The organism is Ligilactobacillus sp. WC1T17 (genome assembly GCA_900110005.1).
Classification (GTDB): domain Bacteria; phylum Bacillota; class Bacilli; order Lactobacillales; family Lactobacillaceae; genus Ligilactobacillus; species Ligilactobacillus ruminis_A.
Genome location: FOCC01000007.1, coordinates 1 through 57,671, shown reverse-complemented (window position 1 = coordinate 57,671; position 57,671 = coordinate 1). Strand labels below are relative to the sequence as shown.

53 protein-coding genes, 1 tRNA gene and 1 rRNA gene (1 of these 55 running past the window's edge) are annotated in these 57,671 nt (G+C 38.6%); 41 read left to right on the top strand and 14 right to left on the bottom strand.

Annotation, left to right across the window (positions count from 1 at the left end):
• Together BMX26_RS05640 and whiA are read left to right on the top strand one after the other, a co-directional pair.
• Positions 1-137 carry the final stretch of a gluconeogenesis factor YvcK family protein gene (locus BMX26_RS05640; RefSeq protein WP_075530491.1) on the top strand. The gene continues 880 nt to the left of window position 1, outside the view, so 137 of the gene's 1,017 nt are visible here — the last part of the coding sequence; its start codon lies off the left edge, out of view; its stop codon occupies positions 135-137.
• A 12-nt stretch (positions 138-149) separates the two neighbouring features.
• Positions 150-1,091 (top strand): DNA-binding protein WhiA, encoded by a 942-nt coding sequence (whiA, locus tag BMX26_RS05635; protein WP_075530490.1) that lies wholly within the window; start codon positions 150-152, stop codon positions 1,089-1,091.
• 49 nt (positions 1,092-1,140) lie between these two features.
• Here whiA and BMX26_RS05630 read toward each other — a convergent pair whose 3' ends face one another.
• Together BMX26_RS05630 and BMX26_RS05625 are read right to left on the bottom strand one after the other, a co-directional pair.
• Entirely contained in the window at positions 1,141-1,734 is a 594-nt protein-coding gene (locus BMX26_RS05630) for an ATP-dependent Clp protease proteolytic subunit (RefSeq protein ID WP_075530489.1), read from the bottom strand.
• Between the two features lie 160 nt (positions 1,735-1,894).
• Positions 1,895-1,966 (bottom strand) — tRNA-Arg (locus BMX26_RS05625).
• A gap of 66 nt (positions 1,967-2,032) precedes the next feature.
• Here BMX26_RS05625 and rpoN point away from each other — a divergent pair.
• From rpoN to BMX26_RS05570, 11 genes are all read left to right on the top strand, one after another.
• Positions 2,033-3,334: an RNA polymerase factor sigma-54 gene (gene rpoN, locus BMX26_RS05620; protein ID WP_075530488.1), complete on the top strand. Its 1,302-nt coding sequence runs from the start codon at positions 2,033-2,035 to the stop codon at positions 3,332-3,334.
• Positions 3,335-3,671: 337 nt separating this feature from the next.
• Complete coding sequence (locus BMX26_RS05615; RefSeq protein ID WP_075530487.1) at positions 3,672-4,700, top strand: sugar-binding transcriptional regulator; 1,029 nt, start codon at positions 3,672-3,674, stop codon at positions 4,698-4,700.
• A gap of 66 nt (positions 4,701-4,766) precedes the next feature.
• The gene (gap, locus tag BMX26_RS05610) at positions 4,767-5,780 is read left to right on the top strand and encodes a type I glyceraldehyde-3-phosphate dehydrogenase (protein ID WP_075530486.1); all 1,014 of its coding nucleotides are present in this window, start codon (positions 4,767-4,769) and stop codon (positions 5,778-5,780) included.
• 121 nt (positions 5,781-5,901) lie between these two features.
• Positions 5,902-7,104, top strand: coding sequence for a phosphoglycerate kinase (locus BMX26_RS05605; protein ID WP_075530485.1), 1,203 nt, complete (start codon positions 5,902-5,904; stop codon positions 7,102-7,104).
• Positions 7,105-7,165: 61 nt separating this feature from the next.
• Entirely contained in the window at positions 7,166-7,921 is a 756-nt protein-coding gene (gene tpiA / locus BMX26_RS05600) for a triose-phosphate isomerase (protein ID WP_075530484.1), read from the top strand.
• A gap of 112 nt (positions 7,922-8,033) precedes the next feature.
• Entirely contained in the window at positions 8,034-9,359 is a 1,326-nt protein-coding gene (gene eno / locus BMX26_RS05595) for a phosphopyruvate hydratase (RefSeq protein WP_075530483.1), read from the top strand.
• A 102-nt stretch (positions 9,360-9,461) separates the two neighbouring features.
• The gene (locus tag BMX26_RS05590; RefSeq protein WP_075530482.1) at positions 9,462-11,000 is read left to right on the top strand and encodes a ClC family H(+)/Cl(-) exchange transporter; all 1,539 of its coding nucleotides are present in this window, start codon (positions 9,462-9,464) and stop codon (positions 10,998-11,000) included.
• 79 nt (positions 11,001-11,079) lie between these two features.
• The gene (secG, locus tag BMX26_RS05585; protein ID WP_075530481.1) at positions 11,080-11,316 is read left to right on the top strand and encodes a preprotein translocase subunit SecG; all 237 of its coding nucleotides are present in this window, start codon (positions 11,080-11,082) and stop codon (positions 11,314-11,316) included.
• A 70-nt stretch (positions 11,317-11,386) separates the two neighbouring features.
• Positions 11,387-13,756 (top strand): ribonuclease R, encoded by a 2,370-nt coding sequence (rnr, locus tag BMX26_RS05580; protein WP_075530480.1) that lies wholly within the window; start codon positions 11,387-11,389, stop codon positions 13,754-13,756.
• 14 nt (positions 13,757-13,770) lie between these two features.
• On the top strand, positions 13,771-14,238 hold the full coding sequence (gene smpB / locus BMX26_RS05575; RefSeq protein ID WP_075530479.1) for an SsrA-binding protein SmpB: 468 nt from the start codon (positions 13,771-13,773) through the stop codon (positions 14,236-14,238).
• A 180-nt stretch (positions 14,239-14,418) separates the two neighbouring features.
• Positions 14,419-15,489, top strand: coding sequence for a 3D domain-containing protein (locus tag BMX26_RS05570; RefSeq protein ID WP_075530478.1), 1,071 nt, complete (start codon positions 14,419-14,421; stop codon positions 15,487-15,489).
• A gap of 30 nt (positions 15,490-15,519) precedes the next feature.
• Here the strand turns inward: BMX26_RS05570 and BMX26_RS05565 are convergent, their stop codons facing one another.
• The 3 genes from BMX26_RS05565 to BMX26_RS05555 are packed head-to-tail and all read right to left on the bottom strand — an operon-like array spanning position 15,520 to position 17,538.
• Entirely contained in the window at positions 15,520-16,089 is a 570-nt protein-coding gene (locus BMX26_RS05565) for a GNAT family N-acetyltransferase (protein ID WP_075530477.1), read from the bottom strand.
• 24 nt (positions 16,090-16,113) lie between these two features.
• A complete protein-coding gene (locus BMX26_RS05560; RefSeq protein WP_075530476.1) occupies positions 16,114-16,635 on the bottom strand; it encodes an LURP-one-related/scramblase family protein in 522 nt (173 codons plus the stop codon).
• 45 nt (positions 16,636-16,680) lie between these two features.
• The gene (locus BMX26_RS05555) at positions 16,681-17,538 is read right to left on the bottom strand and encodes a Cof-type HAD-IIB family hydrolase (RefSeq protein ID WP_075530475.1); all 858 of its coding nucleotides are present in this window, start codon (positions 17,536-17,538) and stop codon (positions 16,681-16,683) included.
• A 268-nt stretch (positions 17,539-17,806) separates the two neighbouring features.
• On the opposite strand from BMX26_RS05555, the gene BMX26_RS05550 reads away from it, so the two are divergent.
• From BMX26_RS05550 to tsaE, 3 genes are read left to right on the top strand one after another with little or no spacing between them, the layout of a single operon-like run.
• On the top strand, positions 17,807-18,496 hold the full coding sequence (locus BMX26_RS05550; protein WP_075530474.1) for a uracil-DNA glycosylase: 690 nt from the start codon (positions 17,807-17,809) through the stop codon (positions 18,494-18,496).
• Positions 18,497-18,520: 24 nt separating this feature from the next.
• Positions 18,521-19,495, top strand: a complete 975-nt coding sequence (gene pta / locus BMX26_RS05545) for a phosphate acetyltransferase (protein WP_075530473.1) — start codon at positions 18,521-18,523, stop codon at positions 19,493-19,495.
• Between the two features lie 7 nt (positions 19,496-19,502).
• On the top strand, positions 19,503-19,955 hold the full coding sequence (gene tsaE, locus BMX26_RS05540; protein ID WP_075530472.1) for a tRNA (adenosine(37)-N6)-threonylcarbamoyltransferase complex ATPase subunit type 1 TsaE: 453 nt from the start codon (positions 19,503-19,505) through the stop codon (positions 19,953-19,955).
• A 32-nt stretch (positions 19,956-19,987) separates the two neighbouring features.
• On the opposite strand, the gene BMX26_RS05535 is transcribed toward tsaE, so the two are convergent.
• Complete coding sequence (locus BMX26_RS05535) at positions 19,988-21,373, bottom strand: DHA2 family efflux MFS transporter permease subunit (RefSeq protein ID WP_075530471.1); 1,386 nt, start codon at positions 21,371-21,373, stop codon at positions 19,988-19,990.
• Between the two features lie 7 nt (positions 21,374-21,380).
• A complete protein-coding gene (locus tag BMX26_RS05530; protein WP_075530470.1) occupies positions 21,381-21,800 on the bottom strand; it encodes a MarR family winged helix-turn-helix transcriptional regulator in 420 nt (139 codons plus the stop codon).
• A gap of 234 nt (positions 21,801-22,034) precedes the next feature.
• Here BMX26_RS05530 and BMX26_RS05525 point away from each other — a divergent pair, with 234 nt between their 5' ends.
• Positions 22,035-23,279: an acetate/propionate family kinase gene (locus tag BMX26_RS05525; protein ID WP_075530469.1), complete on the top strand. Its 1,245-nt coding sequence runs from the start codon at positions 22,035-22,037 to the stop codon at positions 23,277-23,279.
• Positions 23,280-23,410: 131 nt separating this feature from the next.
• Positions 23,411-25,183, top strand: a complete 1,773-nt coding sequence (locus tag BMX26_RS05520) for an oleate hydratase (RefSeq protein ID WP_075530468.1) — start codon at positions 23,411-23,413, stop codon at positions 25,181-25,183.
• 23 nt (positions 25,184-25,206) lie between these two features.
• On the opposite strand, the gene BMX26_RS05515 is transcribed toward BMX26_RS05520, so the two are convergent.
• Complete coding sequence (locus tag BMX26_RS05515; RefSeq protein ID WP_075530467.1) at positions 25,207-25,755, bottom strand: 3'-5' exonuclease; 549 nt, start codon at positions 25,753-25,755, stop codon at positions 25,207-25,209.
• 102 nt (positions 25,756-25,857) lie between these two features.
• Here BMX26_RS05515 and BMX26_RS05510 point away from each other — a divergent pair, with 102 nt between their 5' ends.
• The 4 genes from BMX26_RS05510 to BMX26_RS05495 all read left to right on the top strand — a co-directional run bounded on the left by BMX26_RS05510 (position 25,858) and on the right by BMX26_RS05495 (position 31,464).
• Positions 25,858-26,403, top strand: coding sequence for a GNAT family N-acetyltransferase (locus BMX26_RS05510; protein ID WP_075530466.1), 546 nt, complete (start codon positions 25,858-25,860; stop codon positions 26,401-26,403).
• A gap of 63 nt (positions 26,404-26,466) precedes the next feature.
• Entirely contained in the window at positions 26,467-27,372 is a 906-nt protein-coding gene (murB, locus tag BMX26_RS05505; protein ID WP_075530465.1) for a UDP-N-acetylmuramate dehydrogenase, read from the top strand.
• Positions 27,373-27,384: 12 nt separating this feature from the next.
• Entirely contained in the window at positions 27,385-28,521 is a 1,137-nt protein-coding gene (gene wecB, locus BMX26_RS05500; protein WP_075530464.1) for a non-hydrolyzing UDP-N-acetylglucosamine 2-epimerase, read from the top strand.
• 81 nt (positions 28,522-28,602) lie between these two features.
• Complete coding sequence (locus tag BMX26_RS05495) at positions 28,603-31,464, top strand: YfhO family protein (protein ID WP_075530463.1); 2,862 nt, start codon at positions 28,603-28,605, stop codon at positions 31,462-31,464.
• Between the two features lie 14 nt (positions 31,465-31,478).
• On the opposite strand, the gene BMX26_RS05490 is transcribed toward BMX26_RS05495, so the two are convergent.
• Positions 31,479-31,934, bottom strand: coding sequence for a flavodoxin (locus BMX26_RS05490; RefSeq protein ID WP_075530462.1), 456 nt, complete (start codon positions 31,932-31,934; stop codon positions 31,479-31,481).
• A 144-nt stretch (positions 31,935-32,078) separates the two neighbouring features.
• Between BMX26_RS05490 and map the strand changes: the two genes are divergently transcribed.
• From map to BMX26_RS05470, 4 genes are all read left to right on the top strand, one after another.
• Entirely contained in the window at positions 32,079-32,876 is a 798-nt protein-coding gene (gene map, locus BMX26_RS05485) for a type I methionyl aminopeptidase (RefSeq protein ID WP_075530461.1), read from the top strand.
• 162 nt (positions 32,877-33,038) lie between these two features.
• The gene (gene galU / locus BMX26_RS05480; protein WP_075530460.1) at positions 33,039-33,923 is read left to right on the top strand and encodes a UTP--glucose-1-phosphate uridylyltransferase GalU; all 885 of its coding nucleotides are present in this window, start codon (positions 33,039-33,041) and stop codon (positions 33,921-33,923) included.
• A gap of 112 nt (positions 33,924-34,035) precedes the next feature.
• On the top strand, positions 34,036-34,593 hold the full coding sequence (locus tag BMX26_RS05475; RefSeq protein WP_075530459.1) for a LysM peptidoglycan-binding domain-containing protein: 558 nt from the start codon (positions 34,036-34,038) through the stop codon (positions 34,591-34,593).
• A 17-nt stretch (positions 34,594-34,610) separates the two neighbouring features.
• The gene (locus tag BMX26_RS05470) at positions 34,611-35,522 is read left to right on the top strand and encodes a YihY/virulence factor BrkB family protein (protein ID WP_075530458.1); all 912 of its coding nucleotides are present in this window, start codon (positions 34,611-34,613) and stop codon (positions 35,520-35,522) included.
• On the opposite strand, the gene recX is transcribed toward BMX26_RS05470, so the two are convergent.
• Positions 35,519-36,331 (bottom strand): recombination regulator RecX, encoded by an 813-nt coding sequence (recX, locus tag BMX26_RS05465; protein ID WP_075530457.1) that lies wholly within the window; start codon positions 36,329-36,331, stop codon positions 35,519-35,521. The two genes, BMX26_RS05470 and recX, sit on opposite strands and share 4 nt — an antisense overlap.
• 109 nt (positions 36,332-36,440) lie before the next feature.
• On the opposite strand from recX, the gene rlmD reads away from it, so the two are divergent.
• The 3 genes from rlmD (at position 36,441) to BMX26_RS05450 (ending at position 39,582) form a co-directional block, all read left to right on the top strand.
• Positions 36,441-37,829, top strand: coding sequence for a 23S rRNA (uracil(1939)-C(5))-methyltransferase RlmD (gene rlmD / locus BMX26_RS05460; protein WP_075530456.1), 1,389 nt, complete (start codon positions 36,441-36,443; stop codon positions 37,827-37,829).
• A gap of 69 nt (positions 37,830-37,898) precedes the next feature.
• Positions 37,899-38,444 (top strand): DUF402 domain-containing protein, encoded by a 546-nt coding sequence (locus BMX26_RS05455; protein WP_075530455.1) that lies wholly within the window; start codon positions 37,899-37,901, stop codon positions 38,442-38,444.
• Between the two features lie 103 nt (positions 38,445-38,547).
• Positions 38,548-39,582 carry an NAD(P)H-dependent glycerol-3-phosphate dehydrogenase gene (locus tag BMX26_RS05450; RefSeq protein ID WP_075530454.1) on the top strand — a complete coding sequence of 345 codons (1,035 nt, stop codon included), beginning with the start codon at positions 38,548-38,550 and terminating at the stop codon, positions 39,580-39,582.
• A gap of 39 nt (positions 39,583-39,621) precedes the next feature.
• Here BMX26_RS05450 and BMX26_RS05445 read toward each other — a convergent pair whose 3' ends face one another.
• Positions 39,622-40,062 (bottom strand): GtrA family protein, encoded by a 441-nt coding sequence (locus tag BMX26_RS05445; protein WP_075530453.1) that lies wholly within the window; start codon positions 40,060-40,062, stop codon positions 39,622-39,624.
• 152 nt (positions 40,063-40,214) lie between these two features.
• Here BMX26_RS05445 and BMX26_RS05440 point away from each other — a divergent pair, with 152 nt between their 5' ends.
• The 3 genes from BMX26_RS05440 (at position 40,215) to BMX26_RS05430 (ending at position 44,588) form a co-directional block, all read left to right on the top strand.
• A complete protein-coding gene (locus BMX26_RS05440; protein ID WP_075530452.1) occupies positions 40,215-41,579 on the top strand; it encodes an ATP-binding cassette domain-containing protein in 1,365 nt (454 codons plus the stop codon).
• Between the two features lie 54 nt (positions 41,580-41,633).
• A complete protein-coding gene (locus tag BMX26_RS05435; protein WP_075530451.1) occupies positions 41,634-42,908 on the top strand; it encodes a transporter associated domain-containing protein in 1,275 nt (424 codons plus the stop codon).
• Between the two features lie 102 nt (positions 42,909-43,010).
• Positions 43,011-44,588 (top strand): peptide chain release factor 3, encoded by a 1,578-nt coding sequence (locus BMX26_RS05430; protein ID WP_075530450.1) that lies wholly within the window; start codon positions 43,011-43,013, stop codon positions 44,586-44,588.
• 30 nt (positions 44,589-44,618) lie between these two features.
• Here the strand turns inward: BMX26_RS05430 and BMX26_RS05425 are convergent, their stop codons facing one another.
• The 3 genes from BMX26_RS05425 to BMX26_RS05415 all read right to left on the bottom strand — a co-directional run bounded on the left by BMX26_RS05425 (position 44,619) and on the right by BMX26_RS05415 (position 48,355).
• Entirely contained in the window at positions 44,619-45,644 is a 1,026-nt protein-coding gene (locus tag BMX26_RS05425; RefSeq protein ID WP_075530449.1) for a MucBP domain-containing protein, read from the bottom strand.
• A gap of 113 nt (positions 45,645-45,757) precedes the next feature.
• On the bottom strand, positions 45,758-46,039 hold the full coding sequence (locus tag BMX26_RS05420) for a DUF1827 family protein (RefSeq protein WP_075530448.1): 282 nt from the start codon (positions 46,037-46,039) through the stop codon (positions 45,758-45,760).
• 114 nt (positions 46,040-46,153) lie between these two features.
• Positions 46,154-48,355, bottom strand: coding sequence for an ATP-dependent Clp protease ATP-binding subunit (locus BMX26_RS05415; protein ID WP_075530447.1), 2,202 nt, complete (start codon positions 48,353-48,355; stop codon positions 46,154-46,156).
• A gap of 175 nt (positions 48,356-48,530) precedes the next feature.
• Between BMX26_RS05415 and BMX26_RS05410 the strand changes: the two genes are divergently transcribed.
• From BMX26_RS05410 to BMX26_RS05370, 9 genes are all read left to right on the top strand, one after another.
• Positions 48,531-48,725: a hypothetical protein gene (locus tag BMX26_RS05410; protein ID WP_075530446.1), complete on the top strand. Its 195-nt coding sequence runs from the start codon at positions 48,531-48,533 to the stop codon at positions 48,723-48,725.
• A 201-nt stretch (positions 48,726-48,926) separates the two neighbouring features.
• Positions 48,927-49,193 carry a phosphocarrier protein HPr gene (locus tag BMX26_RS05405; protein WP_075530445.1) on the top strand — a complete coding sequence of 89 codons (267 nt, stop codon included), beginning with the start codon at positions 48,927-48,929 and terminating at the stop codon, positions 49,191-49,193.
• Positions 49,193-50,914: a phosphoenolpyruvate--protein phosphotransferase gene (gene ptsP, locus BMX26_RS05400; protein WP_075530444.1), complete on the top strand. Its 1,722-nt coding sequence runs from the start codon at positions 49,193-49,195 to the stop codon at positions 50,912-50,914. Before BMX26_RS05405 ends, ptsP begins: the two co-directional genes overlap by 1 nt.
• 157 nt (positions 50,915-51,071) lie before the next feature.
• The gene (locus tag BMX26_RS05395; RefSeq protein WP_075530443.1) at positions 51,072-52,253 is read left to right on the top strand and encodes a glycosyltransferase family 4 protein; all 1,182 of its coding nucleotides are present in this window, start codon (positions 51,072-51,074) and stop codon (positions 52,251-52,253) included.
• 5 nt (positions 52,254-52,258) lie between these two features.
• Positions 52,259-53,275 carry a glycosyltransferase family 4 protein gene (locus BMX26_RS05390; protein ID WP_075530442.1) on the top strand — a complete coding sequence of 339 codons (1,017 nt, stop codon included), beginning with the start codon at positions 52,259-52,261 and terminating at the stop codon, positions 53,273-53,275.
• Positions 53,272-54,288, top strand: coding sequence for a lysylphosphatidylglycerol synthase transmembrane domain-containing protein (locus BMX26_RS05385; RefSeq protein WP_075530441.1), 1,017 nt, complete (start codon positions 53,272-53,274; stop codon positions 54,286-54,288). The genes BMX26_RS05390 and BMX26_RS05385 overlap by 4 nt, the downstream gene beginning before the upstream one ends.
• Positions 54,289-54,435: 147 nt before the next feature.
• Positions 54,436-54,675, top strand: a complete 240-nt coding sequence (locus BMX26_RS05380) for a YkuJ family protein (protein WP_075530440.1) — start codon at positions 54,436-54,438, stop codon at positions 54,673-54,675.
• A 114-nt stretch (positions 54,676-54,789) separates the two neighbouring features.
• A complete protein-coding gene (locus tag BMX26_RS05375; RefSeq protein WP_075530439.1) occupies positions 54,790-56,859 on the top strand; it encodes an LTA synthase family protein in 2,070 nt (689 codons plus the stop codon).
• 611 nt (positions 56,860-57,470) lie between these two features.
• Positions 57,471-57,671: ribosomal RNA gene (locus BMX26_RS05370) — 16S ribosomal RNA — on the top strand; the annotation flags it as partial.

Here is a 57,671-nt window from a genome sequence, read left to right as displayed (position 1 = left end):
AGGGCTGTCGGGTTATTTCAGATAATTTTTTGAAATTAAGAAATCATGGCGTATTTCATAATGGCGATCAAGTTGTTGACGAATTAATGCGGTTAACGGGTCGTCCGCAATCATGGCGTGAAAATGAAAGCAATTAAAGGAGGGATTTTTTGTCATACGCAAGCGAGGTAAAAAAAGAACTTACCACTTTAGAAGTCCATTTCGGCAATGCCAAAGCTGAATTGATGGCTTTGATTCGCATGAATGGCTCAATTAGTCTTATCAACCATAAATTTGTTTTGAGTGTTCAAACCGAGAACCCCGCTACTGCTAGACGAATTTATCGTTTATTGAAGCAGTTTTATGACGTTGAAAGTGAACTGCTGGTTCGGCGTAAAATGAAATTAAAAAAGAATAACCTCTATATTGTACGGTTGAAGACTGGCAGTGATTATGTTTTGAAAGATTTAGATATCTTGAATGGTTTTCAGCTGAAAGAAACGGTTCCTTTGACTTTTTTGGATGATGATGCCAAAGTTAGGTCTTACTTGCGGGGAGCTTTTTTAGCAACTGGATCCGTCAATAATCCCGAAACCAGCCGCTATCATTTGGAAATCTATTCATTATATGAAGATCACAATAATACGATTTGTGAAATGATGAACCGCTATGGGTTAAATGCGCGGACGACCGAAAGACGCAGCGGCTACATTACCTATCTTAAAGAAGCTGAAAAAATTGCTGATTTTTTGTCTTTAATCGGAGCAACCAGCTCTATGCTTAAGTTTGAAGATATCAGGATTATGCGCGACATGCGCAATTCTGTCAATCGGATTGTTAACTGTGAAAATGCTAATCTTAATAAAGTGGCGGATGCAGCTAATAAGCAGATTGAAAATATTAAGTATATTGATGAACAAATTGGGTTAAATCAATTGCCGGTGAAATTACAAGATATTGCGAAAGCGCGGATGGCCCACCCGGAAGTTTCGCTCAAAGAGTTGGGCGAACTGGTGTCAGGTGGTCCTATTTCAAAATCAGGGGTTAATCACCGATTGCGCAAATTAAATGATTATGCGAAAAAATTACGACTTGGACAAGAAATTGTCTAAAAAAAGATGCTCCAATTAAATTAGAGCATCTTTTTTATAGTTTAGTTAACTAGTTTAACTTCTTTTTGTTTTCCATGATACCGTCAATCAAGCCGTAATCAACAGCCTCTTGAGCCGTCATGAAGTTATCGCGTTCTGTATCTTGATTAATCTTTTCGATTGGTTGGCCAGAACCTTTAGCCAACATTTCGTTGATTAATTTGCGGGTCCGCAAAATATGTTCAGCGGCAATTTGGATTTCAGTTGATTGGCCTTGAGCACCGCCTAATGGTTGGTGAATCATGATTTCTGAGTGAGGCAAAGCAAAACGCTTGCCTTTAGCACCAGAAGTTGCAAAAATTGAAGCCATGGAAGCTGCCATCCCCATAACGATTGTTTGCACATCAGCAGATACGAAGTTCATGGTATCAACAATTGCTAAACCGGCTGAAACAGAACCGCCCGGTGAGTTAATGTACATATAGATATCTTTTTCAGAATCTTGGGCATCCAAGAAAAGCAGTTGGGCAATAACAGCGTTAGCCATATCGTCAGTAACTTCACCTGAAACCATAATGATACGGTCTTTTAATAGGCGGGAATAAATGTCATAGGCACGTTCACCTTGAGCGGATTGTTCAATAACTGTAGGAACTAAATTCATAGCCATTCCTCCTTAAATTGTTTACATCTTAAGTCTAGCACTCGGACGACTTCAATACTAGTTTAACGCATAGGTCAAAAATGGTCAAACATTTTACTTCGCTTTTGGGCAAAAAAAAAATCCTGACATCTGCCAGGACATATTATATAATGAGAATATATGCACCACCTGGGAGTCGAACCCAGATTACAAGAACCGGAATCTTGCGTGCGATCCATTACACTAGCGGTGCGTACTAGTTAAGTATAGAATAAATATTAATTGATTTCAAGTGTTTTTTTAAGAAAAGGGTGAGTAAATGTTTGCAAAGCAAGGGTTAGGTCAACAACAACAGCAAATTCAAACTTTAAAAATTTCACAGCAAATGCAGCAATCGATCCAGGTATTGAAATATAATACCGAAGAATTGCATGATTTTTTAGCGAATGCCGCTTTAGAAAATCCTTTTATGACAGCTGCTTGGACTTTTAAAGAAAAGAAGACATTGCTGGCAAGTCCGCCTGATTGGTCTGATTTAATTGAAACTAAGAGTCAATCGCTTTTTGATTATCTAATGGATCAAGTCAATTTAACCATGCGGGATACCCCTATCAAAGAATTAGTCATCTATTTGATATCTTTACTGGATTCTAATGGCTATTTGAATATTGATTTAAATAAGCTTATTAAAACTGAAAAAATTGATAAAACAGTTATGCTTGATGCGCTGACGTTATTGCAGCAGCTCGACCCGCCTGGGGTAGGGGCGCGTAATCTGCAAGAATGTCTCATTTTGCAAATTCAATATGATGAACATGCGCCTGCTCAAGCTGAAGACATTTTGAGTAACGATTTTAAAGCCTTCACAGAACGTAATTGGGGTGAAATAGCTAAAAAATATCAAATTACCTTAAGCGAAATACAAAGCATCTTAGATTATGTGCGTACCTTGTCACCGGCACCGGGAGCAGCTTATAGCCAAGAAAAGGTCGGCTATATTGAACCTGATTTGGTGGTCACAAAAGAGCATGGCACGTTAAATATCGCTTTGACACGGGAAAATCAGCCTCAAATCAGATTTAAAAATGAATATTATGAAGATTTAAAAAAAGCTGCTGATAAAGATTTGCTGGCTTATTTGGAAAAAAAACGCAAAGACTACCACAAAATTTTAGAAGATGTTACGATGCGCGGACAGACGATTTTAAAAATCGGTGAAGCCATCATTGAAAAGCAAGCGGCCTTTTTCCTCAATGATGATGCCAATTTAAAACCCTTTTTATTGCGGGATGTTGCCCAAAAACTGCAGATGCATGAATCAACTATCAGCCGAGCGGTCAATGGTAAATATTTATTATGCAATCAGGGTGTTTTTGAATTGAAACACTTCTTTTCACAAGCTGTGGCTTACCACAGTGCGTCTGGAAGTGAGATTACAAGTGATGGAGTAAAAGAGAAGATTAAGGCCTTGATTGAGCAAGAAGATAAGCACCATCCGCTTTCAGACCAAAAAATTGTTACCCTTTTAAGTGCTGAGGGGCTAAAAGTGTCCCGCCGGACAGTGGCTAAATACCGTGAACAACTCAAAATAGCACCATCAAGCAAAAGAAAACGCTACTGATTTTTTTGAAAAACAGCAATGTTCCTGCTTAAAACGTTTTCTTTTTTATAATATATCCCTTGTTCGAATTTTCAAAAACAAACAGCAATTGTATTTATTAATGTTCGGAAAAAATGGTATAAATTTAGTTTTATCTAAGCTTTTAACGCTTTTTTTAAAGAAATTTAGAAGCATTATGGCTTGCAAAAAAAGAAGCTAACTGATATAATTCAAAGTGTGATGAAGGAGTGTTGTTAATTGTTTACGGACAATTGATGATAATCTTTTATCTAACTTACTGGGTCGTTTGGTGACCCCATCGGACAAAAAATTGTCCCGCAAGAAAGAGAGACTTGAAATGCACCAAGAGATTGAATGGATCGAAAATGTCGTTCCAGATATGATTGAGGTTGTCAATGGTCGTTACACAATATTGCAAAATATTGCTTGGAATGAGCCGGTTGGACGTAGATCATTGGCACAAGACTTGGGCATGAGTGAAAGAATGCTTCGGACTGAAACTGATGCTTTACGCAAGTTTGATCTTATTTCCTCAACCAAGTCGGGAATGATTCTTACGGATAAGGGTCGCAAGACGATTTTGGGCTTAGCTTCTTTTATGGATTCTTTGCTGGGGGTTCAACAATTAGAAAAGCGGCTTAGCAAGCAGTTAAAAATTGAGCGCTGCTTTGTTGTGGCAGGTGACTGTGACAATGATAAGCAAGTGGTCGATTCAATGGGAAAGATGGTCACAGAAACTTTGCGGACGTCTCTTCCTATGGGCAAGAATATTATTGCGGCGATGGGTGGTACAACGATGGCACAAGTTGCCAGTTGTTTAAATCCTGAAATTTCTCGTAATCGTGAACTTTTATTTGTCCCAGCCCGGGGCGGATTAGGTGAGCGTGTTGATATTCAAGCTAATAATGTTTGTGCTCAGATGGCACTTTGCACCGGCGGGAAAAGCCGGTCGCTCTATGTGCCAGAGCAGGTAAGTGAGACGACTTTTAAGACTTTGCTGCAAGAGCCAGCGGTTCAAGAAGTTGTTGACCTGATTAAACGAAGCAATGCTGTAGTTCACAGTATCGGAGATGCCATGCATATGGCTGCCCGCCGGTCAATGAATGAACAACAAGTAGCTCTTTTAAAAGAACGCCGGGCTGTTGGCGAGGCGTTTGGCTATTTTTTCGATGAGTCGGGCCAAGTTGTTTTCAAGATTCCCCGAATCGGATTGCAGCTTGAAGATCTCACTTCAATGGATTGTGTAATTGCTGTTGCCGGTGGCAAAAATAAAGCTAAGGCAATTGCAGCTTACATGCAACATGCACCGCGTCAGACGTGTTTGATTACTGACGAAGGTGCTGCAAAGACGATTTTAAAAGAGTAGTATCCTTTTTAGGACTTGCTACTTTTTAAAATAAATTTTTATTTCCTAAAGGAGGAAATTTTAGTTATGACTACTAAAGTAGGTATTAATGGTTTTGGCCGTATCGGTCGTTTGGCATTCCGTCGTATTGCTGCAACATCTAAGGACTTGGAAGTTGTTGCTATCAACGACTTGACTTCACCAGCTATGTTAGCACACTTGTTGAAGTACGATACAGCTCATGGTCAATTTGACGGCGAAGTTTCCGCAACAGAAAACGCACTTGTTGTTAACGGCAAGGAAATTCCTGTATACGCAGAAGCAGATGCAAACAACATTCCTTGGGTAAAGAACGACGGCGTTGACCTTGTTCTTGAATCAACTGGTTTCTACACATCACCAGAAAAGGCACAAGCACACATCAATGCTGGTGCTAAGAAGGTTCTTGTTTCCGCTCCAGCCGGCGACATGAAGACTATCGTTTACGGTGTTAACGATGACACATTGGCTCCAGAAGACAAGATCGTTTCTGCTGCTTCATGTACAACAAACTGCTTGGCACCTCTTGCAAAGGCTGTTAACGATGCATTTGGTATCAAAGCTGGTACAATGACAACAATCCACGCTTACACAGCAACACAAAAACTTCAAGATGGTCCAGATCGCAAGGGTAACGTACGTAACGCTCGCGCTGCTGCTCAAAACACAATTCCTCACTCAACAGGTGCTGCAAAGGCTGTTGGTAAGGTTATCCCAGAACTTAACGGCAAGCTTGATGGCCATGCACAACGTGTACCTGTTATCACAGGTTCTTTGACAGAATTAGTTACAACTCTTAACAAAGAAGTAACTGTTGAAGAAGTTAACGCTGCTGTTAAGAAAGTTACAGAAGGCAACGCATCCTTCGGTTACAACGCTGACGGTATCGTATCATCCGATATCATCGGTACAGAATTTGGCTCAGTATTTGACCCAACACAAACACAAGTTGTTGGTGAAGGTGAAGGCCAAGTTGTTAAGACTGTTGCTTGGTACGACAACGAATCAGGCTTCACTGCTCAAATGATCCGTACATTGGAAAAATTTGCAAGCATGCTTTAATAACTAGCTTAGGCTAAAATCATTAACTTGCTTTCGCAGGTTGTTTGAGGCGGGGGGAGGCAGCTCCCTCCGCCTTTTATTATATCTATTAGTATCTCAAAATTTTGGAGGTTTTTCTTTCATGGCTAAACTTACTGTTTCAGATTTAGATGTTAAAGACAAAAAAGTTTTAATCCGTGTTGACTTCAACGTTCCTGTTAAGGACGGCGTTGTTGGTGACGACAACCGTATCGTTGCTGCATTGCCAACTATCAAGTACGTTATTGAAAACGGCGGCAAGGCAATCTTGTTCTCACACTTAGGTCGTGTTAAGACTGAAGAAGACAAAGAAAAATTGACAATGCGTCCAGTTGCACAAAAATTATCAGACTTATTGGAAAAGCCTGTAACATTTGTTCCTGTAACTCGCGGTGCTCAATTAGAAGAAGCTATCGCTAACATGAAAGATGGCGACGTATTGTTGTTCGAAAACACTCGTTTCGAAGACTTAGACGGCAAGAAGGAATCTGGCAACGATCCTGAACTTGGCAAATACTGGGCTTCACTTGGCGATATGTTCGTTAATGATGCTTTTGGTACAGCACACCGTTCACATGCTTCAAACGTTGGTATTTCTGAAGCAATGAAGGCTGAAGGCAAGCCTGCAGCTGCTGGTTTCTTGTTGGAAAAGGAAATCAAGTTCTTGGGTGATGCTGTTGACGCCCCTGTACGTCCATTCGTAGCTGTATTGGGTGGTTCAAAGGTTTCATCAAAGATTGGTGTTATCAACCACTTATTATCAAAAGCTGACAAAGTTATCATCGGCGGCGGTATGACTTACACATTCTACAAGGCTAAGGGCATTGCTGTAGGTAGCTCATTAGTTGAAGATGACAAAGTTGAATTAGCTAAAGAATTGATGGAAAAAGCTGGCGACAAGCTGGTATTGCCTATCGATAACGTTGTTGCTGACAAGTTTGCTAACGATGCTAACTACAAGACTGTTGAAGGCGACATTCCTGATGGCTACATGGCTCTTGATGTTGGCGAAAAGTCAATTGAATTGTTCAAGGAAAACTTGAAAGATGCTAAGACTGTTGTTTGGAATGGTCCTATGGGTGTCTTTGAAATGCCTAACTTCGCTAAGGGTACTTTGGAACTTGGCAAGTTCATCGGTTCATTGGAAGATGCTACAACAATCGTTGGTGGTGGCGACTCTGTTGCTGCTGCTAAGCAATTAGGTATCGCTGATAAGTTCAGCCATGTTTCTACTGGTGGTGGCTCATCACTTGAATACCTTGAAGGCAAGACTTTACCAGCCGTTGCTGCTGTTTCTGACAAATAATTTAATAACTAAAATTTCTCGCCGCTCAGGCGGCAATTAATTCCTGAAAGGATGATTATAAGTGCGTACACCAATTCTTGCAGGTAACTGGAAAATGAACATGAATCCTGAACAAACAGCTGAATTTGTTAAAGCTGTTAAGGACCAATTACCAGCATCATCAGAAGTTGAATCAGTTATTGCTGCTCCTGCAGTTGACCTCCCTGCTTTGCTTGAAAATGCTAAGGGTTCTGAACTTAAAGTAGCTGCTGAAAACTGCTATTTTGAAAATGAAGGTGCCTTTACAGGCGAAACATCACCAAAAGTTTTGAAGGAAATGGGCGTTGATTACGTTATCATCGGCCACTCAGAACGTCGTGATTACTTCCACGAAACAGATGAAGATATCAATAAGAAGGCTAAGGCTATCTTTGCTAACGGCATGACACCTATCATCTGCTGTGGTGAATCTTTGGAAACTCGTGAAGCCGGCAAGGCTGAAGAATGGGTTTCAGGTCAAGTTAAGGCTGCTTTAGCTGGCTTAACAGCAGATCAAGTAGCTAGCTTGGTAATTGCTTACGAACCAATCTGGGCTATTGGTACTGGTAAGACTGCTACAGCTGATCAAGCTGAAGAAATCTGTGCTGTTGTTCGTAAGACAGTTGCAGGTCTTTACAGCCAAGAAGTTGCTGACAAAGTTCGTATCCAATATGGTGGTTCTGTAAAACCAGCTAACGTTAAGGAATTAATGGCAAAAGAAAACATCGATGGCGGTCTTGTCGGCGGTGCTTCCTTAGTTCCAGAATCATACTTGCAATTGGTTCATTTTAAGGACTAGTAAAAATTAAGCGCAGTTAGCAAAATTATTTGCAACTGCAAGGAAAAACAGATAAAATATGACTGAAGACGTTAAGTCTCAAGTCAATTAACTTAAAGGAGAGTAATAATTTATGTCTGCAATTACAGAAATTTATGCTCGCGAAGTCTTAGACTCACGTGGTAACCCAACAGTTGAAGCTGAAGTTTACACTGAAGCAGGTGCATTCGGTCGTGGTATCGTTCCTTCCGGTGCTTCTACAGGTGAACACGAAGCTGTTGAATTGCGTGACGGCGACAAGTCTCGTTACATGGGCAAGGGCGTTACAAAAGCTGTTGCTAATGTTAACAACATCATCGCTAAAGAAATCGTTGGCTACGAAGTAACAGACCAAGTTGCTATCGATAAGGCTATGATTGCTTTGGACGGCACACCTAACAAAGGCAAGCTCGGTGCTAACGCTATCTTAGCTGTTTCTATCGCTGCTGCTCGTGCTGCTGCTGATGAATTGCAAATTCCTTTGTATAACTACATTGGCGGTTTCAATGCTCACGTATTGCCAACACCAATGATGAACGTTATCAACGGTGGTGCACACTCAGATAACAAGGTTGACTTCCAAGAATTCATGATTATGCCTGTTGGTGCTAAGACTGTTAAGGAAGCAATCCGTATGGGTTCAGAAACATTCCATAACTTGAAGAACTTGCTTGGTGCTGATGGCAAGGTAACTTCTGTTGGTGACGAAGGTGGTTTCGCACCTGACTTTGCTAACAACGAAGAACCTTTGCAATACTTAATCAAGGCTATCGAAGCTGCAGGTTACAAGCCAGGTAAAGATGTTTCTATTGCTATTGACGTTGCTTCTTCAGAACTTTGGGATGCAGAAAAGGGCAAGTACGTTCTTCGCTGGTCTACAAAAGAAGAATTCACAACTGAAGAATTCATCAAGTACCTTGAAGGCTTAGTTGCTAAGTACCCAATCGTTTCAATCGAAGATCCTATCGACGAAAACAACTGGGAAGATTGGCAAACAATCACAGCTGAACTTGGCAAGAAGGTTCAACTTGTTGGTGACGACTTCTTCGTTACAAACACACAATACCTTGCAAAGGGTATCCGCATGGGTTGCGCAAACTCAATCTTAATCAAGGTTAACCAAATCGGTACTTTGACTGAAACAATGGAAGCTATCGAAATGGCTAAGGAAGCTGGTTACACAGCTATTGTTTCACACCGTTCTGGTGAAACTGAAGATACTACAATTGCTGACTTGGTTGTTGCTACAAACGCAGGCCAAATCAAGACAGGTTCTATGAGCCGTACAGACCGTCTTGCTAAGTACAACCAATTGATGCGCATTGAAGATCAATTAGGTGAAAATGTTGCTCAATACAAGGGTATCCAATCCTTCTACAACTTGAGCGAACAAGCACGCCAAGCAATTGAAGAAAAGTAATTAGTTGATTGACTGATTATTCGGATTTAAATCCGCAAAATAAGGAACCTTATCTTTAAGGTTCCTTATTTTGTTTACATATTTTTTAGTGTGGGGGATTTTATGCAAAAACTGCAATTGGATACGACAAGGTTTGAATACATCATCCAAGGGGCATTGGTTGGTGTTTTGGCAGGGATAGTGGTTAGTTTGTTTAGGTTAGCCATTGAAAACCTGTTAGCAGTCGTTAAAATAGTCTATAAAGCGGGGGTTACAAAACCTTGGTGGCTTTTAGCTTTAGGTGTTTTTTATCTGCTGGTGTGGCTGATTAATGCTCGTTTAGTTAAGGCTGAACCTAACATCAGCGGATCAGGTATTCCACAAGTCGAAGGCCAATTAGCCGGTGAATTAGAATTATCATGGCAAAAAGTTTTATGGCGCAAATGGGTTGGTGGTATTTTAGCCATCGGGTCAGGACTTTTTTTAGGGCGGGAAGGCCCGTCGATTCAATTAGGCGCCAATGTCGGTCAAGCCTTTGGAGAAATTAAGCAACTGAAGGGTGCTTCTTTAAGAGCGATGATTGCTGGAGGAGCAGCAGCTGGACTTTCCGCAGCTTTTAATGCGCCAATTGCGGCTGCCTTATTTGTGGCTGAAGAAGTTTATCATAATTTTTCACCGCTGGTATGGACGACAGCTTTGTCAGCTGCGGTAACTGCTAATTTAGTATCACTTTATTTCTTTGGAATGACACCGGTTTTGCATATGGCCTATAATTATTCTTTTCCTCTAGTAGATTATGGCTACTTGATCTTGCTGGGAATTTTATTAGGTGTTTTAGGCATTCTATATGAAAAAATGACTTTAGCTATTCCAAAAGTTTATCAAAAGCTAGTGCCTTTTCCCCGCAATCTGCATGGAATTATTCCGCTGGTGCTTGTTATCCCCATAGGCTTAAAATGGCCTGATATTATTGGTGGTGGAAATGCGCTTATTGTGTCTTTAGGCCAACAGGTACCTGCGACAATTGTTTTATTAGGCTTATTTGTCTTGCGGCTTGTTTTTTCAACGATTTCATTTGGGTCAGGTTTCCCTGGGGGCATTTTTTTGCCGATTTTAACGTTAGGGGCTGTTTTGGGCGGCTTTTATGGACATTTGCTGGCTGATTTTCATTTGCTGGCTTCAAGCTTAATTGTTAATTGCATTATTTACGCCATGGCTGGCTATTTTGCCTGCATTTGTAAGGCACCGTTTACAGCTATTTTACTGGTCACAGAAATGGTTGGTTCCATTAAACATTTGATGCCGCTGGCTGTGGTTGCTTTAATCGCTTATTGTGTGGTTGATCTTTTGCATGGACGTCCCATTTATGAAGCAATGCTGAGTGGTTTGATAGCCGATAAAGGCGAAATTAAAATTCACGGCGAATTTAAAGACAGACTCGAAATACCGGTTTTTGTCGGATCTTTACTGGAAAATAAGCAGGTGCGGGATGTTAAATGGCCTAAAGAAGCATTGTTAATTGCGATTAGACGCGGCGAAAATGAGCTTCTCCCCCACGGTGATACGGTGATTCGCGGCGGCGACATTTTGGTTATTTTAACAGTACACCAACGATTGGCCAAAGTAAGGCAACAAATTAATCATATTGCTAAGCAGATGTAATAATTAACTGGAAATCTGCGTCAATATATGCTAAATTAGAGTAGATATAGTTTACCAAAGCGGGTAAGGAGGTACTTCCTTGTACAATACACTGTTAACAATTTTGATGATCGTTTCAGTTTTGATTATCATTGCTGTCATGATGCAACCAGCCAAAACCGATAACGCCTCAACCGCTTTATCCGGTGGCGCAGCTGATTTGTTCAGCAAACAAAAGCCCCGTGGTTTTGAAGCGTTTATGCAAAAAGTTACGACAGTTTTAGGAATTGTATTTTTTGCGCTCTCTTTAGCGCTCTACTACATTTCCTCACACTAACTACGGGCCCCCTGCGTAAATATCAGGGGGTTTTTTTAACGACAAGAATACGACGAAAACGAGGACAGCAATGGAAAAAGATAAGATTATTGAAAAACTACTAGAATATTTTAAAGCAAATCCCAGCCAAGAATTTACAGTGCATGAATTAGCTGATGAATTAAAGATGAATGACAGTGTTTCATTTAAATTTGTGGTTCAAGCAATTGCCCAAATGGAACACGACAAGCAGATTGTTTTAAATCAAAATGGAGCTTTTACTTTAGCTAAAGATAATTCTTTACCAAAATTTACGGGTATTTTCCATGCTAATGATCGTGGTTTTGGTTTTGTAACGGTTGATCCGGAAGAACCGGATTTCTTTATTAATCCTACCCAAACCTTGTCAGCTTTAAATGGTGATGAGGTTGAAGTAGAAATGCTGACACCAGGTGATCCTGAAGTTGGCAAGCGTCCTGAAGGTAAAGTTTGTGCAATTATCGAACATAATTTAACACAGGTCGTTGGTTCAGTTAAAATTGACCCTGATACAAACTACCCTGAAGGCATTATTGGCGAGATTCACTTAAAAGATAAAAAATTAGCTGCCTATAAATTTTTGTTGGAAGACAAAGGTTTGCACCCGGTTGAAGGTGAAGTAGTTTTAGCTGATATTACGGCTTATCCTGATCCGCATGTGCCGGGCATTTTAAAAGGCGTTGCGGTGAGAGTTATCGGGAACGTTAATGATCCTGGAATTGACATTTTACAAGTTGTCTATCAACATAACATTCCGACTGAATTTCCCGATGAAGTAATGGACGAAATCAACCAAATTCCCGATTATGTGACTCCTGAAGAAATGGAAGGACGCCGTGATATCCGCAATCAAAAATTAGTCACTATTGATGCAATAGAATCTAAAGATTTGGATGATGCAGTTACTGCTTGGAAATTGCCAAACGGCAACTACCACTTAGGGGTACATATTGCCGATGTTTCCCACTATGTAACACCAGGGACGCCGCTTGATAAAGAAGCTTTTGAACGCGGAACCTCCGTTTATTTAACGGATCGGGTTATCCCAATGTTACCGGCTAAATTGTCCAATGGCATCTGCTCTTTGAATCCGAAAGTTGATCGTTTAGCATTATCATGCGATATGGAAATTACGCCTGATGGTGAAATTGTTAACCATGAAATTTATCCAAGTGTGATTAAAACCACTGAACGGATGACCTATATTGCCATCAATAAGATTTTGGAGTCTCATGATCAAAAGACCATGGAACGTTATCAAGAATTAGTCCCAATGTTTGAAACAATGGGCGAATTGCATAAAATCTTATTAAAGATGCGTAAGCGGCGTGGGGCCATTGAATTTGAAGAAAATGAAGCTAAAATCATCGTTGATGAAAATGGTCATGCAGTGGATATTGAATTGCGCCACCGTGGAACCAGTGAACGAATGGTTGAATCATTTATGCTGGCAGCTAATGAAACGGTCGCAGCGCACTTTAAAAATGCTCATGTGCCTTTCTTATATCGGATTCACGAAACGCCTAAAGAAGAAAAAATTAAAAAGTTTTTTGAATTACTGTCAGCGATTGGGGTTGAAGCAACCGGTTCAGCCAACAATGTCACTCCTAAAATGTTGCAGGGGATTTTGAAGAAGGTTGCGGGGCGTCCCGAAGAAGCTGTGGTATCTGTAATGTTGCTACGGTCGATGCAACAGGCAAAGTATTCCCCAGATCCTTTAGGCCACTTTGGGATTGCAGCAACTGATTATACCCACTTTACTTCACCAATCAGGCGTTATCCTGATTTGATGGTGCACCGCATGGCTCATTACTACTTGGAACATGGGTTGGGTGAAAAAGCGCAAGCCTTGTTTAAAGACCAATTGCCTGAAATTGCGACCCACAGTTCCCAAATGGAACGACGCGCAATTGATGCTGAACGTGATACAGATGCTATGAAGAAGGCTGAATACATGGCTGATCACGTTGGTGAAGAATTTAATGCGATGGTAAGTTCTGTAACTAAATTCGGCATGTTTGTGGAACTGGAAAATACAGTTGAAGGGTTAATCCACATCAGCGAAATTGGTGATGATTTCTATGTCTTTGTTGAAAAACATATGGCTTTGGTTGGTCGGCGGACCAAGAAAACTTATCGCATTGGTCAACCGGTTCGAGTTAAATTAGTTGATGTCAATGTTGAACAAAAAGAAATCAACTTTAAATTGCTTGACCTTGATAAGGCACCTAAGACCGATTTATTAGATGGTGTTGAATTACCTGAACTACCACACCGTCGTCGTGACAATAAGGATAAAAAAGATTCCAAAAAATTTCACAAAGGTGGCAACCGCCGTTTCAATAAGCATTCTGACGGCAAAGACAAAAAACCTTACTACAAAGACCGTAAACAAAATAGGCGCGGTCAAAGACGTAAATAAAAGGAGCGGTGGCGATGGCTAAACAAGTACAAAAAGACCGGCCTTTAGCCCAAAATAAGAAGGCGCGCCATGATTATAACGTTTTAGAAACAGTTGAAGCTGGTCTCGTTTTAACCGGAACAGAGATTAAATCGGTGCGTGAGGGACGGGTTACTTTAAAAGACGGCTTTGCCCAAATAAAAAACGGCGAAGCATGGTTAGAAAATGTGCATATTGCTGAGTATACCGCTGGAAACCGTTTTAACCATGATCCTTTGCGTCGGCGCAAATTACTTTTGCATAAAAAGCAGATTCTCCAATTAGGACAGAAAACCTCTCAAAAAGGTATTACACTAGTTCCCTTGAAAGTTTACCTTAAAAACGGTTTTGCTAAAGTTTTAATTGGGGTGGCATCAGGTAAACATGAATATGACAAACGGGAGACCATTAAACGACGAGATCAGGAGCGTGAAATCCGGCGAACATTGAAAAATTTTCGTTAAAACAAAAGGCTGCAAATAAGGATTTGCGGTCTTTTTTATGCATCATAGGGCGGACAATGTGAGCTTTTAAGCATTTTGTTACAATTGGATAACAAAATAAATTTTAGCAATAGCTTTGTAATTTATCTGATATCTCACGCAATCTAGAAATAGGTATACTTAGATTGAGGGGGATAATTAATGAAATTTTTAAAACAAATGCTGTTAATTCTAGCGACATTTATTTTGGTTTTTCAAACTGCTAATATTGCTGTCTTAGGAGATTCTGTGGCGGAAATTCAAAAAAAGCAGGAAGCCGTAAAACAAGAATTAGATCAAAATTCAAATGAATTAACGACCAAAATGAGCCAAATTAATCAAATATATCAAAAATTGTCCCAATTAGAAGGACAACAACAGGCTACACAAGCAAAGATTTCAGCAACTAAAAAGCAGCTTAAGCAGGCTAACTTGGAAAAAAAGATGCGCGTTAAAGATGTTAAGGCAAGAATGCGCCAGCTGCAAGCAAGACAGGGTACTAATAGCAGTTTAGCTGTTTTAGAAAAATCAACCAGTTTAACTCAATGGGTAGGAACGTTTATTGCTTTGCAACGCTTGCAAAGTGTTTATAATGACAGTATTGATGCTTTGAAAGCTAATATTGTGACGATTAAGCATGCTGAAAATAATTTGCAAACTTATCAAAAAACGTTAAATCAACAAACGAATCAAGTGACATTGCAAAAAAATAAGCTTAACCAGCAATTAACAGCCTTGAAGACCAAAATTGCTAATGGACAAAAAGAAATATCACAATTGGCTGACCGCAAAAAGCAGGCTGAAGCGATTGAAGCTGCACAAAAAAAGGCCCTGGATCAAGCCAAGGCCAAGGCTCCTCAAGCGGCTGCTCAGGTTAAGGACCAAGCTCAAGCAAAAGTGACGACACAAGCCAAAACAGTTGCTACGACGGCATTAAATGTCAGTGGCGCTAAAACACTGACGATGACGGCAACAGGTTATTCGGTATCGCAAAATGGCTTGGGTACGTATTCGGCTACGGGGATTAACTTAAAGAATAATCCTAGTTGTGTAGCAGTTGATCCCAGTGTGATTCCTTTAGGTAGTATTATTTGGGTTTCAGGTTATGGGTTAAGTATTGCCGGTGATACCGGGGCGGCTATTTCAGGCAATGTTATTGATTTGCATTTTGCTACGGTAGCACAGGCTAATGCTTGGGGTAGACGAACTGTAACTGTTAAAATTATGAATTAAAAAAAGCTGTGGTTTAAACCACAGCTTTTTTTAGATAGCCACCTGCAAGTGTTTATATTTATGGTGGTCAATGACACACGTTTTAACACCGCGAAAACCGATTTTGCGATAAAGGTGTTCGGCCTTAGGATTGCTAAAATCAACATCGAGCCCAATTTTAAATTTACTTTCAGTACGAGCAACTTGTGGCAGTCTTTTCAGCAAAGCTGTTCCAATCCCCTTGCCACGGAATTTGGGCGCTACAACCAAGGAGTCTAAATACCATTCATTGGGTAATTCATTAGCATCTTGGTCATAAATACTGTCGCGCGCTTGAAGACCGACTTTAGGAAAATAACGGCAGAGTAAAGAATCAACTTTGGCATCATTTTCATTTGGATAACCAAAAGCAATTCCGGCTACCTCGCCGTCAATTTCAGCGACGATTGTCTGAGCTAGAGTCTGGCGGCATTCTTTAGTTTTAAAAGATAAACTAAGAGCTTTTTTCAGACTGTCAGCATCAGTTTGCTTAAGCAAAGGCACCTCCATTTCTTTTAAAATAAGGTGGAATAGTGCCACAATCTGCTGGGCGTCGTCTTCTTCTGCTTGACGGATAATCAATTGTAAGGTTCCTTTCTCTCTTAGCTAATTAAAAGCAAGGTTGGCTTTAATAATTTGTAAACGTTCTTTTTTGCGCTGGCCGGTTTTGGCCCAATAATCTAAAATAGCAACCACACATAGCAGCAAGGCTTCATCTTCTTGATGTGCAATCGTAAATTCCAAGTAAGAACCGCTAGCCAATTCAACTTCATTAATTGTCATAATGCATTCGCGACCATGATAAACTTTATACTTAAAGGTCAGTAAATTGCCTAAAATCAGCCAGTTCAGCCCTTTAACAAAAAGCATTTCACGGCTGACACCGTAGTAGCGACGTAAAGAACCGGCATATTGACGGTGATAATATAAGGCGAATTTTGGCAGCATCCCGAGCGATTTTTGCTTAATTTCGGCTTCTAAATTACCTAAAGGGTCATAAACTGACATGACATCGGCGTGCATTCCCCACCGGCCATTAATGAGATAAACATCTTTGTCATGCTCATCCTTGATGGCAGTTGTACCGCGCATAGATAAGCTATTGCGGTGCGAATATAGTTTGCGCACAAAAAGCACCTCGATTCTAATCAGCCTAAACTTAATAAAATAAATTTATAACATTTTTTCGATGGCTTTGCCAACACCATCTTCATCATTACTATCAGTTAAGTAACGGGCAGTTTGCTTAACTTCATTAGTTGCGTTGGCGACAGCGTAACTATACCCGGCTAATTTCAACATTGAAACATCGTTGTTGTTATCACCAAATGCCATAACGTTGTCCATTAAAATGTTCAAACTATCAGCAAAACGGCTTACAGCAATACCCTTTTGGGCATTAACGTGATTAATTTCAATGTTGCCTGGACCAGACGAAGTAATAACTAAGTTTTGGTTAACCGCCAGTTCATCTTTAATTGGCATTAAGACACGACGGCCTTCCGGACTGAAAGCGACAATTTTGCAAATCACAATCTTAGGGTCGTTGACAAGTTCCATATAATCATCAACATAATTGATATTCATCAATTCCATACGTGCCGAAGCAAGGGTAACGGCTAATTTGTAAGGTGTATCAGCACTAGTGCTGCTTAAAAGATCTGCAAAATTTTCAATGCGCTTAGCTTTGTTATCGGAGTAAACACCATTATTCGTAGTAACTTCAAAGTAGAGGCCTTGTTTATGCAGGAATAAAATTAATTTAGCAGCTAAAGCATCAGTTAAAGCAGCTGAGCTAATTAATTTCTCATCCTGGTCAAAAACCAAAGCGCCGTTGAGTGTAATCATCGGACAGGTAATGCCGGCTGCTTTGAGCAGTGGCAAAATTTCTTCTTTAGAACGTCCGGTTGACACAACAAAGGGAATGCCTTTTGCTTGTGCATGTTTAACTGCGTTGGCGTTGCCGGGAGAAATTACCATTTCGTCATTCAAAAAAGTTCCGTCCATATCGGATGCAATCAGTTGAATCATTGAAAGTACTGTTGTTAAAAATAAAGAAGCAAAATCAAGGTAAAATTAACCTAGATTAGCACTTTTTCCGCAGTGCTAGCACAGATAGCAGGGGCTATTGACTGGCCGCTTTATTTTAATAACAGCTGTTCCCTCCTTTATATTCGTCTATCAGTTACTATTTTACCATGAAAACATTTTAAAAACGACTAGCAAGCCTTGAATTAAGCTGATAAATATCTCTGTGAAACAATTAACATTGTGGTAAAATATAGCTGAGGTGCTTAATTTGAAGACATTAATTGATAACGATTGGCAACAAATCTTGGAGCCTGAATTTAATTCAGCTTATTATGCTAAATTGCATAATTTTTTGAAATATGAATATGCCCACTATGACATTCATCCGGATATGTTCCATATTTTTGAAGCTTTTAAGCTGACACCTTTTTCTAAGGTGAAAGTTGTGATTTTAGGTCAAGATCCATATCATGAACCCAATCAAGCTCATGGACTGAGTTTTTCGGTTTTGCCAGGTGTTGCTATTCCACCATCTTTACGCAATATCTATCAAGAATTAGCAGATGATTTGGGGATTAAACCTGTTAATCACGGCTATTTGGAAAGTTGGGCTAAGCAAGGTGTTTTACTGTTAAACTCGGTTTTGACTGTAAGAAATGGTCAGGCTTTTTCACATAAAGGTCAAGGCTGGGAACAGCTGACAGATGCAGCTATCAAAGCTTTATCACAGCGGCCTAAACCGGTAATCTTTATCTTGTGGGGCAGAGCGGCTCAAAATAAGGTCAAGCTCATTGATACTAGTCGAAATATTGTGTTAATGTCGGCCCACCCCAGCCCTTTATCAGCTCACCGGGGCTTTTTTGGGTCGAAGCCTTTTTCGAAAACAAATGAAGCACTAGCAGCAATGGGAGAAGAGCCAATTGATTGGCAGCTGCCAGAGAAAGTTGATTTGAAATAAATTTTTAGACAGAGGTGTCAGAACATGGATTTATTTGAAAGTTTGAAGCAAAAAATTGCCGGCAAGGGTATTACATTGGTTTTCCCTGAAGGAAATGACAGCCGTGTTGTTAAAGCAGCCGTTAAATTAGCTGAAGATGGTTTAGTTAAGCCGATTATTTTAGGCGCTAAAGATGTGATTGAACAGGCTAATGAGGGCTCTGTGCCGGCAAATATATTGACAATTGATCCTAATACCTATCCTGAAAGTGATTTTGATGCAATGGTTGAAGCTTTTGTACAAAGACGCAAGGGTAAAAATACGCGTGAACAAGCCTTGACCATGTTAAAAGATGTCAACTATTTCGGTACGATGATGGTTTATTTGCACCAGGCTGATGGCTTAGTTTCAGGCGCAATTCATCCAACCGGGGATACTGTGCGTCCAGCTTTGCAAATCATTAAGACCAAGCCTGGGGTTAAACGAACTAGTGGAGCTTTCATCATGAGCCGGGGTGAAGAACGGTATTACTTTGCTGATTGCGCAATTAATATTAACCCAGATGCTCAAACTTTAGCTGAAATTGCAGTTGAATCAGCCAAAGCTGCGCGGTTATTTGACATTGAGCCCAAAGTAGCCTTATTAAGCTTTTCAACGATGGGTTCAGCTAAATCAGACGAAGTGACTAAGGTTCAAGAAGCAACGAAATTAGCCAAAGAAATGGCGCCGGATGAACAAATCGATGGTGAATTGCAATTTGATGCGGCCTTTGTTCCAGCAGTATCTCAAAAGAAAGCGCCTGACTCAGCAGTTGCCGGCCAAGCCAATGTTTTTGTTTTCCCAGAATTACAGTCAGGAAATATCGGTTATAAGATTGCCCAACGGTTAGGTCATTTTGATGCTGTGGGACCTATTTTACAAGGCTTGAATGCTCCTGTTTCTGATTTATCAAGAGGATGCTCAACTAAGGATGTTTACCAAGTGGCCTTAATTACGGCTGCACAAACTTTGGAAGGATAATAATAAGATGGAATTTGTCGTTGAAAATGAAAAACAAACTCAAGCTATCGCCCAAAAATTAGCTTTAGGCTTGCAAGCGGGGGATGTTATCTTATTAGATGGAGATTTAGGCGCTGGTAAGACAACTTTTACCAAGGGGTTGGCTTTGGGACTTGATATTCATAAAAATATTAAAAGTCCAACCTTCACTTTGATTAGAGAATATCATACAGGACGCTTGCCTTTATATCATATGGATGTTTACCGCTTGGAAGAAACCGGTGGGCAAGATTTAGGCTTAGAAGAATATTTTGATGGTGATGGTGTTAGTGTGGTGGAATGGTCACAATTTGTCAGCGATGAATTACCAGCGGAATATTTAGTGATTCATTTAAAAAAAGATGAACACGATGATAATAAGCGAACTTTGATTTTTGAGCCCCATGGAGCTCGCTACCAAAGCTTAATTGAAACATTATAAAAAAAGATGCGCTCGAAACGAGCGCATCTTTTTTAGTCTTGGCTTGGCTTTTTAATAAAGATAAAGTAAGTTAGCCAAATGATAATAACGATAATCAGCATAAATAAAAAGGCGTGGTGGGTCCCCAGCATGGTCCCGGCTGTTTTAGTGAGATCATTTTGCCCTTCGTTAACAATGGTAGCAGCTAAAGAAGTCCCCATAGCTCCCGCAAATTGCTGCAAGGTGTTCATAATAGCATTACCCTGGGTGATTTGCTTAATGTCTAATTGGCCTAAGGCGTTAGTCATAACCGTTCCCATCGTCATACCCATGCCGGCCATATAAAAGATATAAACCACGGCAATAAAGGTATTTGAGATGGTCAATCCTTTCACATAAAAAGCCAAGATGACCAAAAGACACATGCTAATACCCAAAAGAATCGGTTTGCGGGCTCCGTACCGGTCAAATAATTGTCCGCCCAAAGGACCAAAGAAAGCGCCTATGATACCGGCTGGGAAAACCAGCATTCCAGCGACTAAAGCCGTATTGTGATTAACAAGTTGAATGTAATTAGGCAATAAAAAGGCAAAGGATAATGATAAAATTTGGGTTAGGAAAAATCCTAAGACATGGGCACTGAAACGGATGTTTTTGAGCAATTTTAAATTTAAAATCGGCACTTCCAGCTGATTTGTTCTGAAAATTAAAGCAATGATACCGGCTAAGCCAATCAATAAAATATACAGCACCTGCCAACTGAAAAGAGGCTGGCTGCTGAGGTTGCTAAAGCCGTAAACCAAACTGGAGAAAATCAGGGCGATAAGCGCAAAACTTGGTAGGTCAACTTTTTGTTTGACGATGGGTGACTTTTGCTCAATCCCGTACAGGCCCCAAAAAAGCGATAAGACAAGCAAAGGCAGCAAAAGAATGAAAACATACCGCCAACCGATACTGGTGACGACAAGTCCGCCTAAAGTAGGGCCTAAAGCAGGAGCAATACCTGTAATCATATTGCCTAGCCCCATCATAAAACCGACGCGAGACTTAGGCACTTGTTCCATGATAATGTTAAACATCAAAGGCAAAGCAATCCCAGTGCCCACACCTTGAATAGCACGTCCTAAAAGTAGCAAATAAAAGTTAGGCGCCAAGGTATCAACCAGTAAGCCTAAAATAAAACAAAGATTAGCGCATAAAAAAAGCTGTTTGGTTTTAAAAGAACTCTTTAAAACGGCTGATAAAGGTACAATAATAGCTACAATTAAAAGATAGATTGATGTCATCCATTGTACGGTGCTGGTTGAAATTTTAAACTCCGTCATCAAGGTTGGAAAAGCAATATTCATTGACGTTTCAACTAAAACGCCGCATAGTGACATAATACCGGTGGCAATAACGGCTAAAATAACTTTTTTAGGTATTTTTTCTGACGACATACAATATTTATTTCCTCTCAATGATATTTAATAAAAAACGTTTAATTAAAGCTTGTTCTGAGGGCGTGAAATCACTGATTAAGTTAGCCTCAGAACGTTCGATATGGTGGGTAACCACTGGCAGCAGCTTTAAGGCTTCTGGCGTTAATTTAACGACTTTTTGCCTTTTATCACTGTCATGACTGACCCTGACGATGAGTTTTTTATTTTCCATCCGCTGCAGCATGGTCGTGGTGGTTGAGCGCTTAATGCTAAATTCATTTTCGATTTCCTGCTGGTAAGCTTGTTGATTTACCTTATGGGCTAAAAAATCGATAACGAGCATCTGGACACCAGTCAGGTCATATTTTTTAGCCAATTGATTCATTTGGCGAATCAAAGTATTGCTGGCTAAGTGCAAAAGTTTGCCGTAAGTGATAGTATCCATGATTACACCTCCTTTAAATCGTTAGATAGCTAACAAAACTAGTATAGAGCTTTTATTTAGCTAAAGCAAGTTTATATATAAAAAAATTTTTCATTTAAAAATGTAACCGCTTTCTCCAAAATGTGTTATGATAAGTATTGTTAAGAAATAAAGCTGGTTTGAATTCGAATTAACGATAACGATTAAGATGTTGATTTGTAGTGCCGGCGTAAACTTTAAATTGAGGTGATTACAATGGTAAAAGTTCTTTCAGTTAATTCAGGGAGTTCTAGTATTAAGTTTAAATTATTTGACATGCCAGCTGAACAGGTTTTAGCTTCGGGTATGATTGAACGGATTGGTTTAAAGAAGTCGGTCACCACCATTAAATGGGATGGTCAAAAATTTAAAGATATTCGTGATATTAAAGATCACGAAGATGCCATTGGGATTATGCTGGTCTTTTTGAAAAAACTTGAAATTATCAAAGATTTTAGCGAACTTCAAGGCGTAGGTCATCGCGTTGTGGCTGGGGGCGAATATATTAAAGCACCGATGCTGGTTAATGATGAAGTCGCCGAAAAGGTGCGTGAATTGTCTAAGTTAGCACCCTTACACAACCCCGCTGCAGCTTTAGGAATCCGTTTATTTAGAAAATTACTGCCAAATGCAATTTCGGTAGTTGTTGCTGATACGGCCTTTCATCAGGGAATGCCTGCCAAAAATTATCTTTACAGTGTCCCTTATGAATGGTATGAAAAATATAGTATCCGCCGGTATGGTGCCCATGGTACCAGTCATGAATATGTAGCTAAAGAAGCTGCCAAGATGATGCAAAAGCCTTTAGCTGATTTAAAATTAATTACCTGCCATTTAGGTGCTGGAGCTTCAATTACGGCGATTAAAGACGGTAAATCTTTTGATACCTCAATGGGCTTTACGCCTTTAGCCGGTTTAACGATGGCTAAGCGGTCAGGGGATGTTGACCCTTCGGCTTTGCAATATGTGATGAATAATTCTGATATTAAAGATATCAATGAAATGATTGACATTTTAAATAATAAATCCGGCCTTTTGGGCATTTCCGGTGTTTCAGAGGATATGCGGGATGTTGAAAAAGCCGCTGAAGAAGGCAATAAGCGTGCTCAACTAGCATTTGATATTTTTGAAAAAAATGTCATTAAATATATTGGGCAATATATTGCTGAACTGCAGGGAGTTGACGGGATTGTCTTTACGGCTGGGATTGGCGAAAATTCCTGGTCATTTAGAAGTAAAGTCATGAAAGATTTAGCTTATTTAGGTATTAAAGAAGATCGTGATAACAACGATACCTTTGGTAAAAATGTCTTTATTTCCACACCTGATTCCAAGGTTAAAGTGATGCGGATTATGACGAATGAAGAATTAGTTATTGCACGCGATACGTATGATTTTATGGAAAAAAGCCCAGCGGAAAAGGCCAGTGCCAATGTCACTAAAGAACAGATTTCCCGTTAAAAAAAGAGGATTAATCCTCTTTTTTTATGTGACAAATAACGTTAATTGTAGCAGACAATGACTTTAAAAGGTTTGTGGTAAGTTTTATAATGTAACTGTAAAAAAGCGTTTTCAAGAAAGAAGGCTATGCTATGTATTATTCTAATGGTAATTATGAAGCTTTTGCCCGTCCCAAGAAACCAGCAGGTGTCGAAAATAAATCGGCTTATATTGTGGGCAGCGGCTTAGCGGCTTTATCAACAGCTGTTTTTTTGATTCGTGATGGTCAAATGGATGGAGCTAAAATTCATTTGTTAGAAGAATTATCTCTTCCAGGTGGCAGTATGGATGGGATTAAAAATGAGCGTCTTGGCTATATCATTCGGGGTGGACGCGAAATGGAACCACATTTTGAAGTATTGTGGGATTTATTTAGATCGATTCCATCGCTGGAAAATCCAGAACATTCCATTTTAGATGAATTTTATTGGCTCAATAAAGAAGATCCTTGTTTTGCTAAGACCAGAGTCATCTATCACCAAGGACAAGAAATTCCTGATGATGGGCAATTAACGCTGTCTAAAAAGGCGATTAAAGAAATTATCAAACTGATTTTAACACCTGAAGATAAGTTGCAAGATGTTCAAATTGACCAGGTCTTTGATGACGAGTTCTTCAAATCAAATTTCTGGCTGTATTGGCGGACAATGTTTGCTTTTGAACCTTGGGCAAGCGCCATGGAAATGCGTCGTTATTTAATGCGGTTTGTTCAGCATGTCGGAACCTTGAAAAATCTTTCGTCTTTGCGCTTTACCAAATATAATCAATATGAATCGTTGATTATGCCAATCGTGGCTTATTTAAAAGAACACGGGGTCAATTTCAGATATGATACGGTAGTAACCAATATCATCGTTAACCGGACCGGCAGTGATAAAGTAGCTAAAAAAATTGAAATGACGGTGGCCGGCGAAGAAAAAGCGCTTGAATTGACGGAAAATGATTTAGTCTTTGTAACAAACGGGTCCATTACAGAAAGTACAACTTATGGGGATAATGACCATGCAGCTCCGGTGACCCATGAACTCGGCGCCAGCTGGCAATTATGGGAGAATTTAGCTGCTCAAGATGAAGCCTTTGGTCATCCTGATAAATTCTGCAAGCATATTCCGGATGCCAACTGGACGGTTTCGGCGACAATCACTTTTAAAGATTCGCGCGTAGCCAAATATATCGAACGTGTTAATAAAAAAGATCCTTACAGTGGTTCGATTGTTTCCAGCGGGCCAACCAGTATCAAAGATTCAAATTGGTCTTTGGGATATTCAATCAGCCGGCAGCCTCATTTTAAGGCGCAACAACCAAATGAACTTGTGGTTTGGCTTTATCCACTGTTTACCGACCGGATTGGTAATTATATCGAAAAACGTCCTGATGAATGTACCGGTATGGAATTATGTGAAGAATGGCTTTATCATATGGGTGTACCTGAAAATGAAATCAAAGCCATTTCTCAAGATGCTTCAACGATTCCTTGCCACATGCCATACATTACGACTTATTTTATGCCAAGAGCAAATGGGGACCGTCCTTTGGTAGTGCCAAAACATTGCAAGAATTTAGCTTTTATTGGCAACTATGCTGAAACACCACGGGATACCGTCTTTACAACGGAATATTCGGTCAGAACTGCTATGGAAGCTGTTTATACTTTGCTTAATGTTGACCGGGGTGTACCTGAAGTGTTTGGCTCGGTCTTTGATGTTCGAATGATGCTTAACGCTTTTTACTACCTTAATGATCAAAAGTCATTAGATGAACTAGATTTGTCTTGGCCTGAAAAAACGGCGGTTAAGGGCTTTATGAGTAAAATTAAGGGAACTTACATTGAAGAATTGATGAAAGAATACCATGTAATTAAATAATAAAGGCTGGTTTTAACCAGCCTTTATTTTTTTGGATAAGTTTTAATAAAAGGTTTCAGATTTTCAAAACCAAATTCTTTTAGCTGATTTAATAAGATTTCAGCACAGGCCCGGCTATCGTACATAGCATTATGATGTTGTCTTAAGTCAATTCCTAAATTAGCGCATAAAGTGTTAAGTTTGTTGTCTTTAAAGCCGCGGTTGGCATATAAGCTTTTGCTAGTTTTAACAGTGTCTAAGACGTTAAAATGCGGCACTTTCATCTCAAGGTTAGTTAACGTTTTATTTAAAACGCTGCAATCAAAGGGAGCATTATGGGCGACGACTAGTTTGTCAGCGGTAAAGAAGTTGGCAATATGGGGCCATAATTCGCTAAAAGTAGGTGCATTTTGGACCATGTCAGGCGTGATGCCATGGATTTGAATATTAAATGGGCTAAATTGAGTTTTAGGATTTATTAAAGAATATAATTCATCAACAACTTGGTTGTTTTGCACTACAGTTAGCGCTAAAGAACAAGCACTGTTGCGTTTAGGGCTGGCTGTTTCAAAATCAAAAGCAACAAAATCCATTGAAATTCCTCCTTAATATATATTAGCTCATTATACCATTCATTGACCACATTTGAACTCTACTTTTTGAAGTGGTACGATTAAAAAAACGGGGGTGACAAGGTGGAATATCCTAATACAAATCTTTTTTTAAAGGATGGACGTGAAGTGACGTTTGCCAAGGCAGCTGAAAAGGATGCCTTGGAAGTCATGCATTTTTTTCAAAATATTACCCAGGAAACAGAATTTTTATCAAAAAGTTCAGCTGAAACAATGAAAAGCGTTAACGAAGTCAAATATTGGCTGATGACGCTTGATAAATCGAAAAAAAATCTTTTTTTAATAGCTAAAGAAGGCGGAAATATTTTAGGAATGGGACAACTGATTTTTTCCTTACGGCATAAGAGCAAACACCGGGCTACCGTGGCTGTGGCTGTGCGCAAGCCATATTGGAATTTAGGCCTTGGCACACAAATTTTAACCAAAATGGCGTCTTTTGCCAGATATAATGGAGTCAGTCAATTAGAACTGACAGTTATGGAAAATAATCAAAATGCTATCAAATTGTACCAAAAATTAGGATTTAGCCAGGTTGGAAAAATTCCGAATGCTTTCTTGATGCAAAATGGTTCTTATAGTGCTGAATTGATATTTGTAAAGCAAATTTAGCTTGGGACTAGGTAAGTAGTATGCTATAATCTCAATGTATTAACTTGATAAGGAAGCAATAAGATGGAAAAAATAAATGAATTGATTAACACTGATTTAGCGGAAATTGTGGTTAAACAAAATGAGCCGCTGAGTAAATATACTTATACTAAAACAGGGGGATGTGCTGATTTTGCTGTCTTTCCAACGGATGTTAACCAGGTAAAAAAGGCCGTCTTAGCTGCCCAAAAAAATCATTTAGCATTGACTGTCATCGGTAATGCCAGCAACCTCATTGTTAAAGATGGCGGTATTCGGGGTATGGTCCTGATTTTGACGGGAATGAATCAAATCAAGATTGAAAAAAATCAGGTAACAGCTCAAGCCGGGGCAATCTTGGCAGATGCCACTCAGGCTGCTTATGAAGCCGGATTAACAGGATTTGAATTTGCTTCAGGTATCCCAGGTTCTGTTGGTGGTGCTATTTTCATGAATGCCGGGGCTTATGGCGGTGAAATTAAAGATGTTGCTTTGCAAGTAACTGTTTTAACTCGCCAAGGCGATGTTGTTGTTTATCAAAATAGCGAGCTTGATTTTGGCTACCGTCACAGCCGAATGCAAGATGAAGGTGATATTGTTTTAGATGCGACATTTACGCTGAAACCGGGCGATAAGAAAGCTATTCGTGCTAGAATGGAAGAATTGAGCTTTTTGAGAGCTTCCAAACAGCCTTTGGAGTATCCGTCCTGCGGAAGTGTATTTAAACGTCCTGTTGGCCATTATACCGGTAAATTGGTGCATGATGCCGGTTTGCAGGGCTTTACTATTGGCGGCGCTCAGGTATCGAAAAAGCATGCCGGTTTCATTGTCAATATCAACCATGCCACGGCTGCTGATTATCAAGCAGTAATTAAGCATGTTCAAGCAGTGGTTTTTGATAAATTCCAAGTGCAATTAGAAACTGAAGTCCGGATTATCGGCGAAGATTAAGTAGAGGGCGTTATGGATAAGATAAAAGTAATGACGGTTTTTGGGACCAGACCAGAGGCCATTAAGATGGCTCCTTTGGTTTTGGCGTTAAAATCCGATAAGCGTTTTGAAGAAATTACTGCGGTAACCGCGCAGCACCGCGAGATGTTGGATTCGGCGTTGGAAATTTTTAAAATTAAGCCAGACTATGATCTCAATTTAATGCATCAAGGGCAAACCTTGCAGGAAATTACGTCTGCCGTTTTGTTAAAACTTGATTGTGTTATCAAAGAAGCTAAGCCTGATATGATTTTGGTACATGGTGATACAACGACAACCTTTGCGGCTGCTTTAGCCGGCTTTTATAACCAAACGGCGCTCGGTCATGTGGAAGCAGGGTTAAGAACATGGGATAAATACTCGCCTTATCCTGAAGAAATGAACCGGCAGATGACAGATGATTTATGCGATTTATATTTTGCACCAACAACCTTAGCTAAAGAAAACCTATTGGCGCAGCATCATGATTTAGGCAATATTTTTGTGACAGGTAATACCGCAATTGATGCCATGCATGAAACAATTAGGGATGATTATGAGCATCCGATTTTTAAGGAACTTGATCCGCATAAAAAGCTGATTTTATTGACGATGCACCGGCGGGAAAATCAAGGGCCAAAGATGCTGGCAACATTTAAGGCGATTTTAGATGTAGTGAATAGTCGCGATGATGTCGAAGTCGTTTATCCAGTTCACTTAAGTCCTAATGTTCAAAAAGCTGCCCACCAAGTTTTTGACAATTGTTCAGCTGTACATTTAATTGAACCGTTAGATGTGGTTGATTTTCATAATTTACAAGCTAAAAGCTACTTTATTATGTCAGATTCAGGCGGGGTCCAAGAAGAGGCGCCTGCTTTGCATAAGCCGGTCTTGGTTTTACGCGACACGACGGAAAGACCAGAAGGCGTTAAGGCTGGGACATTGGCTCTAGTTGGGACTGATTATACCAAGGTAAAACAGCAAATGGAAAAATTGCTGGATGATCAGGAGCAATACCAAAGAATGGCACAGGCCAAAAATCCTTATGGTGATGGTAAGGCCTGCCAAAGGATTTTAGATGCTATTGCTTACCACTTCGGTTTAGGCGAGCGTCCAAAAGATTTTAGTTAAATTCTTAAACTTCCCTAAAAGTTTCGCTTAGATAGCCTTTTTAAGGTACAATAATAAGCGGAAAACAAGGGAGGTTTTTTTGTGCAGTTTTCATTTGAAAAACAAAAACGCCGCCATTTATATCTAGGCTATAGTTTATTATTTTTAATTGCGGCCCTTTTTGTTTATGGAACCTACTATATCACTGGCCATGCTTTGATTTGGCATCTAGATGGTGCTAATCAGCACTTGCCTTTATTGCAACATTATCAAAAGGTATTGAAGGCCTTTTTGAGCCATCCTTTCAAGCCGCTGGAACAATGGTCATGGCATTTAGGCTTAGGCGGAGATACTTTTTCCGTTTATTCTTATTATTTGATAGGTGATGTTTTTACTTATTTGGTTTTGTTTTTTAAGCAAAGCCAACTAGTGTGGGCATATCAGCTCTTAATAATGATGCGCTTGTATTTTGCAGGAATTGCTTTTATTTATTTTGCCCGCCATTTTAACCAATTATCAACCAAAGCGATTTGGTGTGGAACGCTGGTTTATTTGTTTAATGCATATTTGCTATATTCTAATGTGGCGCAGCCTTTCTTTACTTTGCCGTTCATTATTTTTCCCGTTATTATTGTGCAATTGGAGCGGGTGCTTCAAGGTGGGTCGGCTTGGCCCTTGTATTTGGCTTTTTGCTGGATGTTAATTAGTAATTATTATTTTGCATATGTGATGGGGCTGGGTGCCATGATTTTTGTGGTGGTGAGGTTTTTAGTTTATTACCGCCATGAAAAGTTCATAGATAAATTGATGAAATTGGGTCAAACCACAATTTTGGCCTTGTTGACTTCAGCGGTGATGCTGGTGCCGGAAATTTATGCGACCTTAAATTCGACACGGTCGGCTAGTCAATTTGCCAATGGCTTAAAAGTTTATCCGCTTTATTATTATTTGGCTTTGCCTTCGCAATTGATTAACGGGGGCAATCGTGACTTTTATTTTTGGAGTGCCTTGGGTTTTTGCAGCTTAGCTTTTTTTGCGCTGGTTTATATTTTTTTGCAAAAAAATTATCCACTTCTAAAAATTATTTTTGCTTTGAGCTTGGCAATGCTTCTTTTGCCAGCTTTTGGAGCAATCTTTAATGGTTTTATGGCACCGTCTAACCGTTGGACTTTGATGTTATGTTTGCCAGTGAGTTTGGCTTGTGCTATTTTAGTTCAAAATCTGCAAAAGATTACACCTAAAGAATTAAAAGTATTTACCGCAAGCTTGCTGGGATATTTAGCGGTTATTGCGCTGACATATTATTTTCAAAGCGATGAACGCCTCTTTATTCCTGTGATTTTTTTAATCATTTTTTGGGCGGTTATCTATATCATCAACACCAGTCAGGTCAAAAACGCATCCGGGATTTTACTGACGATAGTGTTGGCTAATGTCTGTTTAAATGCAGTTTATTTTGAAGCTCCTTATAATGGAGGATATTCGAATGAAATGCTTGACTTAGGATCTTATCAACGGTTAACGAAGCGGCGTTATGATGGCTTGGAGAAAGATTTAAGCACACAAAAAGATTTTTTCAGGGTTTCGACGTTGAGCCAAAATTATTTTTTTGGTTCCGATTACCATATGTATAATGCCTTAAATGATCCGCAATATTATCTAAATTCTTATTATTCTTTGCAAAATAAGTATGTGGGTAACTTTTCTTTAATCATGCAAAATACCCAGTATGAGTCTAATATTCCTTTGGGACAGGTATCAGACCGTACAATTTTAAATGACTTTTTCGGGGTTAAATATCTATTTATGCGGATTAATCAGCCTAATGCTAAAAAAATTCCTTATGGTTTTAGTCTCGACAAAATGACGCAGCAGCAGGCAGATCCGAATGGTAAAGCTTCTTTAGCAGTTCAAACCAGACGCTACCGTAACCAAAATACTTTTCCTTTGTTATACTTTCAAGATAAAGTCATCACCCAAAAAGAAAGCCGCTATTGGACAGCCAGCCAAAAAGAAAGGGCTTTGGCTAAAGGTGTTTATGTCAATCGAAAGGCTGCTTTAGGTCTGGAAAGAATTGATCAAACGCAGCTTAAAACCCAAGTTATTAGGGTGCCGTATCAGCTGATTTCCAGTCGTGGCAATCAAGTATCCAGTTTTGATTTAGAGAAGGCTGACAAAAATGAGACGTATCAGCTCGTTTTAGATCGCAGCAAATTGCCTAAAAATTGTGAGTTGCATGTTGAAATTAAAGGCATTAAATATACACCTTATACGTTGAAAAAACAAGTTGAAATTGAGCAAAAGGCTTTGACGAATGACTTGAGTCAGGGAATTTTAGCCCAAAATACCCGCTTAGCTTATTACAAATATTTGCGCTACCATATTTTGCAAGGCACACCTGATATCAGCTACACTTTGACGGTTACCAGCCCTTATGGCAGTGAGAAGATTAAGCAGCCTGATCAAAGTGCTTTATCATTTTATAAGCAAGTATCTGATGGCACGCTTAATTTGGGTATTTTTAAGCAAAAAATACCAAACACCTTAACTTTGACGCTGTCAAAATTAGGGCATTATCAATTTAGCCTAGAGGTAATTGCATTGCCTTTTGGAAGAGATTATCAAAAAGATGTTAGCCAAATTCAAAATCACCGGCTCAAAGAAGTTAAATTTACGACAAATAAGGTTCAAGGAAAAATAACAACAGAGCACCCGGGGATTTTAACCAGCACGATTCCTTATAGCAAAGGATGGGAAGCTTGGGTTGACGGCAAAAAAGTGGCGGTGTTAAAAACGAACCATGCTTTTGTCGGCCTTAAATTAACTAAAGGAAAGCATAAAATTGCATTGCATTACCGCGTTTACGGCCTTGACTTAGGGAAAAAACTTACGCTTTTGGGGTTAACACTAGCTTTAGTGCTATGTATGTTCGAATACTGGTTAAAAAAAAGAGCTGCTAGTTAGCAGCTCTTTTTTTGTTATTTATTATTGTAAGTTTCAACTAAAGCATCGGCGAAGGCATCGAGTTTTTGAACATCTTCGTCACTGTCGGGAGCTAAATTGATTTTAACGTTTTCAGCACCTTTAGTAGCACCTGAAGCAGCTAATTTCTTGCCGAACTCATCAATGGCTACACCAAAGTATTCGCCATAGAAAGTATCGCCAGAACCGGCAACCCCATAAATTTTACCTGTTAAATCAACGTCTTCCAAGTCATCGTAGAAATCTAAACCTTCATCAGGTAAAGCACCTTCATCATAAGTGTAAGGACAGATAACGCAGATATCGACATCTTCAAAATCGCTAGGATCAGCTTGGGAAATTTCTTCAACAGAAACATCAACACCCTTTTTTTCTAATTCTTGTGCGACGATATCAGCAACGTCTTCGTTATTACCGGTAATTGTTGCAAAAACAACTTTTGCTGTTGCCATATGAAAACCTTCTTCCAATTTAATTAACAAATTAATTATATCAGAAATTTTGATTTCAAGGTACTAAATCATAAATAAGTAAGTCTATCTGTAGGGAATGCGTTATAATAGAGTAGTTATTAGAAAAATTTGGAGGCTAAAAAAATGATTACCTTAAAATCACCGCGTGAAATTGAAGAAATGGCCAAATCCGGCGCTATTTTAGCTGGGATGCACATTGGTTTGCGCGATATTATCAAACCGGGTATTTCAAGCTGGGAAATTGAAAAATTTGCCCGCAAATATTTTAAAGAACATGGAGCCATTGCTGAACAAATTGGTTTTGAAGGCTACAAGTATGCTACTTGTGTCAGTGTCAATGATGAAATCTGCCATGGTTTTCCCCGCAAAGGGCTTATTTTAAAAGATGGTGACTTAGTTAAAGTTGATACAGTTGTTAACTATCATGGTGCAATGAGCGATTCTTGCTGGTCATATGTGGTTGGCAAATCAACTCCAGAAATTGACCGTCTCATGGAAGTCACTAAAAAAGCGATGTATCTTGGCATTGAACAAGCTCAAGTAGGCAACCGTATTGGCGATATTGGGGCTGCTATTCAGCATTACACCGAAGATGAAAATGGCTATGGTGATGTCCGTGAATTTATCGGCCATGGTATTGGACCGACTATGCATGAAAGTCCAAGCGTCCCCCACTATGGTGAAAAAGGCAAAGGTGTCCGCTTGCGTGAGGGGATGACAATCACGATTGAACCTATGATTAACATGGGAACTTGGGAAGCAGTAATGGATGACCCTAACGGCTGGACTGCTCGTACAGCTGATGGCAGCCTTTCTTGCCAATTTGAACATACTATTGTGATTACTAAGGATGGTCCTAAGATTTTAACATCACAAGATCCGGAATTGGATGCTAAGTATTTGTACCATTTTCACAAATAATAAGCATTTTAATGCTAAGCAAGGAGTATTTTTAAGTTTGTTTAAGCATTTGCTTAAAAAATTACGAATTAGCTTGTAAATATAGATTATAATGATATAATCTATATTAGATGTTCAATCTGTATCAGGTTGACGTAAATTAATTTTAAAAGGGGTTTACTTATGGAAAACCAAAAAAGAGTAAGAAAAGCTGTCATCCCTGCAGCTGGCTTAGGTACACGCTTTTTACCTGCTACAAAGGCCTTGGCCAAAGAAATGCTTCCGATTATCGATAAACCGACGATTCAATATATTGTTGAAGAGGCTAAGAAATCCGGTATTGAAGATATTTTAGTTGTTACCGGTAAGGGGAAGCGCCCCATTGAAGACCACTTTGATTCTGTGCCTGAATTGGAACAAAACTTAAAGGAAAAAGGTAAAACCGAATTGTTGCGTTTAGTTCAACAAACAACGGATATCAACCTTTACTTTATCCGCCAATCCCATCCACGTGGGTTAGGTGATGCGGTTTTGATGGCTAAAGATTTTGTTGGCGACGAACCATTTGTGGTCATGTTGGGCGATGACTTGATGGAAGATAAGGTTCCTTTGACTAAACAATTGATGGATCGCTACGCTGAAACACATGCTTCTACTTTAGCGGTTATGAAAGTGCCGCATGAAGAAGTTAATAAGTATGGGGTTATCGACCCAGCTGCTGAAACACGTCCAGGACTTTTTGATGTTAAACAATTTGTCGAAAAACCTGCCGTTGACAAAGCCCCATCTGATTTAGCAATCATCGGCCGCTATTTGTTAACTCCAGAAATTTTTGATATGCTGGAAACACAAAAACCAGGTGCTGGTAATGAAATTCAATTGACGGATGCCATTGACCGCTTAAATAAGATTCAAAGAGTTTTTGCTCACGAATTTAAAGGTCAGCGTTATGATGTCGGCTATAAGTTTGGTTATCTTAAGACTTCAATTGAATTTGGTTTGCGTCATCCAGAAGTTAAAGACGATTTGAAGCAATATATCAAAGATTTGGCTAAAAAGCTGAAATAAATTAAAGCTAGGATTTTTCCTAGCTTTTTTTATTTTTAGTACACAAAATATTTTTTTTATAGTATGATAGTAAAGAAAGCTTCGCTAAAATGACATAATGGGGGGACGAATTGTGGCTGAACATACCAAACATCATCACAAAAAAAACGTTATCAAACTTTTATCCATAACTTTAGCAGTTGTTGTTCTTGCTTTAGTGCTAATCTTATTTTTTAAGAGTGATTTTGGACAAGATAAAATCGCTTTAGCAATGGGAGATAATGCGGCCATTCAAAAAAGCGAGTACAAAAAACAGCAATCGATTGCGCGTGAAAAATATGGTGTATACCATGAAGCAAGCAGCTCCAGCAAGACTAAAAAAGCCAGTTCAAAGTCGGCTTCTTCAAGTAGCAAGCTTAGTTCGAGCTCAAGTGCCAGTTCAAGTGCTAGTGCCAGTTCGAGTTCGGCTCAAAGCCAAAGTGATTATAGTACATATACAGTGAAGTCAGGCGATTATTTATCAACCATTGCAAGTAAATATCATACGACGACTTCCACTTTAATGGATCTTAACGATTTAGATTCAGCAACCATCAGTGAAGGCCAAGTTTTAAAAGTGCCAGCTACTTCAGCCAGCAATGCCAGTTCGGCTTCTTCTGATGCAGGTAGCAGTAGCACGGATAAGAATTAATAAGGGGGCGCAGACACTTGAATAAGGAACTAAAGCGTGTGCGCCTTTTTTTATTGGACGTTTTTAAAAGATCTTATGAAGCCAATATTAATAATGAAGCGATTGTCATTGCTTATTATACTTTAATGGCTTTGTTCCCTCTGATGATCTTTGTAGGCAACTTGTTGCCTTTGCTTCATTTAGAACCGGATGTTATTATGCCTTACATTAAAATGGCCTTGCCGCATTCGGTGTATGTGACCTTAAAACCTTATGTTGTTGAATATTTGACCAAAGGCTCATCAGGGCAAGCAGCTTCAATTTCAGGGGTTTTATCTGTTTGGGCTGCCAGCCGTGGTTTTAATTCCATGAAAAGGGTTTTAAATATGGCTTACAGAGTAGCTGATAGCCAGGATATTTTGTCGCGGCGTCTTTTGGCTTTTATTTTTACGGGCTTTTTTGGCCTTTGTTTTGTGTTGTTCTTTATTATTTACGGCTTCGGCCAGGAAGCGTTGGCTTATGTTACACCCTTGTTAAACCTGCCGCAAAGTTGGCTTGAGACCTTTGAGCAGGTTAAATGGCCGACAACGGTGATAGGTATTTTCTTGATAATGCTGATGATTTATTGGTTTATTCCAAATGCTAAAGTGCATATGCGCTGCCTTTTTCCAGGCGCCATTTGTGCTACGGGCAGCTGGATGCTTTTGACACAGGTTTTTTCATTTTGTGTTAAGCTTTTTGCCCGCTCTTTTTTGGGATATGGAGCCATTGGAACAGTTATTGTGGTGATGCTGTGGCTGAGTCTTACCTGTTGGTTTATCATTTTTGGTGGTGTTATTAATGCAGCCTTTGAACAAATGATCTACCGGCAGATTGTCCCCAAATTTAATCCGATTACGACCTATAGCCAGCGACTATTTGAAAAAATAAACCAAAAGACGAAGTCCTAGTCGACTTCGTCTTTTTGAATTAGTTCATTTAAAATATGATCACAATCAGTTAGTGAAAAGCCTTGGCGAAAAAGGGCTGTTTTGACTTTAAGCTTTCTTTTGACGGGGTCTAGCCGCTGATTTTTATGCCATAGCTTTTCGGCTTGAGTTTGCAGAGCACTTAATTCATCTTCTTCATCTTTTTGGTAGTCCAATTGTTTTTTTACTTGGGCAATAATATCAGTTGAAAAACCTTTTTGCATTAAGGTTTGCGTTATTTTTTGCATGGTTTTGTTAAAAGAAAGTTTTTGACCGGCTTTTAAGACTTTTTTGGCGGCTTTGGTGGCGTTGACTCTTTGCATTTCAGGGGTGTATTCCATGAGGCCATCTTCAATATCGTTAGCACTTACGCCCTTTTTTTTGAGAGCCAAGGCAATTTTTAAAGGACCATTTGTACTTGTTTTAGCAATGGTGCGTGTATAGCTTTTGGCATAAGCCAAGTCATCGAGCAAGTGCATTTGCGCCAGCTTTTGTAAAACTTGCTCTATTTGATCATCATCGAGGTCTAAGGAGGCTAATTTCTTTTTCGTTTCAGCAACAGTTCTCAAAGAATAACTGAGGTAGTTCAAGGCGAAATCGAGAGCCTTGGCTAAGTCATCAGCTTTAAAAATAGCTTCCAAGTCAGCTTTATCCAGTTCGCGTCCTTTGAGTAGCCGGTATTTAATCAGAGTATCTTCCGACACTGAAAAAGCATAGGTGCCGTCTAAAAAAATGTTATAACGGTTCTTATTTTTCTGCTGAGCTTTAATCGCGGTAATTTTTTGTTTCATAAAAAATCTCCTTTTTTCTTTTTTAATTCTAAAGCGAAAATACATTCGCGTCAATGGTTCAAATAGTATGCTATAATGACTTAGATATCTTTAGCGAAAGGACAGCATTATGCAGCAAAATAAACAAAAAAACGCGCCCGTCCGTCTTAAAGAAGGCCAAATTATTTATGTTACGATTAAGCGTTTAGGCATTAACGGCGAAGGAATCGGCTATTACAAAAGAAAGATTGTCTTTATTCCGCAAGCTTTGCCGAATGAATTTGTCAAAGCCAAGATTACTGAGGCTAAGAAAAATTATGCCAAGGCCACTTTGCTTCAAGTTAAAAAAGCTTCCCCGGATCGGGTTGAAAAAAGAGATCCTTATGATGTTGGCGGCATTGAATTAGAACATTTAGCTTATCCGGCACAGTTGGAATTTAAACGGGATGTCATTAAACAGGCATTGGAAAAATTCAAGCCGGCTGGGTTTAAAAAGATGGATTTAAAAGCAACGTTGGGGATGGCTGATCCATACCATTATCGAAATAAAGCGGCTTTTCAAGTCAAAAAAGCTAAGTCCGGCCAGTTAATTGCAGGTTTATATAAGCCTGAAAGCCATTTTTTGGTTGATTTGCCGACGTTTGCGACCCAAGGTAACTTGACCATGAAAGTGATTCGGACGACTTTGAAATTATTGGAAAAATGGCACATCCCAGCTTATGATGAACATAAAAATCAAGGCGTAATCCGCACATTGGTAGTTAGAGAATCATTTGCTGCTAAGCAGGCACAGCTGGTTTTAGTGACTCATGAAAAAAGGATTCCGCATGTGATGGATTTAGTTTTTGACATTCACAATGCCTTACCTGAGGTTGTTTCGATTATGCAAAATTATCATCCGGAAAAATCATCTTTGATTTTTGGAGAAGAAACGCATAATTTATTCGGCCAAGATTATATTGTGGAAAGCCTGGGCAATGTTTCCTTTGAACTATCAGCTCGCGCCTTTTTCCAAATGAATCCTAAGCAGACAAAGGTGATGTATGATGAAGTCAAAAAAGCTTTAGCCTTAGATCACAATGATACTTTGGTTGATGCTTATTGCGGGGTCGGAACCATCGGCCTTTATTGCGGACAAGAGGCCAAAGAAATTTTAGGAATGGATGTTATTCCAGAAGCAATTGCCGATGCTCGAAATAATGCGCGCAAATCACAGATTGATAATGCACAATATGAGGTAGGCGACGCTAAAAAAGTCTTTGCCAAATGGAAAAAAGCAGGCAAAAGTTTTAATGCCTTGGTAGTTGATCCGCCGCGGACCGGTTTAGATGATGAAACTATTAAGCAAATTTTAGCGGAAGAGCCAGCTAAATTTGTTTATGTTTCCTGCAATCCGTCGACACTGGCACGGGATTTATGCCTTTTGACCCAAAAATATCACGTTGAATATATCCAACCTATCGATATGTTTCCGCAAACGGCTCGAACAGAAGCTGTAGTAAAACTTAAGTTAAAGTAGTTTTTTAGGCAAAAGGACTTATTTATTGATATAATAAGGCTAAGAAAAAAGCAAGAAAGCTGGGATAAAATGCGGCATGCACAAGGACCACGCGAGGGTGAATTTGTCACGATTAAAAGCTATAAGCATGATGGCAGTTTGCACCGTACGTGGCGCGATACCATGGTACTTAAGACAAGTGAAAATGCACTGATTGGCTGCAATGATCATACGCTAGTTACAGAATCAGATGGTAGGAGATGGGTTACCCGGGAACCTGCTTTAATGTATTTTCATAAGCATTATTGGTTTAATATTGTAACGATGATTCGTGATAACGGTGTCTCATACTATTGCAATTTGGCCTCACCAGCTGTGTTAGACAAGGAAGCTTTAAAGTATATTGATTATGATTTAGATGTTAAAGTTTTTGCCAATGGTGAAAAAAGATTGTTAGATGTCGACGAATATGAAGAACATGGCAAAAAATGGGGTTATTCAGCTCAAACAGATAAAATTTTAAAGCATAATGTCATGACTTTGGTAGACTGGATTAACAATCAAAAGGGGCCTTTTTCCAAAGAATACGTGGAAATATGGTATAATCGCTATTTAGAATTATCAAGAAGACAATAGGGAAGTGTGACGCTTCCTTTTTTGGTTAATTTGCCTTTTTTGAAGACTTGTGTTACTTTAAAAAATGGTATGGAAACAAATTAAAGAGTAAGGAATGTAGAAAATGACAGAAAAGATTGCGGTTTTAGGTGCCGGTTCTTGGGGTAGTACCCTTGCAACTGTTTTAATTGAAAACGGCCATAATGTCGAACTTTATACAAATGTTCAAGCTCAAGCAGATGAACTTAATGAACAACATACAAATGAACACTATATGCCAGGATTTAAATATCCTGAATCACTTCACACAACAACCGATTTGGAAGCTGCTGTAAAGGATGCTAGTGCAATTTTATTTGTAGTTCCCACAAAAGTTATTCGGTTAGTGGCTGGCCAATTAAAAGAAGTTTTGCAAAAGACAGGTCAAAAGCCATTGATTATTCACGCCAGCAAGGGTTTGGAAATTAACACACATAAGCGGATTTCACAAATCATTATGGAAGAATTAACCACTGAATGTGCGCGGGGCATGGTTGTTTTATCCGGGCCTAGCCATGCAGAAGAAGTAGCTCGCAAAGATATTACTTTAATTACCGCCGCTTCAAAAAATTTAGCTGACGCTGAATATGTGCAAGATTTATTCTCTAACAACTATCTTAGAATTTATACAAATGATGATGTTATCGGGGTTGAAACCGGAGCAGCCTTTAAAAATGTGATTGCCATTGGTGCTGGTGCTTTACATGGTTTAGGTTACGGTGATGACGCTAAGGCAGCGTTGATGACGCGGGGCTTGGCAGAAATTGCCCGCTTAGGAATGTCATTTGGTGCTAAGCCATTGACATTCATGGGCCTTTCTGGTGTAGGTGATTTGATTGTTACTTGTACATCAGTTCACTCCCGTAACTGGCGGTGCGGTGATGCTTTGGGTCAAGGCAAGCCTTTGGATCAAGTTATCAAAGATATGGGAATGGTTATTGAAGGTATCAATACGTGTGAAGCAGCTTACCAATTAGCGCAACAAGAACATATTGATATGCCAATTACCACAGCTATTTACAATGTCTTATTCAAAAATGCCGACATTAGAAGTGAAATTGCCCAGTTAATGGGACGTGACAGCAAGTCTGAATTAATCGGACATGCTAAAGAAAATTAAGCTGAATAAAAGAGGTCAAGTTTTAAAACTTGACCTCTTTTAATGTTTTTTATGCAAAATATTTTTTTCGAATTTTTGCGTGGTATTAAAGATAAACCATTTGCTGAAATAATAATTCAATAATCCGACCAGCATTTGATCAAAGATTTTGAGCAAGTCAGCATTCAAAGGCAAAAATTCGATTCCGACGACCATAATAAAATTATCTAGAAGAAAAGATAATAACCTGACATTACAAAAGGAAACGAATTCTTTGGCAACTTTGGTGAAAGAATCGTAGGCAGAATGAAAGACCATTTTTTTATTAGTAAAAAAGGTAACTAGCATACCGCAGATATATGAAATAACATTAGCAATGAGATAGTTAAAATCCAGGTTTTGGTATAAAATATGGAAAACAAGGAGGTTAACACCGCTTGCTAAAACACCAAAAAAAGCATAAGCGATAAAACTTTGGTGCTTTTGGATAATTTTTTTCACGAAAATAACTCCTTTTAGAAAGCTAACCTTAATATTATAGCTAGCTTTGCTTTAAATTGCAAAATTAATTAGACCAATTAGCAATGTACATTGCGTCTTTTAACATGTTAGGATAATATTAATTGTAAGATCAAATATTGAGGAGACTTTGGATGCGCAGACTTGAAATTAAATATATTACTAAAAGTGTGCCGCTTTTAGCAGATAAAAAAATAAAAGTATCCTTTATGAACAGCGACAGCGATGATTTTTGGCTTTTGCGCGGAATTAATCTTGATGTCGCTCAAGGTGAAGCAGTGGGAATCATTGGTGAAAATGGTTCGGGAAAGTCTGAATTATTAAAAATAATTGCGGGCTTGAGCAGGCAGACGACAGGTTTTATTACGACGGATGCGAAAATCAGCTATGCTTCTTTAAGAAGTTTGGATGATTCCTTGACAGGATTGGAAAATATTCGCGCTTTTGTCGAAAAAGCTGGCGTTGATAAATTCAAAGGCGATCATTTAACGAACGGTATTATTGATTTTACCGAAGTAGGTCAGCTGTTATACCGGCCTGTTAAAAATTATTCGATGGGCATGTATGCACGCTTGGCTTTGGGAATAGCCCTTTATGTTGAACCTGAATTGGTCATCATTGATGATATTTTAACTGTTTTAGACCAGGCTTTCTTGGAAAAAACGATTAAAAGAATGCAGGCTTTAAAAGATACTGGGGTTACTTTTATTATTGCTGACGTCAAAAATGCTGTTATTGAAAGTTTATGTGAGCGCAGTGCCTGGATTTCTTTTGGAGAATTACAAGATTTTGGCCCTACGAGGGAAATCATGCGCCAATATGAATATGCGCTTGATTGGTATCGGGCTTTAACTTTGCCTGAAAAAAATGATTATTTAGCTAATAAGCAGCGCCTGCAGATGATGTTTGATGTTAGAAAGGTTTATGACGAATTTAAAAGTGACCAGTATCAGCACGGATATACGCGTAAAGATGAACCTAAGATGCGTAAAGCCTTTTATGTTGAACATGGAGCTGATCCAGTAGCTAAGAATACTCAGGTGGAAAAAAAGCCTAAACACAAAGCTAAAAAAGGTATGAAAGTTGCCTTAATTATGCTTTTATTAGGCGTTTTGTTAGGTGGCAGCTGGTTTGGCTTACGAGAACATTATTTTGCCTTGCCTAATATTACTTGGCCTTTCTTCAGTAATAAAAATAAGGAAGTATCTAAAACTCAAAAGACTAGCCAAACTAAAACAGCGGCTAAAAAAGCTTCCAGTTCTAGTTTGGCTAATCGTTCCAAGCAAAGCTCCAAAGCTAGTTCCAGTTCCAACTCAAGTTCAAGCTCTAGTTCCAGTTCTAGTTCCGAACAGGTTCAAACGATTACTGTAGGCAGCGGCGAAACGATTGGCGAGTTAGCGGAAAAATATAATACCACGGTCGCTAAAATTCAAGCTTTGAATGATATGGGCAGCAATATTGATTTAACAGCTGGAGCTACGCTTAAAGTACCAAAATAATAGCTTTAGCTGTATAATTAAAAAGATGAATAATTGAGATGGAGTGATTGATGAATGGATGATTCTGGAAACCCGCTTTTATGGATATTGATACTTTTAGTAGCTATTTGTTTAGGGTTAACGGCTTTAGCTACGGCTTATCTGGAACAAGAGAATACTGAAAAAGAAGCTGAAGGCAGCATCAAAAATATTGAACAAAAAAGACAAGCCTTGCAGTTTAACGTACTTTTTTTGAATGGTGGCTTAAGTTTGATGCTTTTAGCCGTCCTTGATTGGTTAGACCGTTCTTTGGGTATAAATATGCTTTTTGTGCTCATTTTGTCGGCAATACTTTTTATAGTTTATGTTTACTTGGCCAAAATGCCTTTGAACCATAAAATAAAGCTGAATTGGTTTGTGATGCTGATTCATATTATATTTTATCCGGCAACTTGGTTTTTAACTAAAATCAGCCAAAAACCTCAAACTGATAGTGAAGACAGTTTAGCTACATCTTGGCAAAATATCGTTGAGATGATTGAAGCAGGTAAAAAAAGCGGTGAACTGGATGAAAATGAATATGAGATGATTGATGGTGTTATTTCTATGCATGATAAAATGGCCCGTGAAATCATGGTACCGCGTACTGATGCTTTTATGATTGATATTACCAATGATAATGACCGCAATATCGATAGTATGTTAAGCATGGACTATTCCAGAGTGCCGATTTATCATGAAGATAAAGATAACATTGTCGGTATTGTACACATCAAGACTTTAGTTAAACAAGCACGTAATTTTGGATTTGAGCATATCACGATTAGACAGCTTTTGCGGCCGGCCTTCTTTGTGCCTGAGACGACCACTATTGATGAATTGCTATATCAGATGCAAAAAACGCGCAATCAAATGGCTATTTTGCTGGATGAGTACGGGGGCGTGGTTGGGTTAGTGACTTTAGAAGACTTATTAGAAGAAATCGTCGGTGAGATTGATGATGAATCTGATGAGCCTGATCAATTATATAAGGCTGTTGATTCAGATACTTTTCTTATTCAAGGGAAAATGCCTTTGGATGACTTCAATGATGAGTTTGGCACTAATTTAGATGTTAATGATGTCGATACTTTAGCCGGTTTTTTGATTTATCAGCTGGGACGTATCCCGGTTGACAATGAACAGGCTAAAGTGGAAGTTTCCTTAGCTAAAGGTTCTTTAATCTTAGAGTCTAGAGAAGTTGAGGAAGGTCGTATTATGACCATTAAAGCGGTTTTACCGGATGCTTTAGCTTCTTATCACCAAAAAAAAGAAGCTATCAAAAAGCAAAATGAATTGAAATTAGGCTAAATTAAACGGGCTTGAATGATTGCAAGCCCGCTTTTTTTAGTATAATATAGAAAATGAATTATTTTGCGAAAAAAGCACTTAAATTAATTAAGAGGGATTACAATGGATCAGAAACAATTAAAACAAGCGGTGGATAAACGCCGTACTTTCGCTATTATTTCTCACCCTGATGCTGGTAAAACGACCATTACTGAACAATTACTTTTGTTTGGTGGAGTGGTACGTTCTGCAGGGACTGTTAAAGCAAAAAAGAGTGGTAATTTTGCGAAATCTGACTGGATGGAAATCGAAAAAAAGCGTGGGATTTCGGTAACTTCATCCGTTATGCAATTTGATTACGATGGTAAAAGAGTTATTATCTTGGACACGCCAGGACACGAAGATTTCTCCGAAGATACTTATCGGACACTGATGGCGGTTGACTCAGCTGTGATGGTTATTGATTCAGCTAAAGGGATTGAACCTCAAACTAAAAAGCTCTTCCAAATTTGCAAGATGCGCGGGATTCCGATTTTTACCTTCATCAATAAATTAGACCGCGATGGACGTGAACCTTTAGATTTAATTGCTGAATTAGAAGAAGTTTTAGGTATTGAAGGCTATGCGATGAACTGGCCTATTGGGATGGGTAAAGGTTTTAAAGGTATTTATGATATCTTTAATAATCGAATTGAACTTTACCGTAGTGAAGCCGAGGGTGAAAGTTTCTTAGAATTGGATGATAACGGTGAAATCAAAGGTGATCATCCCCTAAAGCAGGAATCAATCTACCAGCAAGTGCTTGAAGAAATTGAGTTGGTTAAAGGTGCCGGCAGTACTTTTGATGAAGCTAAAATTGCTCAAGGTAAGCTGACACCGGTCTTTTTCGGATCAGCTTTAACTAATTTCGGAGTTAAGACTTTCTTGGATGCTTACCTGCAATTTGCACCAAAACCAGCAGCACATAAGACAGAAGCAGGTGATTTGGTTGAACCTGATGCCCCTGAATTTGCCGGTTTTGTCTTCAAAATTCAAGCTAATATGAATCCTAACCATCGGGATCGAATTGCTTTTGTGCGAATTTGCTCAGGTGAATTCGAAAGAGGGATGGATGTCACTTTGGAACGGACAGGCAAAAAATTGCGTCTGTCCAATTCAACGCAATTTATGGCCGATGCGCGTGAAATTGTGGAGACAGCGGTTGCTGGTGATATCATTGGCTTATATGATACTGGTAACTTCCAAATCGGCGATACGATTTATACAGGCAAGAAAGCAGTTAAATTTGAAAAATTACCGCAATTTACGCCAGAATTATTTGTGCATGTTCGGGCCAAAAATGTGATGAAGCAAAAATCATTCCATAAGGGGATTGAACAATTGGTTCAAGAAGGTGCTGTGCAACTGTACCAAAGCTACAGCACAGGGGATTATATTTTAGGTGCTGTCGGACAATTGCAATTTGAAGTCTTCCAATTTAGAATGGCCAATGAATATAATTCAGAAGTTGTAATGGAACCAATGGGCCGCAAGATTGCCCGTTGGATTGATCCAGAACAATTGGATGAAAAAATGTCCAGCTCAAGAAATCTCTTGGTCAAAGACCGGCAAGGAAATCCATTATTCTTATTTGAAAATGAATTTTCGGAACGTTGGTTCAAGGATAAATATCCTGATGTTAAATTAACTGCAAAATTATAAGAAAAAAGCTCAATCATTTGATTGAGCTTTTTATATTAGCTGTAAATATTCGCTGATTGTCCAGCCTAAATCATCAACTTTAAACCAATTTATACCTTGTTCAACATACTTGGCGGTCAAATTAACCTTAGTTCCATCTAGGATGGAGGTCTTTTTTAAACCAAAAGGCTGGTCATAAAGAATTAATTGGCGGTGGGGGATAAAGTCAATGTAAGCTGGCAGTGTTAATTTTTGTGCATTAAGCGTTTGATCGGCTAATTGCAGTGTTTCTTGGGGACGATTGCGATAATAAAGCATCATTTGTTCGTCAAATTTGACCCAAATATTGCCGCCTAAACAACACCACTTAGAACCATCGGTGAGGGTAATGGTTTCAAAGATGCGCCAAATGGTTTCTTTAGCAATGATGACACGCGTTTTGTGTCCTAAAACCTGGTCGAAGCAAGTATAAAAATCCTTGAAAAAGATAAAACCAATCTCATAGCTGACGTCAGCATAGTTATTCTTGCGGTAGTAATAGGTTATAATCTGCTGGTCCTTTGTAAAACGTCCTTTAATAGGTCCGCTAGCCTTTTTAATCGTATAACCTTTAAGGTTAGGCGGACTGAGAATAAACGGATCGTCAATTCCACCGGTAATAAAGCGGGGCTTTAATAAAAAGCGATTATCATCGATATCTTGGCAAAAGACCCATAGCAAACCGGCATTTTTTTTGCGGTAGGTGAGGGTGATAGCTCCATATTCCATTGTGAACAGCGAAGTAAAACCGGTGATTTTGATTAAATCGTAGTTTTTTATTTCTTTAAAAGCGACATTTAGCGGTTGACCGCGAAAGCCCATAACAATATCAGGCGTACAGAGGGCTTTTTTTTGCTCATCTTGATAGATAATGATAATTGTCGAATCCGGCTTGCTGGCTTTTGGAGTTTCTTTTTTGCGGGGTTCGGTAGGGTTATACTTGATAGCTGAAATATCAGGTGCGGCTTGCCTTTTAGCGTAGCGGGAACGTTTTTTTCTTCTTGTAAAAATTTGTCTGAAGTAATTTCTCACGGACATTAACGTTCCCACCTTTCTTGTAACTTAACTTTATTATAACAAGTGCTTTCAAACATTGCTATGTGCAAATACGCAAAAAAAGAAATCCTCTGCAAAAAGGATTTCTATAAAAGCTATTTTTTGTTGTGCAAAACAATTTCGACCAAGTTATGTCCAGTAGCAGTTGTTGCTTCATTAGCATGTTCGCCCAAAATAGCTTTTTTAACAAACTCTATTTCTTTTGCGGTAATAGGTCTTAATTTATTTGAAATGAGAATATTAGCTTCATTAAATTTCTTTTTATAGACAACTTTGGAATTGCCTAAGGAAAAAACTTTGATAAAATGAGCAGGTGTATCCATTAATTCACGTCTGATTTTATGGGCGTAACTAGTGGTAACATCGATTAATTGCATATAAATCCTCCTCTTTTCTGAGCCGGTTGTTTATATGTTTATTATACGCGTTAATTTGCTTAACTGCCAAATAAAAAAGTCTAAGTATTAGAAAATACTTAGACTTTTTTAGAATTATTCAGCTTTATCAGGTGTTACTTGATCTTCAGCCTTGGTAACAATAATCTTATCATTATCAATCTTAGCAATAAATTGCTTGACACTAGGATTATCGAGATAATAGTCAGTTAATTTATCTTCGATTTCTTCTTGGATGGTACGCCGTAATGGGCGGGCCCCCATCTTAGGATCGTAGCCTAAATCAACAAGCTTTTGGCAAACCGGACGTGTAACATAAAGCGACATTTGCTTTTCGGCCAAAGTATTGTTGACATCCTTGAGCATCAAATTGACAATCTTTTCAAGATTATCTTTGGAGAGAGCATTGAATTCAATAATATCATCGAAACGATTCAAGAATTCAGGCTTGAAGTATTTGCCCAATTTATCCAAAACAGAGTGGGTCTTACCTGAATTTTCAGCCCCAAAACCAACACTGACCACTGAGTCGCCGCTGCCGGCGTTACTCGTCATGATAATAATAGTATCTTTGAAGCTGACAGTACGTCCTTGTGAATCAGTCAAGCGACCGTCATCAAGAATTTGCAAGAACATGTGCATGACATCAGGGTGGGCCTTTTCGACTTCATCTAATAAAATTAAACTATATGGATGACGTCGTACTTGTTCTGTTAATTGACCAGCCTCTTCATAACCTACATAACCAGGAGGTGAACCGATTAATTTTGAGACGGAGAATTTTTCCATATATTCACTCATATCAAAACGAATCATGGCATCTTCTGATCCGAAGAGTTCGCGGGCTAATTGCTTAGCGGTTTCGGTTTTACCGACACCAGTTGGGCCGAAAAATAAGAAACTGCCGATAGGACGACCGGTTTTATTGAAACCAACACGATTTCTTCTGATAGAACGGGCTACTTTATCGACGGCCTGGTCTTGGCCGATGACATGTTCTTCTAAAGAAGCTGCCAAGTTCTTTAATTGGTTTTGTTCCTTAGCTTTAAGTTCACCAACAGGAATTTCAGTTTTTTCTTCGACGATTTTTTCCATATCCTGTTCAGTTACAATTGGAGCATTGTCTTCGGAGACATTATTTTTTTTGATTTCTTCAAATTTGTTGACTTGGTCACGATAATAAGCAGCTTTTTCATAATCTTCTTCTTTCAAAGCATCCTGCTTATTTTTTTCAGCATTTTGAATTTTTTCTTCAATCACTTTAGGGTCAACGGCATGAATAGTCAAATTCTTGCGGGAACCGGCTTCATCTAATAAATCAATGGCCTTGTCGGGCAAGAAACGATCTTGTATATAGCGAGCAGATAAAGAAACAGCTGCTTTAATAGCTTCATCAGTATATTTAACATGATGGTAAGCCTCATATTTGCCCTGAATGCCTTGCAGAATTTCCAAGGTTTCTTTTAAGGATGGTTCATCGACTTGGACTGGCTGGAAGCGGCGGGCTAAGGCAGCATCTTTTTCAATGGAGCGATATTCATTTAATGTGGTTGCTCCGACTAATTGAAATTCACCGCGCGCCAAAGCAGGTTTTAAAACGTTGCCTGCATCCATATTGCCGGTGTTGTCGCCAGCACCAACGATTTCATGGATTTCATCGATGAATAAAATAACATTTTCGTTTTGTTTTAATTCATTAATCAATTGCTGCATCCGTTCTTCAAATTGGCCACGGTAACTGGTACCTTGAATTAAAGAAACAACATCTAAACGAATAACGTGTTTGCCGATTAATTTTTGCGGAACATCGCCATCAACAATCTTTTGGGCTAATCCTTCAACAACGGCCGTTTTACCAACACCGGCTTCACCGATTAAGACAGGGTTGTTTTTAGTCCGACGGTTTAAAATTTCAATAACACGCGCAATTTCTTGATCACGGCCGATGACAGGATCAATCCGGCCATTTTTGGCTTCGTTGGTCAGGTCTAAACCATATTTTCCTAAAATAGAATTATTATTTAAACCGTTGTTCCCTCCTGATGTCTGAGTAGGCGGAGTTTGAGAACGATTGGCACCAGCAGGTTGCTGTTCATTTGAAATAGCACGGAAAAAGTCGTCAAATGAATTGAATCCAAAAGGATCATTATTGGAAGACATTTGGATGTTATTTGCTTCAGCACTCTCATTTAAGCTCCGGTAACAATTAGGACAAAGGTCAAGCTTGGTGGCGCGACCATTGACATTAAGAGTTAAGTGGATTGTTGCTGGATTTGTATGACAATTCTGACATAACAATGTGCATCACAACCTTTCATTAATTTAAAGTCAAAAATCTTTGACCATCTTTGACCTTATTACAATTCTAATTATACTAGCTTAATTCTAAAGAGCAAGCAAAAAGCACTGGAATTAAAAAAAATAAAATGTGGTATAATCGTTTCATATTGTATGCAGTGAAAGGAAGAATATTATGAGCCGAGATTATGCTAAATTACTTGATGATTTAAAAGCAGGCAAAATTGACAGTTTTGAGATTTCTAAGGAAGAATTTATGGATTTTCAACCGGTTTTTATGGAATCGAATTTTAGAAAAAGGGTTATCGGTGAAGCCAAAAGAGGTGGTGGAGCGACTTATCATTATGATCGTGATGGTCAAGGTATATAAATATATAGAAATTCTTAAAAAACAACACATTTAACTACTTGTCTAATGAAATAAATCATGGTATTATATTTCTCATAGGGGCAACGAGTTGCGCTAAAAATTAATGAAAACGGTTATAAAAATATTATGACTGTTTTCCGTTAGTTTTCACTGCATTTTCACGCCCAAAATTTTTATTAACTCAAAGGAGCATGATCCACAATGGAAAAGAAAGATTTTCACGTAATCGCAGAAACAGGTATTCACGCACGTCCAGCTACACTTTTGGTACAAGCTGCAAGCAAGTTTAACTCAGATATTACTTTGGAATACCAAGGCAAGTCAGTAAACTTGAAGTCCATCATGGGTGTTATGTCACTTGGCGTTGGTCAAAACGCAGATATCACAATCTCTGCTGAAGGTAGCGATGAAAAAGATGCTATTGCAGCTATCTCTGATACAATGTCTAAGGAAGGACTTGCTGAATAATGACAGAAATGTTAAAAGGGATTGCAGCTAGTGATGGTATCGCAGCTGCCAAGGCATATATGCTTGTCCAACCCGATTTATCATTTTCTGAAACAAGCATTGACGATCCTGAAGCTGAAGTAAAACGCTTAAACGATGCTTTAGAAGCATCTAAGCGTGAACTCGAATTGATTAAGCAAAAAGCTACTGAAAACCTTGGTGCTGAAGAAGCTCAAGTTTTTGAAGCTCACTTAACAATTTTGGCCGATCCTGAATTAATTGGTCAAATCACTGATAAGATTAACAATGATAAAGTAAATGCCGAAGCAGCTTTGAAGAGTGTAACTGATATGTTTATCGGTATGTTCGAAGCTATGACCGACAATGCTTATATGCAAGAACGTGCTGGCGACATCCGCGACGTTACAAAGCGGATTATGAGTCATTTACTTGGTGTTAAGTTGCCAAACCCAGCTTTGATTCAAGACGAAGTAGTTATTGTCGCACATGACTTGACTCCTTCTGACACAGCTCAACTTGACCGTCGCTATGTTAAAGGATTTATTACTGATATTGGTGGACGTACTTCACACTCTGCTATCATGTCACGGACACTTGAAATTCCTGCTGTTGTAGGTACAGGTTCTGCTACGACTGATATCAAAGAAGGCGATATGGTCATCATTGATGGTATCAGTGGTGATGCTTTAATCAACCCTACAGCTGAAGAATTAGCTGATTATAAGCAAAAAGCTGAAGAATTTGCTGCACAAAAAGCAGAATGGGCTCAACTTAAAAATGCTAAGTCTGTTTCAGCTGACGGCAAAGAAGTTCTTTTGGGTGCCAACATTGGTACACCTAAAGATGTTCAAGGTGCTGTTGATAATGGTGCTGAAGCTGTTGGCTTGTTCCGTTCAGAATTCTTATACATGGATTCAAGTGAACTTCCAACAGAAGATGAACAATTCGAAGCTTATAAGGCAGCGGTTTCTGGTATGAATGGAAAGCAAGTTGTTGTTCGTACAATGGATATCGGTGGTGACAAGGAACTTCCTTACTTGCCATTACCAGACGAACAAAACCCATTCTTGGGCTACCGTGCTATCCGTATTTCTTTGACACGGCAAGATATTTTCAGAACACAATTGCGTGCTTTGTTGCGTGCTTCTAAGTACGGACGCTTAGCAATTATGTTCCCAATGATTGCCACTGTACAAGAATTTAAGGATGCTAAAGCTATCTTTGAAGAAGAAAAAGCTAAATTGGTTGCTGAAGGTGTTGAAGTTTCCGATGATATCCAAGTTGGTATGATGATGGAAATTCCTGCAGCTGCAATGATTGCTGACAAGTTGGCTAAGTATGCTGATTTCTTCAGTATTGGTACTAATGACTTGATTCAATATTCAATGGCTGCTGATCGTGGTAACGAACGCGTTTCGTACCTCTATCAACCATACAACCCTTCAATTTTGCGTTTAATCAAGAATATCATTGAATCTTCTCACAAAGAAGGCAAGTGGACTGGCATGTGCGGTGAAATGGCCGGCGATCAAATTGCTGTTCCATTATTGCTTGGTTTAGGTTTAGATGAATTCTCAATGAGTGCTACATCTATTCTTAAGACACGTTCTTTGATTAAGAAACTTGATTCTAACAAGATGAAAGAATTAGCTGAAAAAGCTGTTACTGAATGTGAAACAGTTGATGAAGTTAAGGCTTTGGTTGCAGAATACACAAAGTAATAATTAATGAATAAGCATCTATTTTAGATAGATGCTTATTTTTTATGCTTTTATTAAATTTTGGTATCGAATGCAATGATTCTTAGTAGAAAGATTGAAATTCAGTAGTCAAAACCATATAATTAAGAATGATTAATTGATTTAAGGAGGGATGCAGTTGAATATTGGGATTTTTACAGATACCTTTTATCCACAAGTCAGTGGAGTTGGAACTTCAATTGATACTTTGCGTAATCAATTGGAGCGTCAAGGACATACTGTTTATATCTTTACCACAACGGATCCTAAAATTGATAAAAAAGTCTACGAAAGAAATGTATTTCGTTTTACCAGCATTCCGTTTATTTCGTTTACTGACAGGCGTATTGCAGTGCGCGGCTTATTTCAGGCGTATGAAATTGCTAAGAAGTTAAATTTGGATTTAGTGCATACGCAAACGGAATTTTCCATGGGGGTGATAGGTAAATTTGTGGCCAAAAATTTGAATATTCCTTGCCTGCATACCTACCATACGATGTATGAAGATTATTTGCATTATGTAGCTAAGGGCAAACTGTTAAAGCCTAATCATGTCAAAGCACTGACGAAATCGTTTTGCAGTGGCATGAGTGGTGTTGTTGCTCCTAGCGCACGTGTCTTAGATACTTTACGCGGCTATGGGGTAGAAAATCAAATTGAAATCATTCCAACTGGCGTTGATTTAACGCGGTTTGAAACCGGAGATCGTTTAAAAATCAGAGCTAAATATCATCTTAAGCCCGAGACACCGCTTATTTTAACGTTGAGTCGGTTAGCCTTTGAAAAAAATATTGACCGCTTATTAAATGATTTCCCGCAAATTAAAAAGCAAGTGCCGAATGCTAAATTAATGATTGTCGGTGAAGGACCAGCCAGAGCAAGCCTTGAAGAACAAGCCCACCAGCTTAATATTTGGGAAGATGTCATTTTTACCGGTGAAATTTCCAATAGTCAAGTTACTGATTATTATCATGCAGCTGATTTATTTATTTCGACCTCGGTTTCCGAATCGCAAGGTTTAACTTATATTGAGGCCGTTGCTTCCGGCCTTAAGGTGGTTACGACACATAGCCCTTATACAGATGAATTATTTGATGATAAAAATATTGGAATGCTTTTCGATAGCCAAGACCATTGTGTGGATGAAGTTGTCGAATATTTGACGCAACCGCAAAAATATCAGGATGAACAACCGCGGTTAAATAAGTTGCATGAGATTTCGGCGGAATTGTTTGGTCAAAAAATCAGCGCTTATTATCAAGATTGTTTGAAAAGCTACGCTCAAACTGAACTTAGAAGTCAGATTCGGCAAAGGAGTTAAATTTTATGCTTAATATCCATATGTTTTCGTCGGCTACTAAAGTTAAAGGTCAAGGCGTGGGCAGTGCCTATAGCGAATTAATCCGGCTGCTTAGACAAAAATATCCCACTGAGATGAAAATATCGATTAATAATTACGGTGCCGCTGATATTAGCCATTACCACACGATAGATCCCTTGTTTTACTTGTCGACTTTTCGTTTAGGACATGGTAAAAGAATAGGCTATGTTCATTTTTTGCCGGAGACTTTGGAAGGCAGTTTAAAAATTCCCCAGCCATTTCGAAGTATTTTTTATAAATATGTGATTGCTTTTTATAAGCGCATGGATGAAATTGTGGTAGTAAATCCCATCTTTATCAAGCAACTGGTTAATTACGGAATTCCGCAACAAAAGATTACTTATATTCCTAATTTTGTAGCTAAAAGCGAGTTTTTTGAACTTCCGCAAGCGCAAATTACCGCTTTAAGACAAAAGCATCAACTGACTGACAAATTTGTTGTGGTCGGTGTAGGACAAATTCAAGAACGCAAAGGCTTATTTGATTTTATTGAATTAGCTAAAAGACATCCCGAAATTGAATTTATTTGGGTGGGTGGTTTTTCATTCGGTAGAATTACGGATGGTTATCAGCAACTAAAAAAAGTGGTTGATAATCCTCCCCAAAATCTGCATTTTCCAGGAATCGTTGAAAGGTCAGCAATGAATGACTACTATAATATGGCTGATTTATTTTTATTGCCGTCATTTAATGAACTTTTTCCGATGAGTGTTTTAGAGGCTTGCAGTACCAATACACCGGTGATGTTAAGAGATTTAGATTTATATCATGCTATTATCAAAGACAAGTACGAACCGGCTAGTGATATAGATGAGATGGATCGAAAATTAAGCCTTTTAGCCAAATCGCCTGAAAGGATGGCGGCTTTAAAAAAATTAGCTAAAGAGGTGTCAAACGAATATTCTGAAGATCACCTGGCACAAATTTGGAAAGAATATTATGAAAAACAGGTAAAGAGATGACGCGTAAAGATAAATTGATGCTTTTGTCTGTCTTATTAGTAGGAATTTTAATTGGGTATTTTTCTATTAGACATGTTAAATTTAGCAGTTTAATGCATGATATCATACAGTTGAAATATCAATGGTTGTTGGCGGCTCTGTTAATGATGGTGTTGTCCATTGTGTTTGAAGCCTTAGTTGTTAAAATCTTGGTTAAAGAACATGTAGCACATTATCCTTTTTTGGATGCTTTGCGGGTGCCACTGGTAGAGTTGCTGTTTAATGGGATTACACCTTTTTCATCTGGGGGACAGCCGGCACAGTTATTTGTTTTATTGCAATCAGGTGTTGAAGCTGGTAAGGCGACTTCGATGCTGCTGATGAAATTTGTGGTCTATCAAGCGATGATTGTGGTTAACTTTGTGGTTTGTCTAATCATCGGCTTTGAATTTTTGGCTAGCAAATTACATGCGTTATTTGTTTTGGTGGTTTTGGGTTTTTTAATTCACTTTATGGTTATTTTAAGTTTAATCTTAATTATGTATTGGTATTCATTTACTAAAAAATTACTTAAAATAATAATGTGGCCCCTAAAATTTTTTGTGAAAGCTGACAAATTTCAAAAACTTACCACACAGCTGGAAGTTAAAATGGAAACTTTTCATCAAGAAAGTTTGCGCTTGAAGGCTAATAGGGGATTATTGCTTAAAATGACGCTGCTGACGCTGTGCCAGCTATCTTGCTACTATGTAATACCTTATTTTATCTTATTGGCCTTAGGAGCTGCTAAGTTAAACCTCCTTTTGGTAACAGCGATGCATGTGTTGATTGTTATGATTATTTCACTGTTTCCAATTCCTGGTGGGACTGGCGGAGCAGAATACAGCTTTTCCATGATTTTTTCAACGTTTATTGGACAATCAAAGTTAGTCTTGGCAATGCTATTATGGCGCATAATCACTTATTACTTGGTTTTAATAGCTGGTGCGATGGCGATGGTGGTTAAACCTAAGACTTATCAAAAAAATAGCTGAGATGAGCACAAAGAAGATGGCTTTGTGCTTTTATTTTGCTTATTTTTTGATAAAACTGTCAATAATAGGTGTATGTTAGGCGTAAATTTGCTAAAATAATAAACGGTATCAGTTAAAGCTGACAAATAAATACAAGGAGAGAATCTTATGGAAAAGCAAAAATCACAACTTGTAGCGATTATTCAACGCTTAGAAGTCATGGCAAATACGGAAGGCAATGATGTTACTTCACGTCGTTTTGAAAAGAATGGCGAAGAAAGAGGATTTGTTACTTATAATCCAGCTACTGGCATTTATTCTTTGGAAGAAGTTGCTTCCAAGCAAAAATTTGATTTCGATGATATCGATTTAGCTGCGATGGAAATTTATGATTTGCTGGCCGACTAATTTATAAATAAAAGTTAAATTACTTACTTATAGCTTAATTTTGATTTTACTTTCGTCAAAATTAAGCTATAATTTTGACTGTATATAATTTAATATTAATTGGAGGCAAATTGAATGCGTTCAGCGTTAAATAAAGTCCAAGGCTTTCTCGATAGGCGCATAGGCTTTTTTACATTAATCTTTTTGATTTACTGGCTGAAGACCTATCTTGTTTATGTTAATAAGTTTAGTCTTGGTATTTCAGATGGCATGCAAACCTTTTTAGCGATAATGAATCCAGTGCCATTTGGGCTGCTTCTTTTCGGAATTGCTTTGTATTTTAAAGGTAAGAAATCATATTGGATAATGCTTATTATCGATTTGATTGAATCATTGTGGCTGTTTGCAAATATTTTGTATTATCGTGAGTTTTCTGACTTTTTGTCAGTCGGAATTATCAAATCTTCCGGATCGGTTTCGAATAATTTAACTTTGAGTATCAGTGAGATTATCCATGCTAGTGATTTTTTGGTTTTTGCTGATGTTATTATCTTAGCTATCTTATTATTGACGAAGATTATCAAGGTTGACAGTAACCCGCTTAAAAAGCGCTATCCGATTAGTATCACGCTGATTTCGTGCTTAACTTTTGCGCTTAACTTAGGTTTAGCTAATAAGGACCGTCCGCAATTATTGACACGGACTTTTGACAATAACTACATTGTTAAATATTTGGGCCTTAATTTTTATGCGGGTTATAATGTGTATCAAGCACATAAGCAAAGTTCAACCAGAGCTAATGCCAATAGCAGTGATATAGATAAAGTGTTGAAGTTTTTAAAGACTAATCGAAGCACTAGAAATGCAACTTATTTTGGTAAAGCAGCCGGCAAAAATGTCTTTATTTTCCATTTGGAAAGTTTCCAGCAATTTTTAATCAACTATAAGGTTGATGGTAAGGAAGTAACCCCAAATATCAATAAATTTTATACTGATCAAAATACCTTGGCTTTTGATAATTTTTATAACCAAGTAGGACAAGGAAAAACTTCAGATGCTGAAATGATGTTAGAAAATTCATTATTTGGTTTATCCTCAGGATCGGCGATGACTTCATATGGGACATCAAATACTTTCCAAGCTTTGCCTGCTTTTTTGGATCAACGCGGCTATTCAACAGCATCTTTCCACGGCGATGTAGGCAGCTTTTGGAATCGTGATAATACGTATAAATCATGGGGTTATCAATATTTCTTCAGTGAAGACTATTACCAAGACAAAACTAATTATAGTATTGGCTATGGTCTCAAAGATAAAATTTTTTTGAAACAATCCATCAAATATTTGGAAAAATTGCCGCAGCCATTTTATGCCAAATTGATTACGGTGACAAACCACTATCCTTATGAATTAGATAAGCAAAATCAAAGTATTGCTAAGACTAAGACGGGTGATAATACCGTTGATGGTTATGTCCAAACGGCCCACTATCTTGATCAGGCTTTTGGTGAATTTATCAGCTACCTGAAGAAGGCGGGGCTTTATGATAATTCATTGATTGTAGTTTATGGCGATCATTATGGTATTTCTAATAATCATAAAAAGGCTATTGCACAATTATTAGGCAAGAAGAAGGTTACTAGCTATGATTTGGCCCAATTCCAAAAAGTGCCATTTATGGTGCATGCAACTGGCTTAAAGGGCGGTATTAATCATACTTATGGTGGCGAAATTGATGTTATGCCTACTTTGCTTGATTTGCTTGGTATTGAAAATACCGATACTATTCAATTGGGAAATGATTTACTATCGACGAATCGCAATCAAACAGTTGCCTTCCGCAATGGCGACTTTGTTTCACCTGGTTTTAGTAAGATAGGTAGCAAAGTGTATAATAATCAAGGCGTGGATGTAACCAAGAAATTGACCAAAGAGCAGAAAGCTGAAGTCAACCAGCAGCAGGAACACACCACAACGGTCTTATCATTGTCTGATAAGATTGTTACCGGTGATTTACTACGTTTTTACACGCCTAATAATTTCACTAAGGTGAATAAGACGGCGTATAGCTATAAGTATCGTGACAGTATGAAAAAACTTAATGCAGCGCAAAAGGATACACAGCATAAGAGCTTAAAACAGCAAAATGGTGGTAAGAGTACGCAAAAGCTTTACGTTACTGATGCGCCTGAATTAAAGAAATAAAATTTTAAAAGGCATTTTCTTTAAAAGAAAATGCCTTTTTATATTGCTTTGATAGCAGCAAAAATAAGGTATAAAAGCATTTTTAGCGAAAAAAAAGCTTCGGTTTTTAGTTATTAGTTAAAACAGGTATAGCTTGTGGATAAAGGCTTCTTAGCTGGCTGGTATGATTATAAAAATAAAGTTTAAAAACTATTGACATTAATAAATATAGTTGGTATTATTTTATATGTTGCTTGTGCGAGATAAGCTTTTAAAAGTAAAACATAGGAAAAAGATGTTGATTCATTTTGTTTTATGTGTTAAACTATAAAAGTTGTCGCGGTTGCAACAACGAAAAAATAAATAAAAAGTTATTGACATTTCATCTAGAAATTGAGATAATTAAATGGTTGGCGATTAGGTTGAAAGAAAATATTTAAAAAATATTTTCTTGACAAAAAGAATCGTTAATGATAAAATTAAAGAGTCGCCACGAGCGGCTTTGAAACAGATCTTTGAAAACTGAACAAAGTTTCGATAAGCAAATGTGTAGGGCTTCTTGTTTTAGACAAGAGCAACAATATTTGCGAAGTCAATTCGCTAGTAAATTTAAATTTTGAGTCACAAACTTATAAATTGAGAGTTTGATCCTGGCTCAGGACGAACGCTGGCGGCGTGCCTAATACATGCAAGTCGAACGAAGCTTTTGATCAATAAATGCTTGCATTTAGCGATTAAAAGACTGAGTGGCGAACGGGTGAGTAACACGTAGGCAACCTGCCCAAAAGAGGGGGATAACACTTGGAAACAGGTGCTAATACCGCATAACCATG

What these genes read in the sequence shown, in the direction of transcription:
- BMX26_RS05380 (WP_075530440.1), top strand. Translation starts at nt 54,436, where the DNA reads ATGGAAAAGCAAAAATCACAACTTGTAGCGATTATTCAACGCTTAGAA.
- wecB (WP_075530464.1), top strand. Translation starts at nt 27,385, where the DNA reads ATGGATAAGATAAAAGTAATGACGGTTTTTGGGACCAGACCAGAGGCC.
- BMX26_RS05490 (WP_075530462.1), bottom strand. Translation starts at nt 31,934, where the DNA reads ATGGCAACAGCAAAAGTTGTTTTTGCAACAATTACCGGTAATAACGAA.
- BMX26_RS05435 (WP_075530451.1), top strand. Translation starts at nt 41,634, where the DNA reads ATGGATGATTCTGGAAACCCGCTTTTATGGATATTGATACTTTTAGTA.
- BMX26_RS05615 (WP_075530487.1), top strand. Translation starts at nt 3,672, where the DNA reads ATGCACCAAGAGATTGAATGGATCGAAAATGTCGTTCCAGATATGATT.
- rpoN (WP_075530488.1), top strand. Translation starts at nt 2,033, where the DNA reads ATGTTTGCAAAGCAAGGGTTAGGTCAACAACAACAGCAAATTCAAACT.
- BMX26_RS05605 (WP_075530485.1), top strand. Translation starts at nt 5,902, where the DNA reads ATGGCTAAACTTACTGTTTCAGATTTAGATGTTAAAGACAAAAAAGTT.
- eno (WP_075530483.1), top strand. Translation starts at nt 8,034, where the DNA reads ATGTCTGCAATTACAGAAATTTATGCTCGCGAAGTCTTAGACTCACGT.
- smpB (WP_075530479.1), top strand. Translation starts at nt 13,771, where the DNA reads ATGGCTAAACAAGTACAAAAAGACCGGCCTTTAGCCCAAAATAAGAAG.
- BMX26_RS05430 (WP_075530450.1), top strand. Translation starts at nt 43,011, where the DNA reads ATGGATCAGAAACAATTAAAACAAGCGGTGGATAAACGCCGTACTTTC.
- rnr (WP_075530480.1), top strand. Translation starts at nt 11,387, where the DNA reads ATGGAAAAAGATAAGATTATTGAAAAACTACTAGAATATTTTAAAGCA.
- recX (WP_075530457.1), bottom strand. Translation starts at nt 36,331, where the DNA reads ATGAAACAAAAAATTACCGCGATTAAAGCTCAGCAGAAAAATAAGAAC.
- pta (WP_075530473.1), top strand. Translation starts at nt 18,521, where the DNA reads ATGGATTTATTTGAAAGTTTGAAGCAAAAAATTGCCGGCAAGGGTATT.
- ptsP (WP_075530444.1), top strand. Translation starts at nt 49,193, where the DNA reads ATGACAGAAATGTTAAAAGGGATTGCAGCTAGTGATGGTATCGCAGCT.
- BMX26_RS05385 (WP_075530441.1), top strand. Translation starts at nt 53,272, where the DNA reads ATGACGCGTAAAGATAAATTGATGCTTTTGTCTGTCTTATTAGTAGGA.
- murB (WP_075530465.1), top strand. Translation starts at nt 26,467, where the DNA reads ATGGAAAAAATAAATGAATTGATTAACACTGATTTAGCGGAAATTGTG.
- BMX26_RS05590 (WP_075530482.1), top strand. Translation starts at nt 9,462, where the DNA reads ATGCAAAAACTGCAATTGGATACGACAAGGTTTGAATACATCATCCAA.
- gap (WP_075530486.1), top strand. Translation starts at nt 4,767, where the DNA reads ATGACTACTAAAGTAGGTATTAATGGTTTTGGCCGTATCGGTCGTTTG.
- BMX26_RS05440 (WP_075530452.1), top strand. Translation starts at nt 40,215, where the DNA reads ATGCGCAGACTTGAAATTAAATATATTACTAAAAGTGTGCCGCTTTTA.
- BMX26_RS05630 (WP_075530489.1), bottom strand. Translation starts at nt 1,734, where the DNA reads ATGAATTTAGTTCCTACAGTTATTGAACAATCCGCTCAAGGTGAACGT.
- rlmD (WP_075530456.1), top strand. Translation starts at nt 36,441, where the DNA reads ATGCAGCAAAATAAACAAAAAAACGCGCCCGTCCGTCTTAAAGAAGGC.
- BMX26_RS05570 (WP_075530478.1), top strand. Translation starts at nt 14,419, where the DNA reads ATGAAATTTTTAAAACAAATGCTGTTAATTCTAGCGACATTTATTTTG.
- BMX26_RS05450 (WP_075530454.1), top strand. Translation starts at nt 38,548, where the DNA reads ATGACAGAAAAGATTGCGGTTTTAGGTGCCGGTTCTTGGGGTAGTACC.
- BMX26_RS05405 (WP_075530445.1), top strand. Translation starts at nt 48,927, where the DNA reads ATGGAAAAGAAAGATTTTCACGTAATCGCAGAAACAGGTATTCACGCA.
- BMX26_RS05515 (WP_075530467.1), bottom strand. Translation starts at nt 25,755, where the DNA reads ATGGATTTTGTTGCTTTTGATTTTGAAACAGCCAGCCCTAAACGCAAC.
- BMX26_RS05525 (WP_075530469.1), top strand. Translation starts at nt 22,035, where the DNA reads ATGGTAAAAGTTCTTTCAGTTAATTCAGGGAGTTCTAGTATTAAGTTT.
- BMX26_RS05455 (WP_075530455.1), top strand. Translation starts at nt 37,899, where the DNA reads ATGCGGCATGCACAAGGACCACGCGAGGGTGAATTTGTCACGATTAAA.
- BMX26_RS05555 (WP_075530475.1), bottom strand. Translation starts at nt 17,538, where the DNA reads ATGATTCAACTGATTGCATCCGATATGGACGGAACTTTTTTGAATGAC.
- BMX26_RS05530 (WP_075530470.1), bottom strand. Translation starts at nt 21,800, where the DNA reads ATGGATACTATCACTTACGGCAAACTTTTGCACTTAGCCAGCAATACT.
- map (WP_075530461.1), top strand. Translation starts at nt 32,079, where the DNA reads ATGATTACCTTAAAATCACCGCGTGAAATTGAAGAAATGGCCAAATCC.
- BMX26_RS05535 (WP_075530471.1), bottom strand. Translation starts at nt 21,373, where the DNA reads ATGTCGTCAGAAAAAATACCTAAAAAAGTTATTTTAGCCGTTATTGCC.
- BMX26_RS05375 (WP_075530439.1), top strand. Translation starts at nt 54,790, where the DNA reads ATGCGTTCAGCGTTAAATAAAGTCCAAGGCTTTCTCGATAGGCGCATA.
- BMX26_RS05420 (WP_075530448.1), bottom strand. Translation starts at nt 46,039, where the DNA reads ATGCAATTAATCGATGTTACCACTAGTTACGCCCATAAAATCAGACGT.
- BMX26_RS05410 (WP_075530446.1), top strand. Translation starts at nt 48,531, where the DNA reads ATGAGCCGAGATTATGCTAAATTACTTGATGATTTAAAAGCAGGCAAA.
- tsaE (WP_075530472.1), top strand. Translation starts at nt 19,503, where the DNA reads ATGGAATTTGTCGTTGAAAATGAAAAACAAACTCAAGCTATCGCCCAA.
- BMX26_RS05425 (WP_075530449.1), bottom strand. Translation starts at nt 45,644, where the DNA reads ATGTCCGTGAGAAATTACTTCAGACAAATTTTTACAAGAAGAAAAAAA.
- galU (WP_075530460.1), top strand. Translation starts at nt 33,039, where the DNA reads ATGGAAAACCAAAAAAGAGTAAGAAAAGCTGTCATCCCTGCAGCTGGC.
- BMX26_RS05520 (WP_075530468.1), top strand. Translation starts at nt 23,411, where the DNA reads ATGTATTATTCTAATGGTAATTATGAAGCTTTTGCCCGTCCCAAGAAA.
- BMX26_RS05390 (WP_075530442.1), top strand. Translation starts at nt 52,259, where the DNA reads ATGCTTAATATCCATATGTTTTCGTCGGCTACTAAAGTTAAAGGTCAA.